The organism is Gemmobacter sp. LW-1, assembly GCF_001303875.1.
GTDB classification, from domain to species: Bacteria; Pseudomonadota; Alphaproteobacteria; order Rhodobacterales; family Rhodobacteraceae; genus Gemmobacter; species Gemmobacter caeni.
Map to the genome: position 1 here is coordinate 1 of NZ_LJSC01000035.1, position 55,307 is coordinate 55,307.

General features: G+C 65.8%; 55 protein-coding genes and 2 tRNA genes (1 of these 57 running past the window's edge). 27 read left to right on the forward strand and 30 right to left on the reverse strand.

The genetic code is table 11. The features are described from left to right. Nucleotides 1-3,165, reverse strand: a 3,165-nt coding sequence (putA, locus tag AO684_RS07960; RefSeq protein WP_235451245.1) for a bifunctional proline dehydrogenase/L-glutamate gamma-semialdehyde dehydrogenase PutA, incomplete at its 3' end; no start/stop codon positions are given. Nucleotides 3,166-3,271: 106 nt separating this feature from the next. On the opposite strand from putA, the gene AO684_RS07965 reads away from it, so the two are divergent. Then, nucleotides 3,272-3,748: an Lrp/AsnC family transcriptional regulator gene (locus tag AO684_RS07965; RefSeq protein WP_235451246.1), complete on the forward strand. Its 477-nt coding sequence runs from the start codon at nucleotides 3,272-3,274 to the stop codon at nucleotides 3,746-3,748. Here AO684_RS07965 and AO684_RS07970 read toward each other — a convergent pair. From AO684_RS07970 to AO684_RS07985, 4 genes are read right to left on the reverse strand one after another with little or no spacing between them, the layout of a single operon-like run. Next, complete coding sequence (locus AO684_RS07970; RefSeq protein WP_054302220.1) at nucleotides 3,745-3,990, reverse strand: DUF2484 family protein; 246 nt, start codon at nucleotides 3,988-3,990, stop codon at nucleotides 3,745-3,747. The two genes, AO684_RS07965 and AO684_RS07970, sit on opposite strands and share 4 nt — an antisense overlap. After that, nucleotides 3,987-5,399 carry a UDP-N-acetylmuramate--L-alanine ligase gene (murC, locus tag AO684_RS07975; RefSeq protein ID WP_054302221.1) on the reverse strand — a complete coding sequence of 471 codons (1,413 nt, stop codon included), beginning with the start codon at nucleotides 5,397-5,399 and terminating at the stop codon, nucleotides 3,987-3,989. The genes AO684_RS07970 and murC overlap by 4 nt, the downstream gene beginning before the upstream one ends. Nucleotides 5,400-5,402: 3 nt before the next feature. Further along, entirely contained in the window at nucleotides 5,403-6,500 is a 1,098-nt protein-coding gene (locus AO684_RS07980) for a glycosyltransferase (RefSeq protein ID WP_082400840.1), read from the reverse strand. A gap of 1 nt (nucleotide 6,501) precedes the next feature. Then, nucleotides 6,502-7,668 carry a putative peptidoglycan glycosyltransferase FtsW gene (locus tag AO684_RS07985; RefSeq protein WP_054302222.1) on the reverse strand — a complete coding sequence of 389 codons (1,167 nt, stop codon included), beginning with the start codon at nucleotides 7,666-7,668 and terminating at the stop codon, nucleotides 6,502-6,504. A gap of 235 nt (nucleotides 7,669-7,903) precedes the next feature. On the opposite strand from AO684_RS07985, the gene murD reads away from it, so the two are divergent. Continuing rightward, nucleotides 7,904-9,304, forward strand: coding sequence for a UDP-N-acetylmuramoyl-L-alanine--D-glutamate ligase (gene murD / locus AO684_RS07990; RefSeq protein WP_054302223.1), 1,401 nt, complete (start codon nucleotides 7,904-7,906; stop codon nucleotides 9,302-9,304). Nucleotides 9,305-9,441: 137 nt separating this feature from the next. Here murD and AO684_RS07995 read toward each other — a convergent pair whose 3' ends face one another. The 9 genes from AO684_RS07995 to AO684_RS08035 form a co-directional block, all read right to left on the reverse strand. Beyond that, the gene (locus tag AO684_RS07995) at nucleotides 9,442-10,119 is read right to left on the reverse strand and encodes a DUF2161 family putative PD-(D/E)XK-type phosphodiesterase (protein ID WP_054302224.1); all 678 of its coding nucleotides are present in this window, start codon (nucleotides 10,117-10,119) and stop codon (nucleotides 9,442-9,444) included. A 4-nt stretch (nucleotides 10,120-10,123) separates the two neighbouring features. Beyond that, a complete protein-coding gene (gene mraY / locus AO684_RS08000) occupies nucleotides 10,124-11,206 on the reverse strand; it encodes a phospho-N-acetylmuramoyl-pentapeptide-transferase (RefSeq protein WP_054302225.1) in 1,083 nt (360 codons plus the stop codon). Beyond that, nucleotides 11,206-12,648, reverse strand: a complete 1,443-nt coding sequence (murF, locus tag AO684_RS08005; RefSeq protein WP_054302226.1) for a UDP-N-acetylmuramoyl-tripeptide--D-alanyl-D-alanine ligase — start codon at nucleotides 12,646-12,648, stop codon at nucleotides 11,206-11,208. Before murF ends, mraY begins: the two co-directional genes overlap by 1 nt. Continuing rightward, nucleotides 12,648-14,129, reverse strand: coding sequence for a UDP-N-acetylmuramoyl-L-alanyl-D-glutamate--2,6-diaminopimelate ligase (locus AO684_RS08010; protein WP_054302227.1), 1,482 nt, complete (start codon nucleotides 14,127-14,129; stop codon nucleotides 12,648-12,650). The genes murF and AO684_RS08010 overlap by 1 nt, the downstream gene beginning before the upstream one ends. Before the next feature lie 15 nt (nucleotides 14,130-14,144). Beyond that, complete coding sequence (locus tag AO684_RS08015; protein ID WP_054302228.1) at nucleotides 14,145-15,935, reverse strand: penicillin-binding protein 2; 1,791 nt, start codon at nucleotides 15,933-15,935, stop codon at nucleotides 14,145-14,147. Then, nucleotides 15,932-16,285, reverse strand: a complete 354-nt coding sequence (locus AO684_RS08020; RefSeq protein WP_054302229.1) for a hypothetical protein — start codon at nucleotides 16,283-16,285, stop codon at nucleotides 15,932-15,934. The genes AO684_RS08015 and AO684_RS08020 overlap by 4 nt, the downstream gene beginning before the upstream one ends. Beyond that, a complete protein-coding gene (gene rsmH / locus AO684_RS08025; RefSeq protein ID WP_054302230.1) occupies nucleotides 16,285-17,265 on the reverse strand; it encodes a 16S rRNA (cytosine(1402)-N(4))-methyltransferase RsmH in 981 nt (326 codons plus the stop codon). Before rsmH ends, AO684_RS08020 begins: the two co-directional genes overlap by 1 nt. A 3-nt stretch (nucleotides 17,266-17,268) precedes the next feature. Then, a complete protein-coding gene (gene mraZ, locus AO684_RS08030; RefSeq protein ID WP_054302231.1) occupies nucleotides 17,269-17,796 on the reverse strand; it encodes a division/cell wall cluster transcriptional repressor MraZ in 528 nt (175 codons plus the stop codon). 799 nt (nucleotides 17,797-18,595) lie between these two features. Next, on the reverse strand, nucleotides 18,596-19,675 hold the full coding sequence (locus AO684_RS08035) for an Mrp/NBP35 family ATP-binding protein (protein WP_054302232.1): 1,080 nt from the start codon (nucleotides 19,673-19,675) through the stop codon (nucleotides 18,596-18,598). Nucleotides 19,676-19,941: 266 nt separating this feature from the next. Here AO684_RS08035 and AO684_RS08040 point away from each other — a divergent pair, with 266 nt between their 5' ends. Together AO684_RS08040 and AO684_RS08045 are read left to right on the forward strand one after the other, a co-directional pair. Further along, nucleotides 19,942-20,157: a DUF1127 domain-containing protein gene (locus AO684_RS08040; protein ID WP_054302233.1), complete on the forward strand. Its 216-nt coding sequence runs from the start codon at nucleotides 19,942-19,944 to the stop codon at nucleotides 20,155-20,157. A gap of 557 nt (nucleotides 20,158-20,714) precedes the next feature. Next, the gene (locus AO684_RS08045) at nucleotides 20,715-21,860 is read left to right on the forward strand and encodes a benzoate/H(+) symporter BenE family transporter (protein WP_054302234.1); all 1,146 of its coding nucleotides are present in this window, start codon (nucleotides 20,715-20,717) and stop codon (nucleotides 21,858-21,860) included. A gap of 67 nt (nucleotides 21,861-21,927) precedes the next feature. Here the strand turns inward: AO684_RS08045 and AO684_RS08050 are convergent, their stop codons facing one another. Further along, complete coding sequence (locus AO684_RS08050) at nucleotides 21,928-24,348, reverse strand: ATP-dependent helicase (protein ID WP_054302283.1); 2,421 nt, start codon at nucleotides 24,346-24,348, stop codon at nucleotides 21,928-21,930. Between the two features lie 219 nt (nucleotides 24,349-24,567). Between AO684_RS08050 and AO684_RS08055 the strand changes: the two genes are divergently transcribed. Beyond that, on the forward strand, nucleotides 24,568-28,008 hold the full coding sequence (locus AO684_RS08055; RefSeq protein WP_054302235.1) for a pyruvate carboxylase: 3,441 nt from the start codon (nucleotides 24,568-24,570) through the stop codon (nucleotides 28,006-28,008). A 63-nt stretch (nucleotides 28,009-28,071) separates the two neighbouring features. Here the strand turns inward: AO684_RS08055 and AO684_RS08060 are convergent, their stop codons facing one another. Continuing rightward, a complete protein-coding gene (locus AO684_RS08060) occupies nucleotides 28,072-28,272 on the reverse strand; it encodes a CsbD family protein (protein WP_054302236.1) in 201 nt (66 codons plus the stop codon). 213 nt (nucleotides 28,273-28,485) lie between these two features. Between AO684_RS08060 and AO684_RS08065 the strand changes: the two genes are divergently transcribed. From AO684_RS08065 to AO684_RS08085, 5 genes are all read left to right on the forward strand, one after another. Next, nucleotides 28,486-28,560, forward strand: a tRNA-Gly gene (locus tag AO684_RS08065). Between the two features lie 18 nt (nucleotides 28,561-28,578). Continuing rightward, nucleotides 28,579-28,653: transfer RNA gene (locus AO684_RS08070), tRNA-Gly, on the forward strand. A 131-nt stretch (nucleotides 28,654-28,784) separates the two neighbouring features. After that, a complete protein-coding gene (gene hisB, locus AO684_RS08075) occupies nucleotides 28,785-29,372 on the forward strand; it encodes an imidazoleglycerol-phosphate dehydratase HisB (RefSeq protein WP_054302237.1) in 588 nt (195 codons plus the stop codon). A 97-nt stretch (nucleotides 29,373-29,469) separates the two neighbouring features. Next, nucleotides 29,470-30,108 carry an imidazole glycerol phosphate synthase subunit HisH gene (gene hisH, locus AO684_RS08080; protein WP_054302238.1) on the forward strand — a complete coding sequence of 213 codons (639 nt, stop codon included), beginning with the start codon at nucleotides 29,470-29,472 and terminating at the stop codon, nucleotides 30,106-30,108. Continuing rightward, complete coding sequence (locus AO684_RS08085; RefSeq protein WP_054302284.1) at nucleotides 30,105-31,019, forward strand: glutaminase; 915 nt, start codon at nucleotides 30,105-30,107, stop codon at nucleotides 31,017-31,019. Before hisH ends, AO684_RS08085 begins: the two co-directional genes overlap by 4 nt. On the opposite strand, the gene AO684_RS08090 is transcribed toward AO684_RS08085, so the two are convergent. Then, on the reverse strand, nucleotides 31,016-31,867 hold the full coding sequence (locus AO684_RS08090) for a DMT family transporter (RefSeq protein WP_082400841.1): 852 nt from the start codon (nucleotides 31,865-31,867) through the stop codon (nucleotides 31,016-31,018). The two genes, AO684_RS08085 and AO684_RS08090, sit on opposite strands and share 4 nt — an antisense overlap. A gap of 64 nt (nucleotides 31,868-31,931) precedes the next feature. Next, entirely contained in the window at nucleotides 31,932-32,315 is a 384-nt protein-coding gene (locus tag AO684_RS08095) for a DUF2147 domain-containing protein (protein WP_054302240.1), read from the reverse strand. 148 nt (nucleotides 32,316-32,463) lie between these two features. Here AO684_RS08095 and hisA point away from each other — a divergent pair, with 148 nt between their 5' ends. From hisA to AO684_RS08110, 3 genes are all read left to right on the forward strand, one after another. After that, nucleotides 32,464-33,183 (forward strand): 1-(5-phosphoribosyl)-5-[(5-phosphoribosylamino)methylideneamino]imidazole-4-carboxamide isomerase, encoded by a 720-nt coding sequence (gene hisA / locus AO684_RS08100; RefSeq protein ID WP_054302241.1) that lies wholly within the window; start codon nucleotides 32,464-32,466, stop codon nucleotides 33,181-33,183. Nucleotides 33,184-33,283: 100 nt separating this feature from the next. Continuing rightward, the gene (gene hisF / locus AO684_RS08105) at nucleotides 33,284-34,045 is read left to right on the forward strand and encodes an imidazole glycerol phosphate synthase subunit HisF (RefSeq protein WP_054302242.1); all 762 of its coding nucleotides are present in this window, start codon (nucleotides 33,284-33,286) and stop codon (nucleotides 34,043-34,045) included. After that, complete coding sequence (locus AO684_RS08110) at nucleotides 34,042-34,353, forward strand: phosphoribosyl-ATP diphosphatase (protein ID WP_054302243.1); 312 nt, start codon at nucleotides 34,042-34,044, stop codon at nucleotides 34,351-34,353. The genes hisF and AO684_RS08110 overlap by 4 nt, the downstream gene beginning before the upstream one ends. A 4-nt stretch (nucleotides 34,354-34,357) precedes the next feature. On the opposite strand, the gene AO684_RS08115 is transcribed toward AO684_RS08110, so the two are convergent. After that, nucleotides 34,358-35,425 carry an RluA family pseudouridine synthase gene (locus AO684_RS08115; protein ID WP_054302244.1) on the reverse strand — a complete coding sequence of 356 codons (1,068 nt, stop codon included), beginning with the start codon at nucleotides 35,423-35,425 and terminating at the stop codon, nucleotides 34,358-34,360. Here AO684_RS08115 and AO684_RS08120 point away from each other — a divergent pair. The 7 genes from AO684_RS08120 to AO684_RS08150 all read left to right on the forward strand — a co-directional run bounded on the left by AO684_RS08120 (nucleotide 35,424) and on the right by AO684_RS08150 (nucleotide 42,668). Beyond that, entirely contained in the window at nucleotides 35,424-35,729 is a 306-nt protein-coding gene (locus AO684_RS08120; RefSeq protein ID WP_054302245.1) for a DUF6476 family protein, read from the forward strand. The genes AO684_RS08115 and AO684_RS08120 overlap by 2 nt on opposite strands. 87 nt (nucleotides 35,730-35,816) lie before the next feature. Further along, nucleotides 35,817-37,268, forward strand: a complete 1,452-nt coding sequence (locus AO684_RS08125; protein ID WP_054302246.1) for an amidase — start codon at nucleotides 35,817-35,819, stop codon at nucleotides 37,266-37,268. Nucleotides 37,269-37,339: 71 nt separating this feature from the next. After that, a complete protein-coding gene (locus AO684_RS08130; RefSeq protein ID WP_054302247.1) occupies nucleotides 37,340-38,404 on the forward strand; it encodes an ABC transporter ATP-binding protein in 1,065 nt (354 codons plus the stop codon). A gap of 3 nt (nucleotides 38,405-38,407) precedes the next feature. Next, nucleotides 38,408-39,316 carry an ABC transporter permease gene (locus AO684_RS08135; protein WP_054302248.1) on the forward strand — a complete coding sequence of 303 codons (909 nt, stop codon included), beginning with the start codon at nucleotides 38,408-38,410 and terminating at the stop codon, nucleotides 39,314-39,316. Next, nucleotides 39,309-40,112: an ABC transporter permease gene (locus AO684_RS08140; protein WP_054302249.1), complete on the forward strand. Its 804-nt coding sequence runs from the start codon at nucleotides 39,309-39,311 to the stop codon at nucleotides 40,110-40,112. Before AO684_RS08135 ends, AO684_RS08140 begins: the two co-directional genes overlap by 8 nt. Nucleotides 40,113-40,151: 39 nt before the next feature. Beyond that, entirely contained in the window at nucleotides 40,152-41,177 is a 1,026-nt protein-coding gene (locus AO684_RS08145; protein WP_054302250.1) for an extracellular solute-binding protein, read from the forward strand. A gap of 66 nt (nucleotides 41,178-41,243) precedes the next feature. Then, a complete protein-coding gene (locus AO684_RS08150) occupies nucleotides 41,244-42,668 on the forward strand; it encodes an amidase (protein ID WP_235451247.1) in 1,425 nt (474 codons plus the stop codon). Here AO684_RS08150 and AO684_RS08155 read toward each other — a convergent pair. The 3 genes from AO684_RS08155 to AO684_RS08165 form a co-directional block, all read right to left on the reverse strand. Beyond that, entirely contained in the window at nucleotides 42,650-42,910 is a 261-nt protein-coding gene (locus AO684_RS08155; RefSeq protein WP_054302251.1) for a hypothetical protein, read from the reverse strand. The genes AO684_RS08150 and AO684_RS08155 overlap by 19 nt on opposite strands. After that, nucleotides 42,894-43,382 carry a hypothetical protein gene (locus AO684_RS08160; RefSeq protein WP_054302252.1) on the reverse strand — a complete coding sequence of 163 codons (489 nt, stop codon included), beginning with the start codon at nucleotides 43,380-43,382 and terminating at the stop codon, nucleotides 42,894-42,896. The genes AO684_RS08155 and AO684_RS08160 overlap by 17 nt, the downstream gene beginning before the upstream one ends. Nucleotides 43,383-43,517: 135 nt before the next feature. Next, a complete protein-coding gene (locus AO684_RS08165) occupies nucleotides 43,518-44,555 on the reverse strand; it encodes a cytochrome-c peroxidase (RefSeq protein WP_054302253.1) in 1,038 nt (345 codons plus the stop codon). A 172-nt stretch (nucleotides 44,556-44,727) separates the two neighbouring features. Here AO684_RS08165 and AO684_RS08170 point away from each other — a divergent pair, with 172 nt between their 5' ends. Continuing rightward, on the forward strand, nucleotides 44,728-45,969 hold the full coding sequence (locus AO684_RS08170) for a 3-deoxy-D-manno-octulosonic acid transferase (RefSeq protein WP_054302254.1): 1,242 nt from the start codon (nucleotides 44,728-44,730) through the stop codon (nucleotides 45,967-45,969). Here the strand turns inward: AO684_RS08170 and thpR are convergent. From thpR to AO684_RS08185, 3 genes are read right to left on the reverse strand one after another with little or no spacing between them, the layout of a single operon-like run. Then, nucleotides 45,936-46,499, reverse strand: coding sequence for an RNA 2',3'-cyclic phosphodiesterase (thpR, locus tag AO684_RS08175; protein ID WP_054302255.1), 564 nt, complete (start codon nucleotides 46,497-46,499; stop codon nucleotides 45,936-45,938). The genes AO684_RS08170 and thpR overlap by 34 nt on opposite strands. 55 nt (nucleotides 46,500-46,554) lie before the next feature. Beyond that, nucleotides 46,555-47,688 (reverse strand): acetoin utilization protein AcuC, encoded by a 1,134-nt coding sequence (locus AO684_RS08180; RefSeq protein ID WP_054302256.1) that lies wholly within the window; start codon nucleotides 47,686-47,688, stop codon nucleotides 46,555-46,557. After that, nucleotides 47,685-48,224, reverse strand: coding sequence for a glutathione peroxidase (locus tag AO684_RS08185; RefSeq protein WP_161806002.1), 540 nt, complete (start codon nucleotides 48,222-48,224; stop codon nucleotides 47,685-47,687). The genes AO684_RS08180 and AO684_RS08185 overlap by 4 nt, the downstream gene beginning before the upstream one ends. 249 nt (nucleotides 48,225-48,473) lie before the next feature. Between AO684_RS08185 and AO684_RS08190 the strand changes: the two genes are divergently transcribed. Genes AO684_RS08190 through AO684_RS08200 form a run of 3 tightly spaced genes read left to right on the forward strand, consistent with a single transcriptional unit; the run spans nucleotide 48,474 to nucleotide 50,112 of the window. After that, a complete protein-coding gene (locus tag AO684_RS08190) occupies nucleotides 48,474-48,974 on the forward strand; it encodes an NUDIX hydrolase (RefSeq protein ID WP_054302257.1) in 501 nt (166 codons plus the stop codon). A gap of 53 nt (nucleotides 48,975-49,027) precedes the next feature. Continuing rightward, nucleotides 49,028-49,456 (forward strand): DUF1178 family protein, encoded by a 429-nt coding sequence (locus tag AO684_RS08195; protein ID WP_054302258.1) that lies wholly within the window; start codon nucleotides 49,028-49,030, stop codon nucleotides 49,454-49,456. Further along, nucleotides 49,456-50,112: an SDR family NAD(P)-dependent oxidoreductase gene (locus AO684_RS08200; protein WP_054302259.1), complete on the forward strand. Its 657-nt coding sequence runs from the start codon at nucleotides 49,456-49,458 to the stop codon at nucleotides 50,110-50,112. The genes AO684_RS08195 and AO684_RS08200 overlap by 1 nt, the downstream gene beginning before the upstream one ends. 42 nt (nucleotides 50,113-50,154) lie before the next feature. Here the strand turns inward: AO684_RS08200 and AO684_RS08205 are convergent, their stop codons facing one another. Continuing rightward, nucleotides 50,155-50,478, reverse strand: coding sequence for a 2Fe-2S iron-sulfur cluster-binding protein (locus AO684_RS08205; protein ID WP_054302260.1), 324 nt, complete (start codon nucleotides 50,476-50,478; stop codon nucleotides 50,155-50,157). Between the two features lie 158 nt (nucleotides 50,479-50,636). On the opposite strand from AO684_RS08205, the gene AO684_RS08210 reads away from it, so the two are divergent. From AO684_RS08210 to AO684_RS08220, 3 genes are read left to right on the forward strand one after another with little or no spacing between them, the layout of a single operon-like run. Continuing rightward, entirely contained in the window at nucleotides 50,637-51,206 is a 570-nt protein-coding gene (locus AO684_RS08210; protein ID WP_054302261.1) for a peptidoglycan-binding protein, read from the forward strand. Beyond that, a complete protein-coding gene (locus tag AO684_RS08215; protein ID WP_054302262.1) occupies nucleotides 51,203-51,844 on the forward strand; it encodes an HD domain-containing protein in 642 nt (213 codons plus the stop codon). Before AO684_RS08210 ends, AO684_RS08215 begins: the two co-directional genes overlap by 4 nt. A 5-nt stretch (nucleotides 51,845-51,849) precedes the next feature. After that, nucleotides 51,850-52,395: a murein L,D-transpeptidase family protein gene (locus AO684_RS08220; RefSeq protein ID WP_054302263.1), complete on the forward strand. Its 546-nt coding sequence runs from the start codon at nucleotides 51,850-51,852 to the stop codon at nucleotides 52,393-52,395. Here the strand turns inward: AO684_RS08220 and AO684_RS08225 are convergent. From AO684_RS08225 to hflC, 4 genes are all read right to left on the reverse strand, one after another. Then, entirely contained in the window at nucleotides 52,392-52,799 is a 408-nt protein-coding gene (locus AO684_RS08225) for an acyl-CoA thioesterase (protein ID WP_054302264.1), read from the reverse strand. The genes AO684_RS08220 and AO684_RS08225 overlap by 4 nt on opposite strands. A gap of 128 nt (nucleotides 52,800-52,927) precedes the next feature. Beyond that, complete coding sequence (locus AO684_RS08230) at nucleotides 52,928-54,397, reverse strand: DegQ family serine endoprotease (RefSeq protein ID WP_054302265.1); 1,470 nt, start codon at nucleotides 54,395-54,397, stop codon at nucleotides 52,928-52,930. 143 nt (nucleotides 54,398-54,540) lie between these two features. Then, nucleotides 54,541-54,750 carry a DUF2065 family protein gene (locus tag AO684_RS08235; RefSeq protein WP_054302266.1) on the reverse strand — a complete coding sequence of 70 codons (210 nt, stop codon included), beginning with the start codon at nucleotides 54,748-54,750 and terminating at the stop codon, nucleotides 54,541-54,543. A gap of 5 nt (nucleotides 54,751-54,755) precedes the next feature. Then, nucleotides 54,756-55,307, reverse strand: the 3' portion of a protein-coding gene (hflC, locus tag AO684_RS08240; protein ID WP_054302267.1) for a protease modulator HflC. It continues 324 nt past the right edge of the window; 552 of the gene's 876 nt are visible here — the last part of the coding sequence; its start codon lies off the right edge, out of view — the gene reads right to left on this strand; its stop codon occupies nucleotides 54,756-54,758.

Below are 55,307 nucleotides of genomic sequence, written 5' to 3' on the forward strand. Positions count from 1 at the left end.
CTGCGCCAGCGCGGCGGCTGCTCCGGGGCCCATGCACAGCAGCGGTGCACGACGATGCGCCGACAGCCGGTTGCTCTCGCCGGTCGGGCCCGGCAGGTCATGCACCTGCATCACCTCGTCCAGACCCTGCACGGCTTTCAGCGCGCGGCTCACCTCGGCCTCAGTCGCAGTTCCGGCGGCGCCGGGATCAACCTCAGGCGCGGGTTGTGCGGTGAAGCGCGCCAGATAGTCCGGGCCACCCGCCTTCGGCCCGGTGCCCGAAAGCCCCTCGCCCCCGAAGGGCTGGCTGCCAACCACGGCGCCGATCTGGTTGCGGTTGACGTAGATGTTGCCGACATGCAGCCAGTCGACCACGCGCTGCACCCGGTCGTCGATCCGGGTATGCAGGCCGAAGGTCAGGCCATAGCCCGTGGCATTCACCGCGCCGATCACCTTGTCCAGATCAGCGGCGCGGAATGTGGCGACATGCAGGATCGGGCCAAAAATCTCGCGCTCCATCTGTTCGATGCCGGAGACGCGGATCACCGCCGGGGCGATGAAGGTGCCGGCGTTCGGCACGGTCATTTCCTTCAGCACCCGCCCCCCGGCACGGGCCGTATCGACATAGGCCGCGATAGCGTCACGCGCCTCGGCGTCGATCACCGGGCCAACATCGGTCGCCAGATGCCAGGGATTGCCCGGACGCAGTTCATCCATCGCGCCGAACAGCATTTCCAGCAGGTTTTCGGCCACGTCCTCCTGCACATAAAGGCAACGCAAGGCCGAACAGCGTTGCCCGGCGGACTGGAAGGAGGACGCGAGGATGTCGCGCACCGCCTGTTCCGGCAGGGCGGTGGAATCGACGACCATTGCATTCAGCCCGCCGGTCTCGGCAATCAGCGGCGCGGCGGGGTCCAGATTGGCGGCCATGGCGCGGCGGATGATCAGCGCGGTTTCGGTCGAGCCGGTGAAGGCCACGCCATTGACGCGCGGGTCCGAGGTCAGCATTGCCCCCACCCGACCGTCGCCCGGGAGCAGTTGCAGCGCGGTTTGCGGCACCCCCGCCTTGTGCAGCAGATCCACCGCCAGTGTGGCAATCAGCGGCGTCTGCTCCGCCGGTTTCGCCAGCACCGCATTCCCGGCCACCAGTGCGGCGGCGATCTGGCCGGTGAAGATGGCCAGCGGGAAGTTCCACGGGCTGATGCAGGTGAAGACACCACGCGGCGCGGCCGTCAGCGCCTGCCCCTGATCGGCGTAATAGCGAAGGAAATCCACCGCCTCGCGCAATTCGGCCACGGCGTCGGGCAGGCTCTTGCCCGCCTCGCGCGCCAGAAGGGCGAAGATGGCGCCAAATTCGGCCTCATACAGATCGGCGGCGCGACGCAGCACCTCGGCCCGTTCGGACGCGGCGGCATCCCAGACCCGCGCGCCGGCCAGCGCCATTTCAGCATCCGGCTGCGCGGCGGGGATCAGATTGCCGACATGTTCGCCCGTCGCCGGGTTCACCACATCCCGCCGCTGCCCGCCCGCCACTGGCCCGGCGATGCGCGGGCGGGCGTCGAAGATCGCGGTCAGATGCGGCGCACGCGCCGCCTCGATCGCCGCCAGATGCGCGGTATCGGTCAGATCCCAGCCTTTGGAGTTCTGCCGCGCGCCAAACAGACGCGGGCCGGTGGTGATGGCCGGATTGGCAACCGGATCAACCGTTTCCATGAAGCTCAGCGGACAAGCCGCCACGGTTTCGGGCGTCACGTCCTCGTTCACGATCTGGTTCACAAAGGACGAATTGGCGCCGTTTTCCAGCAGGCGCCGCACCAGATAGGCCAGCAGATCACGATGCGCGCCCACTGGTGCATAGATGCGGCAGCGGGTGCCCCGGTCGGTCAGCACCAGATCGTGCAGCCGCTCGCCCATGCCATGCAGGCGCTGGAACTCGAAGGCAAGCGGATCGGTCGCCATGTCGAGGATCGCCGCCACCGTATGCGCGTTATGGGTAGCGAATTGCGGATAGATCCGGTCTGTCATGCCCAGAAGCTTGCGGGCGTTGGAGATATAGCTGACATCGGTCGCCTGCTTGCGCGTGAAGACGGGGAAACCGTCGAGGCCCATGACCTGCGCGCGCTTCACCTCGGCATCCCAATAGGCGCCTTTCACCAGCCGCACCATGATGCGGCGGTCAAGCTTCGTCGCCAGCGCATAAAGCCAGTCGATCACCGCACCGGCGCGACGCCCGTAGGCCTGCACCACCACGCCGAACCCGTCCCAGCCGCGCAAGGCCGGATCTTTCAGAACTTCCTCGATCACTTGCAGCGAAAGGGCAAGCCGGTCAGCCTCTTCCGCGTCGATGTTGAAGCCAAGGCCCGCCGATTTCGCCAGCCCCGCCAGCGCACGGACACGCGGCACCAGCTCTTCCATCACCCGCTCGCGCTTGGCCACCTCGTAACGCGGATGCAGCGCCGACAGCTTGACCGAGATGCCAGGGTTGCTGCGGATATCGCCGGTCGTCGCGGCGGCGGCGATGGCGGTGATCGCCTTGGAATAAGACAGGTGGTAACGGCGGGCATCGGCCTCGGTGCGCGCGGCCTCGCCCAGCATGTCATAGCTGTAGGTATAGCCCCTGGCCTCCAGTTCGCACGCACGCTTCATCGCGCCTTCGATGGTTTCGCCCAGCACGAACTGGCGGCCCATTTCCTTCATCGCGCGGCCCACGGCGGTGCGGATCACCGGCTCGCCCAGCCGTTTCATAGCAGCGCGCAGATGGCCCACGACGCCCGGCTCACGGTCGTCCAGAACCTTGCCCGTCAGCATCAGCGCCCAGGTCGAGGCATTGACGAGGCTCGATGCCGAATGGCCCAGATGGCGGCCCCAGTCCGACGGCGCGATCTTGTCCTCGATCAGCGCATCCATCGTTTCGGCATCCGGCACGCGCAGCAGCGCCTCGGCCAGACACATCAGCGCGATGCCCTCGTCGGTGGACAGGCCATATTCGGCCAGAAACACCTCCATCAGCCCCGGCTTCACGCTGGCACGGATGCGGCGCACCAGATCGGCCCCGGCGGCGGTGATGCGCGCACGATCCTCGGGCGACAGCCCAGCCTCGGCAATCAGGCTGCGCAGAAGCGCCGCCTCGTCGCGCAGGCTTTGAGTGTCGATGATGCTCCAGCTGTCGGCCATGTCGCGCGGCATAATGGGAAACCTCGTGGAAATCCGCTGTCAGTTCCCTGAAGAATACAGTGGAACGTGCAGGCGATTTTCCCGATCATAGGCCTTCAGGCAGGCACATCGCCCGAAGATGAAAGGTTTTTCGATGTCAAATGCGCGGATGGAGCTGGATTCCTACGATAAGGCGATTCTGCGGGTTCTGGCGGCGGAGGGCAGGATCACCGCGACCGAGCTTGCCCGCCGTATCGGCCTGTCGAAAAGCCCGACGCAAACGCGGCTGAAACGGCTGGAGGAAGGCGGGGTGATCGCCGGATATCGCGCCATGCTGGACCCGATCGCCATGGGCCTTGCCCATGTCGCCTTCGTCGAAGTGCGGCTGTCGGATACACGCGAAATGGCACTGCAAGCCTTCAACAAGGCGGTGCGGCTGATCCCCGAGGTGGAGCAGTGCCACATGATCGCGTCGCGTTTCGATTATCTGCTGAAGGTGCGGACGGCAGATATTCAGGATTACCGCCGCGTTCTGGCGGAACGGATCAGCGCCCTGCCCCATGTCGCGGCGACCTCCACCTATGTCGCGATGGAGGCGGTAAAAGAACTGGTCTAAGGCGTGGCGCGCCCGGCGATGCGCCGCGCCACATGGATCAGCGGCCAGCGCAGGATCGAGGCGCCGCCGATCAGGCAACCAAGGCCCCAGTAGGCGCCGTTTTCCCAGGTGACCCACCCCAGCAGGGGAATGCCGCTGGCCGCCAGCATCAGCGCGGCAGGCCAGTGGAACCGGCGCGGCCCCATGGCCACGGCCGAGGCCAGCACCACCCAGACACAGGCAAGGGCCAGCGAAACGCTCATGCCGCGCGCTCCGCCAGGCGGGTCGGCAGCGCATTCGCCCAGGCCGAAATAGTGCCCGCACCGAGGCAGACCACCATGTCACCCGGCCGCGCCTGTTCGCGCACCAGCCGCGCCAGATCGGATTCGTCGATCAGCGCACGGGCGTGGCGGTGGCCATGGGCGATCAGGCCGGAGACCAGATCGTCGCGGCTGGCGCCGGGGATGGGCTCTTCCCCCGCAGCATAGACCTCGGCAATCGCCACCACATCGGCTTCGTTGAAACAGGTGCAGAAATCATCGAACAGCGAGGACAGGCGCGAGAAACGGTGCGGCTGATGCACGGCGATGACCCGGCCCTTCGTCGCCTGACGCGCGGCACGCAGCACGGCGGCAATCTCGACCGGGTGGTGGCCGTAATCGTCGATGATGGTCACGCCATTCACCTCGCCCACGCGGGTGAAGCGGCGGTTGACGCCCGCGAAATTGGCCAGCGCCTCGCGGATCTCGTCCTTCTTCATCCCCAGATGGCGGGCCACGGCGACAGCGGAAAGCGCATTCGAGACATTGTGATCACCCGGCATGGGCAGGGTGCAGCCTTCGATTTTCGAACCTTCGCCTTCATTCTGAAGCAGGATATCGAAGAAGGCTTTGCCGTTATCGAACTTCAGGTTCACCGCGCGCACATCCGCCTGCGCGTTGAAGCCAAAAGTCACCACCCGGCGGTCAGTGACACGGCCCACCAGCGCCTGCACCTCGGGGTGATCGGTGCAGCAGACAGCCAGACCATAGAAGGGGATGTTCGACACGAAGTCGAGGAAGCCCTTGCGCAGCGCATCGAAGCTGCCCCAGTGCTCCATATGCTCGGGGTCGATATTGGTGACGATGGCGATGGTCGCGGGCAGGCGGTTGAAGCTGCCGTCGCTTTCATCGGCCTCGACCACCATCCATTCCCCGGCGCCCGCGCGGGCGTTGGAGCCATAGGCATGGATCACGCCGCCATTGATGACGGTCGGGTCAAACCCGCCCTTGTCCAGCAGTGTCGCCACCATGGTCGTGGTCGTGGTCTTGCCATGCGTGCCCGCGACGGCGATGTTCGACCGCATCCGCATCAGCTCGGCCAGCATCTCGGCCCGGCGAACCACCGGCAGCTTGCGGCGGCGGGCTTCTTCCAGCTCGGGATTGCCGGGCTTGATGGCGGAAGAGATCACCACCACCCCGACCTCATCGCCGATGTTCTCGGCCCGCTGACCTTCGAAGAAACGCGCGCCAAGGCCAACCAGCCGGTCGGTGATTTTCGAGGCCTTCGCATCCGATCCCTGCACGCGGTAGCCCAGCGTCATCAGCACCTCAGCAATACCCGACATGCCGATGCCGCCGATGCCGATAAAGTGGATGGGCCCCAGTTCAAGGGGCAGTTTGGTCGCGTTCATGGGTCACTCTTTCCGGGCAAGGCGCAGAACCAGGTCGACCAGCCGTTCGGTGGCGTCGGGTCGGCCCTGCGCAAGGGCATTGGCGGCCATACGCCCGGCCGCCTGCGGCTGCGTCAGCACGGCGGCCATTTGCGCGGTCAGGGTGGCGGGGTCAAGGGCGGATTCAGGGATAAGTATAGCTGCCTCGGCGGAAACCAGCCCCCGCGCATTGGCGGTCTGGTGGTCTGCGGTGGCCGCGGCAAAAGGGATCAGGATGGAGGGCCGCCCGATCACCGAGATATCGGCGATGGATGAAGCACCCGAGCGCGATACCACCAATTGCGCCTCGGACAGCCGGCGCGGAATGTCGGTGAAGAAGGGTTCGACCTCGGCCATGATCCCGGCCGCTTCATAGGTTGCGGCCACCCGCTCCATATCCTCGGCCCGGGCCTGATGGGCGACCCGCAGATTGCGCAGCACCGATTCCGGCAGGGCCGCAATGGCGGCGGGCACCACATCCGACAGGATGCGCGCGCCTTGGCTGCCGCCAATGGCCACAAGGCTCATGGGATAGTCCCCGGGCGGAATATAGGGAGCACCGGCGCGATCCAGCACCGACTGCCGCACCGGATTGCCCGTATGAATGCCCTCCACCCCGTCGGGCAGGGCTGTGGGCCAGATGCCGCAGGCGACAAGGTTCACCCGCCGGGCAAAGACCTGATTGACGCGGCCCAGCACACCATTCTGTTCGTGGATCATCCGCGGCAACCGCAGCAGCGTGGCCGCCGCCAGCGCCGGGATCGACGGATAGCCACCGAAGCCCACTACGACCTCAGGCCGGTCGCGCAGCAGCGCCAGCACCGCCGCGCCGATCCCCCCCGCGATGCGGAAGGGCACCAGTGCCTTCGCCGCCAACCCGCCACGCGCGAAGGTGGCCGAGGCCACCTGCTCCACCACCACCTCGGCCGGGAAGCCGCCAGCATAGCGGGCGCCGCGCGCATCGGTCGAAAGCTTCACCCGCCAGCCCCGCGCGATCATCGCCTCGGCCAGGGCCTGCGCGGGGAACATATGCCCCCCGGTGCCCCCGGCCGCGATCAGCAGAAATGGCGCCTGCGCTGTCATCTCAGCGCCCCCGACGGAACAGCAGGTCGTGCAGCTCGTTCTGCGGGCGGGTCCGGGTCAGCGCCAGCAACATGCCGACTGTGATGCCCGCCGCGATGACGGATGATCCCCCGTAGCTGACGAAAGGCAGCGTCATGCCCTTGGCAGGCAGCAGACGCACCGCCACGCCCATGTTGATCATCGCCTGCACGCCGAAGATGCAGGCCAAACCGGCGCCGGCCAGCCGCACGAAGGGATCACGCTCTTTCATCAGGCGGAACATCGACCGCACGACGACCGTGCCATAAAGCGCAAGGATGCACAGCACCAGCAGCAGGCCATATTCCTCGGCCGCGACGGCGATGATGAAATCGGTATGTGCATCCGGCAGCGTCCATTTAACCTGACCGCCACCGACCCCCACGCCGAAGAAGCCGCCTTCCTGAATGGCGTTGGTTGCATAGCCCAACTGCGAGCGCGGGTCGATGTCAGCGGCAAGAAAGCCGTCGATCCGACGGGCGAAGTGCTCGGATGCGCCATAAGCGACCACCCCGCCCCCTGCGATGAGCGCGATGACGACCGAGATCAGCAGAAACGGCGCCCCGGCCACGAAATAGACCACACCCCAGCCGAACAGCACCAGCATGGATTGACCGAAGTCGGGCTGGGTCGCCAGAAAGCCCACGACCAGCAGGGTAATGGCGAAGGAAATGCTCTTGCCCGGTGGGCCGTTCAGTTCCTGACTGGCGGCCATCAGCCAGGCGGTGACGATGATGAACCCCGGCTTCAGAAACTCAGAGGGCTGGAACGAAGCGAAGCCCAGCGAGAACCAGCGCACGGCGCCTTTGCCAAAATCGGTGCCGAAGACCGGCAGCAGCGCCAGCGCCACGAAGGACAGCGCAAAACCGATGATCCCCAGCCGCCGTACCATCTCGGGCGGCAGCATCGAGGTGCCCAGCATGGCCACCAGCGCCAGCGCGCCAAAGAACGCCTGCCGCTGCACATAATGGAACGGGTCCAGCCCGTTACGCGTCGCCAGGGGAACCGAGGCAGCCAGCCCCAGCAGGATGCCGATGCCGAACAGGATCAGCACCGCCGCCAATGTCCATTTGTCGAGCGTCCGCCACCAACGGGGGAGAACCGGCTCGGTGACCCGTACGGGCATCGAGCCATAGACCATCTCAGTCATGAGAACCGCCTGATTTGCCTGCTTGCCTAAAGCTGCCGGTTTGCCCGGCTTGAGGATCAGCCTAACGGGATTCCGCCCGCAAGGCCAGTGGAATTGCATGCAAGATGGGGCTGTCCCGGCATCACGCTGCCGTGCGCGGGACGCCGGAAAAGACGCACCCGCCTGGCCATTCCAGTGCTTGCAGGCACCGCCCCCCTCGCCCATTCTGCGCGCCGAAATGACGGCGGGGTGCGGGATGATTCCGGTTCAGGGTTATGCGGGTCGCAAGGTGGCGGTTCTGGGGCTGGGGCGATCCGGCCTTGCCACAGCGCGCGCGCTGAAGGCAGGCGGGGCCGAGCCCGTGCTGTGGGACGACAGCCCCGAAGCGCGCGCCAGGGCCGAGGCCGAGGGCTTTGCCTGCACCGATCTGATGAAACAGGGCGCCTTTGATGGCGTGGCCTGTCTGATCACCTCGCCCGGCATCCCGCATCTTTACCCGCAGCCCAACAAGGTGATCGCACGCGCGCTCGACCTTGGCGTGCCGGTCGATAATGACATCGGCCTCTTCTTCCAAAGCCTGGGTGCAGCCGACTGGGCGAAGTTCGATACTGCCCCGCGCGTCGTCTGCGTTACCGGATCGAACGGCAAATCCACCACCACGGCGCTGATCCACCATATCCTGCAAGTCGCCGGCCGGCCGACGCAGATGGCGGGCAATATCGGCCGCGGCGTGCTGGACATCGACCCGCCGCAGGATGGCGAGGTCATCGTTCTGGAACTGTCCAGCTACCAGACTGATCTTGCCCGCGCCTTGACGCCCGATGTGGCGGTGTTCACCAACCTCTCGCCCGATCATCTGGACCGTCACAACGGCATGGGCGGCTATTTCGCCGCCAAACGCCGGTTGTTCGCGGAAGGCGGCCCGGATCGCTGCATCGTGGGCGTGGATGAAACCGAGGGGCGTTTCCTTGCCAACCAGATGGCGCAGGGACCAGAGGATGACCGGGTGATCCGCGTCTCCTCCGGCACGAAGCTCGAAGGCTTTGGCTGGTCGGTCTTTGCCCGCAAAGGCTTTCTTGCCGAATGGCGGCGCGGCAAGCAGATGGCCTCCATCGACCTGCGTGAGATTTCGGGGCTGCCCGGTGCCCACAACCACCAGAACGCCTGCGCCGCCTATGCCGCCTGCCGTGCGCTGGGGCTCGCACCCAAGCTGATTGAACAGGCGCTGCAATCCTTCGGCGGCCTGCCGCATCGCAGCCAGCTGGTCGGCGAAAGGAATGGCGTCCGCTTCGTGAATGACAGCAAAGCCACCAATGTCGACAGTGCCGCAAAAGCGCTTCAGGCTTTTCCGAAGATCCGCTGGATCGCCGGAGGCATGGGCAAGGATGGCGGCATCGCGGCGCTGGAGCCCTTCCTCGGATCGGTGATGAAAGCCTATCTCATCGGCCATTCGGCCCGCGACTTCGCGCTACAGATCGGCAACACCCCGCATGAGATCTGCGAGACGATGGCCCGCGCCGTCGCCCGCGCGGCAGAAGAGGCCGAGCCGGGCGATGTGGTGCTGCTTGCCCCCGCTGCCGCCAGCTTTGACCAGTATCCGAACTTCGAAAAACGCGGCGAGGATTTCACCGCTCAGGTCCAGGCGCTGCTGTCGTAAGGGGGGCTCTGCCCCCGCGCCTTTGGCACTCCCCCGGGATATTTGGACCAAGATGAATGGCAAGGGCGTTCATCTTGGCAATAAATATCCCGGGGTGAACGGGCCGCAGGCCCGGAGGGGCAGCGCCCCTGACCTTGCTACAGATCCGCCAGCGCCCCGGCATGGTCCTCCAGCGCGGCGGCGCCTTTCGGGGTCAGCGCATAGATCCCGCGAGTGGCGCGTTCGAACCAACCATAGTGATCGGCCCGCAGCATCTCGCCCGCGCGGGCAACGCCGGTAGCGGTGGCGAGTGCTTTCGGCGCGGCAGGGCCGGTCGCCAGCGCGCGGGCAAGGCGCAGGGCATCCTGCCGATAGGCGGTCATCCGCGCCCCGCCCGGCGTGCCGCCGGTATTGGGGTCGCCTACCCGCCGGTCGAATTCGCGCAACAACCGTCCGGCGCGTTGCTTCTGTGGCCGGGGACGGTAGGGGCCGGGGTCGAGATGCGCCTGCACCTTGCCGCTTTCCTCTACCGCCAGCAGGCCAAGACCGAGACGGCGGCAGAGGGCGAGGATGTCGCGGTAGCGCGCGGGCCAGCCACGCGGACCGGGCGCGGGCACGGCGAGATAAACGGTGTCAAAAAGGCTCAGCCGCCGCACGCCTTGCAGCACCAGAGACATCGTGAAGCCGGTCTTCATCTCCACCACCACCGGCGCCTCCTCGCCCCGGCGGGCGAGGATATCGCAATGGCCGACTTCGGCCTTCACCTCATAGCCCTGCCCTTCCAGCCAGAGCTTCAGCGCCGGATACAGCTCGGCCTCGCGCTTGCGTGCCGCCACCGGATCAGCGCACCTTCAGCGTGGCCAGACCGATCAGCGCGAGGATCAGCGAGATGATCCAGAACCGGATCACGATCTGCGGCTCAGCCCAGCCCTTCTTTTCGAAATGGTGGTGGATCGGCGCCATCAGGAACACCCGCCGCCCGGTGCGTTTGAAATACAGCACCTGGATGATAACGCTCAGCGCCTCGACCACGAAGAGGCCGCCGACGATGGCCAGCACGATCTCGTGCTTGGTGCAGACAGCAATCGCGCCCAGGGCGCCACCCAGCGCGAGGCTGCCGGTATCGCCCATGAACACCGCCGCCGGGGGCGCATTGTACCACAGGAAACCCAACCCTCCGCCGATCAGCGCGGCGGCAAAGATCAGCAGCTCCCCGGTGCCCGGCACGAAGTGGACGCCCAGATATTCGGTAAAGTTGAAGTTGCCGACAACGTAGGAAATGACGCCGAGCGCACCACCCGCGATCATCACCGGCATGATGGCAAGGCCGTCCAGACCATCGGTCAGGTTCACCGCATTGGCGGCGCCGACAATCACGATCATGCCGAAGGGCACGAAGAACCAGCCAAGGTTCAGAAGCGCGTTCTTGAACAGCGGCAGCGCAAGCTGATTGGTCAGTGCCTCCGGGTGGAAGCGCGCGGCGGCATAAGCGGCCAGCGCGGCGATCAGCAGACCCAGCGCCATGCGCACGCGGCCCGAAACGCCCTTGGTGTTCTGCTTGGTAACCTTGGCATAATCGTCGGCAAAGCCGATCAGGCCAAAGCCCAGCGTCACCAGAAGCACGATCCAGACATAGGGGTTGTCAAGCCGCGCCCAGAGCAGGGTCGAAACCATCAGCGCCGACAGGATCAGCAAGCCCCCCATCGTCGGCGTGCCCGCCTTGGAGAAATGCGAGGCCGGGCCATCATCCCGGATCGGCTGGCCCTTGCCCTGCTTGCGTCGCAGCAGGTTGATCAGCGGACGGCCGAACAGGAAGCCGAAGATCAGCGCCGTGGCAAAGGCCGCGCCCGCGCGGAAGGTGATGTAGCGGAACAGGTTGAACAGGTCGCCCCCGTCCGAAAACTCGGTGAGAAGATACAGCATTACTCTGTTCCCTTGTCGTCTTGGGGGCGCGGCTGCCCCAGTTTGCGCAGCGCCTCGACCAGCAGGCTGACCTTGATGCCTTTGGAGCCTTTCACCAGCACGATGTCACCGGCATCAACCAGCGCACGCAGGCGCGGCAGCAGTTCGGCTGCCGTTTCAACACATTCGCCGCGCAATGCCTGCGGCAACACCGCATGCAGCGCCTTCATACGCGGGCCGACGCAATGAACGGTGGTGAGGCTCGCCAGAGCCGGGTGGCTGGCGATTTCGGCATGCAGGGCCAGCTCGGTCGGGCCAAGTTCCAGCATGTCGCCCAGAATGGCGACGCGGCGGCCCTGACGGATGCGGCCCACATTATCCTCGGGGCGCAGGATCGACAGCACATCAAGGCTGGCGGCCATCGAGGCCGGGTTGGCGTTGAAGGCGTCATCGATCAGGTCGAACCCTTCATCGGCGACCGGATCGGTGGTGATACGCTCGCGCTGGCCCCGGCCTGCCGGGGGCAACCAGCGGCCAAGGCCCTGCGCCGACAATGCGGGATCGGCGCCCAGCGCCTCGGCGGCAGCCAGAACGGCCAGCGCATTGATGGCAAAATGGCGGCCCGGAGATTGCACGCGGAACAGGCGCGGACCGGCGGGGGTGATGGCCTGCACAGCGCTGGCCTCCGCGCCCCAGTCGGCACGGTCAATCCGCCAGTCGGCAGCCGTTTCCGCGAAGGTGATGGCACGGGCGCCGGTTTCGGCAGCCCTGGACATGAGAATGTCCGACACGCTCAGGCCCGCAGGCAGGATCGCGATACCTCCGGGGCGCAACCCGTCAAGGATCGCGGCCTTTTCCTGCGCGATCCCGTCCAGCCCGTCGAAGGCAAACAGATGGGCCGGCGCGACGGTGGTGATCACGGCCACGTCCAGATCGGCCATCCGTGCCAGAGGCGCGATTTCGCCGGGGTGGTTCATCCCAATCTCAATAATGGCAAAATCTGTGTCTGCGGGCATCCGCGCCAGCGTCAGCGGCACGCCCCAGTGATTGTTGTAGCTGGCTTCGGCGGCGTGCACGCGCCCCTGCCCGGTCAGCGTGGCCCGCAGCATTTCCTTGGTGGAGGTCTTGCCGACCGAGCCGGTGATGCCCACAACCTTCGCCGCCGTCCGCGCGCGGGCGGCACGGCCCAGCGCCTCCAGCCCCTTCAGCACATCGGGGACCAGCAGCAGCGGCGCATCCGGCGCCACCCCTTCAGGGATGCGGCTGACCAGCGCGGCAGCCGCTCCCTGCGCCAAAGCCTGCGCCACGAAATCATGGCCGTCGCGCACGTCCTTCAGCGCCACGAACAGATCACCCGGCTGAAGGCTGCGGGTGTCGATGGAAACACCATTCGCCGCCCAGTCGCAGGGCGAGCTGCCCCCGGTGGCGGCAATGGCGTCAGCAGAGGTCCAGAGCGCAGCCATCAGATCATCCCGTCCAGCGCGGCGACGGCAATCGACGCCTGTTCGACATCATCAAAAGGATAGACGTCACCCTTGATGACCTGGCCTGTCTCGTGCCCTTTCCCCGCGATCAGCAGGGCGTCACCCCGTTGAAGCGCATCGACACCGCGCAGGATGGCTTCGGCGCGGTCACCGACCTCGTTCGCCTCCGGGCAGGCTTGCAGAATTGCTGCACGAATATCCGCCGGCTCCTCGCTTCTGGGGTTGTCGTCTGTCACAAACAGAACATCTGCCGCCTCGCGCGCCGCAGCGCCCATCAACGGGCGCTTGCCCCGGTCGCGGTCGCCGCCGGCACCGAAAACAACGATCAGCCGTCCCATGACATGCGGACGCAATGCCTTCAGCGCAGTCGCCAGCGCATCGGGCGTATGGGCGTAGTCGACGAAAACCGAAGCGCCATTGGCCCGCGTGGCAGCAAGCTGCATCCGCCCGCGCACGCCGGTCAGGTGCGGCAGCACGCGGAACACATCGCCCGGCGCCTCACCCGCACCGATCACCAGACCGGCGGCCAGCGCCACATTCTCGGCCTGGAAACCGCCGATGAGGTTCAGGCGGATCTGATGCGGCTGGCCCTGCCAGAGATAGCGCACATCCTGCCCGGTCGCATCGAACCGCTGCCCGGCGATGCACAAATCGCATCCGGCATCATGCCCCACAGTCAGGAGCCGCTGGCCCTTGGCCTCCGCAATGGCCGCCATATCGGCGCCGCGGGCGTCATTCATGTTGATCACCGCCGTCGCATCGGGCGGCAGCACCCGGTCGAACAACCCGGCCTTGGCGGCGAAATAGGCGTCGAACGTGCCGTGGTAATCCAGATGGTCCTGCGTGAAATTGGTAAAGCCCCCGGCCTTCAGCCGCACGCCATCCATGCGGAACTGATCAAGCCCGTGGCTCGATGCTTCCATCGCGGCATGGGTCACACCTGCTTCCGCCGCCGCAGCCAGCATGGAATGCAGCGTGATCGGGTCCGGCGTGGTATGGGCAGAGGGCGCGGCCCAGGCGCCTTCAACCCCGGTGGTGCCGATGTTGATGGCGGCATGGCCCAGGGCCATCCAGATCTGCCGGGTGAAGGTCGCGACCGAGGTTTTGCCGTTGGTGCCGGTCACCGCCACCATGGTTTCCGGCTGCGCGCCGAACCACAGCGCCGCCGCCAGTGCCAGCGCCTGACGCGGATCGGCCACCACCACCAGCGCCACTTTCGCCCCGGCCAGCGCAGGCGCCGCGATCCGCGCGCCCTCGGCATCGGTCAGCACAGCCGCCGCCCCCATGCGCAACGCGTATTCCACAAACTCCGCCCCGTGCATCCGGCTGCCCGGCAGGGCCGCGAACAGAAAGCCGGGCTTCACCGCCCGGCTGTCCACCGCAAGCCCGGTCACCCGCGCCTCCTGCCCGCCCTTGGCGGTCAAGCCCAGTTCCGCCAGTGTCGCCCTGCGCTCTGTCATGGGACAGCCCCCGTCTCAGTTATGGACGACGGCTGTTAGCGCATTCGCCGGGGGGAGTTCAATCTTCGGCCTGATGCCCAGAAGCGGCGCGACGCGACGCACCACCTCGGCCGCCACCGGCACGGCGGTATAACCGGCGGTGCGGCGTGGCTCGGAGCCGGAGGTATCCACCGGCTCGTCCAGCGTCACGATCAGCACATAGCGCGGATTGTCCGCCGGGAACATGCTGGCAAAGGTGTTGATCACCTTGTCCTTGTAATAACCGCCGGTGGGCTTCGGCTTGTCGGCCGTGCCGGTCTTGCCGGCAATCGCATAGCCCTCCAGCTTGGCATAAGAGGCGGTGCCGTGTTCGACCACGCCTGCCAGCATGTCGACCGCCTGCCGCGCCACCCGTTCCGACATCACGCGCGTGCCTTCCGGCACGGTCTTGCGCCGCAGCAGCGTCGGCGGCACCGCGACCCCGCCATTGGCAATGGCGGAATAGGCGGCGGCAAGATGCATCGGGCTGGCGGACAGGCCATGCCCGTAGGAGACCGTGATCGTCACGATATCGGACCAGTTCTTCTGCACCAGCGGACGCGAGCTTTTCGCCTCCACCATCTCGATCGGGGTCGGCTCGAAGAAGCCCAGCGTCTTGAGGAACGCCTGCTGTTTCAGCCCCCCCACCATCAGCGCCACATGCGCCGTGCCGACGTTCGACGATTTGGCGATGACATCGGCCACCGAGAGATAAGGCCCATAGTTGTGGTTACGGAATTCCTTGATACGGAACTTGCCCCACACCATCGGCGCATTGGCGTCGACCAGCGTGTCGGGCTTCACCAGACCAAGCTCAAGCGCCTGAGCCACCGCGAAAATCTTGAAGGTAGAGCCAAGCTCGTAGACGCCCTGCACCGCGCGGTTGAACAGGGGGCTGTCGCCCGGATCGCCCTTCACCAGCGGATTCGGGCGGTCGTTCGGGTCGAAATCGGGCAGCGAGACGAGGCTGAGGATTTCGCCCGTGCGCACATCCATCAGCACGGCGGCAGCACCCTTGGCGTTCATCATCTTCATGCCGGTGTCCAGAACCTCGGTCACCGCCGATTGCAGCGTGAGATCCAGCGACAGTTGCAACGGCTCTGCCGTCTGCGCCGGATCGCGCAGCCGGTCGTCGAGGAATTTCTCCAGCCCCGCCGTCCCGATCACCTCGGCGCTGTTCACCCCCTCGGTGCCGAAGGACGCGCCGCCCAGCACATGCGCGGCCAACCGCCCGTTGGGATAAAGCCGCATCTCGCGCGGGCCGAACAGCAGGCCCGGATCGCCGATCTCGTGCACTTTCTGCATTTGTTCGGGGCTGAGCTTTTTCTTGATCCACAGGAAGCTGCGGCCGTCGGTCAGGCGGCGGTGCAGGTCTTCTTCCTTCAGATCGGGGAAGATGACCGCCAGTTCGCGCGCCACGCGTTCCGGGTCCACCATGTCCTTGGGCTGAGCATAAAGCGCATGCGTTACCAGATTGGTCGCCATCACCCGGCCATTGCGGTCGGTAATATCCGCCCGCTGCGCCAGAATCGCGGCACCGGGTGCGGCTGAACGTGGCTCCATCGGTTCGGACGCCGCCAGCAGGCCCATGCGGGCGCCGACCACCGTGAACGCCATGAAGAACGACAGGCCCAGAATCAGCAAACGCCCCTCGGAGCGCTTGCGCGATTTCTCACGCATGACCTCGTGCCGGGCGCGCAGGTTCTCGCGTTCGATACTGTCGGGGTTTTCCCCGGCGGCACGGGCGGAAAGGATGCGGGCCAGAGGGCGCAGCGGCGTGCGGGTCATGGGTTCTGCTCCTGTTCGCCGGAGATATCGACGGGCGCATTCACATCGGGCAGCGGCACAACGGGCGCCGGATAGGCCACTTCACTGGCAAGGCCGAATTGCTCCGGCTCCATTGGCAGAAGGCGCAGCCGGTCGAAGTTGATGGTCGACAATTCGCGCAGCCGGTCGGGGCGGTTCAGATAGGCCCATTCGGCACGCTGGATTGACAGCGCTTCGCGCAGGTCCGCGATTTCCGAGTTCAGCCGCGATACATCCTTCAGTGCCTGTTGCGTTGCGTAGTTTTCCTTGTAGGCCCAGAAACCCAGCCCGATGACAGCCGCGAAGGTCAGCAGATAGACAAGGGCACGCATCAGCGGCGTCCTCCTTTGCGGGGCAGCAGCGGCACATCCATCGCCGCGGGGTCAAGCCGGTGCGCGGCCGCCGCGGTCCGGCGACCGACCCGCAGCCGGGCTGAGCGCGCGCGCGGATTTTCCGCCAGTTCCACATCATCCGGCCCCACCGCTTTGCGGGTCACCATGGCGAAGCTGGGTGTCAGGGTCTGCGCAGCAGGGGCATAGCGGTTGCCCTGCGATTCCGTGCTGCGGCTCTGGAAGAACCGTTTCACGATCCGGTCCTCAAGGCTGTGGAAGGTGACCACCGCCAGCAGCCCGCCGGGGCGCAGCGCGCGTTCCGCCGCCGCCAGCCCCTCGGCCAACGAGTCGAACTCGGCATTCACCGCGATGCGGATGGCCTGAAAGCTGCGCGTCGCGGGATGGCTTTGCCCCGGTTTCGGGCGCGGCAGGCAACGCGCGACGATTTCGGCCAGTTGCAGGGTACGGGTGATCGGTTCGACCTTGCGCGCCTCGGTGATGGCGCGCGCGATGCGACGCGAGGCGCGTTCCTCGCCGTAATGATAAAGGATGTCGGCCAGCACTGCCTCATCCGCCTCGTTCACCAGATCGGCGGCAGAGAGGCCATCCTGGCTCATCCGCATGTCCAGCGGGCCATCCTTCTGGAAGGAAAAGCCGCGCTCGGCCTGATCAAGCTGCATGGAAGACACGCCCAGATCCAGCACGATGCCGTCCAGATCCTGTGCATATTCATCCAGTTGCGAGAAATTTCCGGCCACGAGGCTCAGCCGGTCACCATAGTCACCGGCCCAGGCAGCGGCCATTTGCAGCGCCAGCGGGTCACGGTCGACCCCCGTCACATGATCGGCCCCGGCGGCCAGCAGACCGCGCGTGTAGCCCCCTGCCCCGAACGTGCCATCCAGCCAGCGGCCCGAAACCGGGGCGCAGGCATCCAGCAGCGGCCGCAGAAGCACCGGGATATGCGGTGCGCGCGTCTCCACCGGCTATTCCTCCGGCTCGTCGGACAGCAGCGCCAGCATGTCGGCGCCCTCAGGGATCAGATCGTCCAGATCGTCGTCTTCCTCGGCCGCGGCATTCAGCGCATCGTAGGAATCGCGGCGCCAGATCTGGAAGGTATCCAGCGTGCCCGCAAAGGTCGCCTCCGCGCCATCCTTCAGCATATCGGCATCCAGACCGATCTTGTCGCGCGCCTTGGGCGGCAGCACGATCCGGCCATCGTCGTCGATTTCAACCTGCTGCGAGAGGGTGATGAAGTTACGCTCCAGCGCGCGGCGGGGCTTGGAGCCGATCTGCATGCGCCGGATGCGGGCTTCAAGCCGCGCCATCTGCGCCATCGTGTAACCTTCGATGAATTCCGCGCCGGGGCGGCCATAGACCAGAACGAATTTCGGGCGGCTGCCATCGAAGGAAGGATCACCTGCTTCGAGGACACGCCGGAACGATGCAGGGATCGAGACCCGCGCCTTTCCGTCAACCTTCTGGTTGAACTCGCCTCTGAAGCTTTCCGACACGGTCTGCTGTCCCTGCCCGGTCCTGTTATTTTCGTTGCGCCGGAATCCCCTCTCCGGCATGATTCAAAGTCGAGACCCAGAAACGAAAGCGGCGGATCGGGCGGCTGCCACTGCCCGATCCGCCGTCTGTCCCATCGCTGGGTCGGCCCGGCTGCACGCGCCACCTGGGGGAGATGTCTGCTCGCCCGCGCGCCGGTCGTATGGTCGAATGACGGAGGTGCCTGTATGAAACCTGCTTTTCGCCTTTGGGGTCTTGCTGCCCCGTGCTTTTTCATTTCCGCCGTCATTCGATAGCCAAGGGATGCCATGGGACCACATGGTAATCAATGGGATTTTTCGGGATCCGGTCGGAAGATATTGAGACGGCGCGCTTTGCCGCACAGCATCTGGTAGGAAAGATCGCGGATTTTCGGCTAATTGTGGCGAAACCTGCAACAAGCGCCCACTAGATATAGCGGCGTGTTTTTTTCGCCACGCACAGGGATCTTCCGGCTCATGGGATCGCATGGCACCACCACAAATGACCCGAAAGCACATTTCATCCCCGGAATCGCCCCATTCGCCCCCGACTCGGGGATGAATCACGCCTCAGTGATTCGTGAGCTTGCGCGATTCCGCGTGAGTCCCGGTTCGATCCCATGGGATTCCATGATTTCAGGAGGACCATTCCCATGATTTCCCGGCAGTACCATGCTTTCCCGCCCGTGCCCTGCCATGCTGGCCCGGAAAATCCCGCTCAGCCCGCGAAAACGAAAACGCCCGCCAAAAGGCGGGCGTTCGGGATCACATGGGAAAGCGCTCAGGCCATGCCGCCGTCGATCAGGCGGCGGGCAAGCCGGGCATAGGCCTCGGCCATCGGCCCCTGCCCGGCGGCGATCGGCCTGCCCGCATCTCCTGCCAGCCTCGTGTCCAGATCCAGCGGCAATTCTCCGAGGAAGGGCACGCCCAGCTTCGCGGCCTCGGCTGCCACGCCGCCATGACCGAACAGATGCGCCTCATGCCCGCAATTGGGGCAGACATAGGTGGACATGTTCTCGATCAGGCCCAGCACCGGCACTTTCAGCTTGCCGAACATGTCAAGCGCCTTGCGCGCATCCAGCATCGCCACATCCTGCGGGGTAGAGACCACGACCGCCCCGGTCAGCGCGAAACGCTGGCTCAGCGTCAGCTGGATATCCCCCGTTCCAGGCGGCAGGTCGATCAGCAGGATATCCAGATCGCCCCAGGCGACCTGCTCGATCAGCTGTTGCAGCGCCCCCATCAGCATCGGGCCACGCCAGATCACCGCCTCGTCCTCTTTCAGCATGAAGCCGATGGACATGACGGTGACACCATGCGCCTGAAGCGGGATGATGGTTTTGCCGTCAGGGCTGGCGGGGCGCTTGTTCACCCCCATCATGCGCGGCTGACTGGGGCCATAGATATCAGCATCCAGCAGACCGACGCGCCGCCCCTGCCGGGCCAGCGCCACAGCAAGGTTGGACGAGACCGTGGATTTCCCCACGCCACCCTTGCCCGAGCCGATGGCCACGATCCGGTCAATCCCGCTGACCCGCTTCGGCCCACCCTGATGCGGCGCGGCGTGGCCACCGATCTTGAGGCCCTGCGGCGGCGGCGCCTTGGGTGCGGCAGGACCATGGGCCGTCATCACCACCTGAACGGACCCCACCCCCGGTAGCGCCCGCAGAGCCGCCTCTGCCGCGGCCTGCACCGGCGCCAGCGCCTGCGCCTCGGCCGGGCTGGGCGCCTCGATCACGAAGGCCACGCTGTCGCCATCGACCCGCAGCGCCCGAATCAAATCCCGGCTCAGCAGATCGCCGCCACCGGGCAGCGCGACCCGCGCCAGAACGGCCTGAACCTCTTCGCGTGTAACCGCCATGCGGACCTCCTGTCTTGCGCGCAGAGCCTTGTTCACGTTACGTCAAAGTGCAAGACCCGTTTACCATTTGCTCAAAAAACTGGCGATGCGCTTGGAAATGATCAAGATTTTCCTCGCGTCAGCCATGCGGAAGCCGCATAGCTGCAATGCGGCGAAGCGGGATTGTGCAGTTGCAGCATTTGCCCCATCTTGGCTTCAACAGCGCAGAAGACGGATCGACAGACCCGAAGATGTGAGCGCTAAACCGAGACTTGAGGCTGACTGAAATGGCTTATGTAAACACCACCCGCGTCGCACATATCAGCGTTGCCGACCGCATCATGGGTCTGGTGGACGGGTTCCGCAAGATGCAGGCGCGGCGGGCGATCTATCGCCAGACCCTGCGCGAGCTGAACGCCCTGTCGGGCCGTGAACTGGCCGATCTGGGCATCCATCGCTCGATGATCACCCGTCTGGCGCAGGAAGCTGCCTACGGCAAATAAGTTTCTTTGCCGGGTTCCACCTCCTCCCGGAACCTGATGCAAAAGCGGCGACATCGCTCCTCCTCCCTAGATGTCGCCGCCTCTCTCTACCGGAAGCCACGGCTTCCAGAGTTTGCGCGGCCCCTCCTCCTCCCTGGGCCAGTCGCAAGAGCGGCGATCCCCTCTCCTCCCTGGGATTGCCGCAAGCCATACGGGCCTTATATGCCCGGAACGGTTCCCTGGCCCCTCCTCCTCCCTGGGCCGTGGGATCGGCGACAGCCCCCTCCTCCTCCCTGGGGTTGTCGCAACTCTTTCGGGCCGAAAGGCCCAACAGGTTCCTGGCCCCTCCTCCTCCCTGGGCCATGGAAAATGCGGCGCCCCCTCCTCCTCCCTGGGGTGTCGCAAGCATAGCAGCCGCCCCTCCTCCTCCCTGGGCGGATGTTGAAAACGGACGGCGACACCCCTCCTCCTCCCTGGGTGTCGCCGTTTCCGTTTTCGGACCACACCTCCCTGCGCCCTCTTGCATCGCCCCGCGCCCGCGCTCATGGTCCGGCGGATTGCCGCCAGAGGATGCGCCCTTGCCGATTTCCGTCTTTTCCGCCGCCCTTGTCGCCGCGCTGGTTGGCTATGGCTCTACCATCGCGCTGGTTCTGGCGGCCGCGGCGGCACTTGGTGCTACGCCCGCACAAACCGCAAGCTGGGTGCTGGCCATCTGCATTGGCAAGGCTGTCGGCTCCGCCTGGCTGAGCTGGTCGAATCGCATCCCCGTCGTGCTGGCCTGGTCCACCCCCGGCGCCGCGCTGATCGCCGCGACCGAGGGCATCGGCATGGCGCAGGCAGCGGGGGCCTTCGTGCTGGCCGGGCTTCTGGTGCTGGCAACCGGGTTGATCCAGCCGCTTGGCCGGCTGGCGCAGCGCATCCCCGACGGCATTGCCGGCGGGATGCTGGCGGGCGTGCTGCTGCCCTTTTGCATGAAGCTGCCGGCGGCGGCGCAGGCGGTGCCTGTGCTGGTCTTGCCGGTGATCGCCGTCTTCGCGCTGGTGCGGCTGCGCAATCCGGCGCTTGCGGTGCTGGTGGCGCTGATTCTGGGCATCGGCGCGGCCTTCATCAGCGGCATCGCCAGCCTGCCCGCGCTGAGCCTGCCCCTGCCGAGCCTGACCTTCATCGCCCCCGCCTTCGATCCCGGCACCTTGATCGGGCTTGGCCTGCCGCTCTACCTGGTCACGATGGCCTCGCAGAACCTGCCTGGCTTTGCCACGCTGCGTGCCGCCGGATACGAGCCGCCGGTGCGCGCGGGGCTGGTGACAACGGGCGGGATCTCCGCCGTGATCGGGCTGTTTGGCGCGCATACGATTTCCATGGCCGCAATCACCGCCGCAATCTGTCTGGGCGACGACGTGCATCCTGACCGCAAACGCCGCTGGATCGTCGGGCTGGTCTATGCCGGGTTCTGGGTGCTGCTGGGACTGCTGACCCAGCCGATTCTGTCGCTGCTGTCGGCACTGCCGACCGAGCTGATCACCGCCATCGTGGCGCTGGCATTGCTGGGGCCGTTCATGGGCGCGGCGACCCATGCCTTCACACCGCCCGAAACCCGCTTCGCCGCCGCGATCACGCTGGCGGTCACCGCTTCGGGTGCAGCGGTGCTGGGGATCGGCGCTGCCTTCTGGGGGCTGATGGCGGGGCTGGCCTTTCACGCGCTGGAGCGGCTGAAACGGCGCTAGGGGGCGCTCGCGCCCCCTCGGCCTCCGGCCTCACCCCCTGAGGATATTTGGGCCAAGATGAATGGCATCAGAACGGCAGGTCGCCCGCCTCATGTGCCGGCGAGATGAAGCCCGCGACCACCTTCTTGGTGCCGGCCTTGTCGAAGGCGACCTCCAGCTTGTCGCCCTCTATGCCGATGACGGTGCCGTAACCGAATTTCTGATGGAATACACGGTCTTGCAGGGCGTAAGCCGAAACTGCCTGAAGGTCGATGGTCATGTTTCGGCTTTCGCGCGGCTGCGACATCGGGCGCTGACCCGCGCGATCCTGCAGGCGCTTCCAGCCCGGCGAATTGTAGACATCGGCCCGCGTCGCGCGCTCCTCGATCCGCGAGCCGCCGAAGGCCGGCGCCGCCGCGCCGAAGCCGCCGCCGTAAAGGCCGGGTGGGGTCAGCACTTCGACATGGGCGCCGGGCAGTTCGTCGATGAAACGTGAAGGCAACTGGCTTTGCCACTGGCCATAGACCCTGCGATTGGCGGCAAAGCTGACGGTGCAGAGCCGTTCGGCGCGGGTGATCCCGACGTAAGCCAGACGGCGCTCCTCCTCCAGCCCCTTCTGGCCGCTTTCATCCATGCTGCGCTGGCTGGGGAACAACCCGTCCTCCCATCCCGGCAGATAGACCACCGGGAACTCCAGCCCCTTGGCGGCGTGCAGCGTCATGATGGTGACCTTCTCGGCCGCCTCTTCGGTTTCATTATCCATGATCAGCGCGACGTGTTCGAGAAAGCCTTGCAGGCTGTCGAACTGTTCCAGCGCCTTCACCAGTTCCTTGAGGTTTTCCAGACGACCCGGTGCCTCGGGCGTCTTGTCGTTCTGCCACATCGAAACATAGCCGGATTCTTCAAGAATCACCTCGGCCAGCCGGACATGCGAATGATCGCGCGCGGGCGCCGTTTCGGGCAGCAGCGGCTCCAGCACCGCATCTGCAACCTCGGGGCGGCTGTTGACCACGGTGTCGTGCCAGCGGTCCACCCCATCGACGAAGGCACGCAACTGCCCGGCGCCCTTGCCGCCGATCCCGCCCCGCGCCAGCAACTCGCGCGCGCCTTCCAGCAGGCTGACACCATTTTCGCGGGCCGCCCGCTGGATTTCCTGCTGCGCCTTGTCGCCAAGGCCGCGTTTGGGGGTGTTCACCACCCGCTCGAACGCCAGATCGTCGTCGGGGCTGACGGCGAGCCGGAAATAGGCCATGGCGTCGCGAATTTCGAGCCGTTCATAGAATCGCGGGCCGCCAATGACGCGATAGGGCAGCCCGATGGTGAGGAAACGATCCTCGAAGGCACGCATCTGGTGGCTGGCGCGGACGAGAATCGCCTGATCGTTCAGCCCGAAAGGCCCGAGCCCGCGTGTGCCGCGTTGCAGCGCCTCGATCTCGTCGCCGATCCAGCGCGCCTCTTCCTCCCCGTCCCAATGGCCTATGAGGCGCAGTTTTTCGCCGCCCTCTGCCTCGGTCCAGAGTGTCTTGCCCAGACGCCCGGCATTGGAGGCGATCACACCCGAGGCGGCGGCGAGAATATGTTCGGTGGAGCGGTAGTTCTGTTCCAGGCGGATCACCTGCGCGCCCGGAAAATCCTTTTCAAACCGCAGGATATTGCCCACCTCGGCGCCGCGCCAACCGTAGATCGACTGGTCGTCATCGCCCACGCAGCAGATGTTGCGATGACCCTGGGCCAGCAGGCGCAGCCACAGATACTGCGCGACGTTGGTATCCTGATATTCGTCGACAAGGATATAGCGGAACCAGCGCTGGTACTGCGTCAGGATGTCGGCATGGGCCTGAAAGATGGTGACGCAATGCAGCAGCAGATCGCCGAAATCGCAGGCATTCAGGCTGCGCAGGCGCGCCTGATACTGATCATAAAGCTCGGTCCCGCGGTTGTTGAACCCGGCGGCTTCGGACGAGGGCACCTTTTCCGGCGTCCAGGCGCGGTTCTTCCAATGGTCGATCAACCCGGCCAGCTGCCGCGCGGGCCAGCGCTTTTCGTCCAGATTTGCCGCGACGATCAATTGCTTGAGCAGGCGAAGCTGGTCGTCCGTATCCAGAATGGTGAAGTTGGATTTCAGCCCCACCAGTTCGGCATGGCGGCGCAGGATCTTCACGCTGACGGAATGGAAAGTGCCCATCCAGGGCATGCCCTCCACCTGCCCCAGCATCCGGCCCACGCGGTCTTTCATCTCGCGCGCGGCCTTGTTGGTGAAGGTCACGGCCAGAATCTCATTCGGCCGCGCCTTGCCGGTGGCCAGCAGATGCACGATACGCGAGGTCAGCGCCTTGGTTTTGCCGGTTCCCGCCCCGGCCAGCATCAGGACAGGGCCATCCACCGCCAGCACGGCGGCGCGCTGTGCAGGGTTCAGATCGTCCAGATAGGGTGCGGGCCGCGCTGCCATGGCACGCTGCGACAGGGGAATGGCGGCTTCGAAAGCCTCTGAATCATCATATCCGCTCATATCCGCAAGATAGACGTGCAGGTCGGCCTTGGGAAGCCTGTGTTCCACCAATGTTCCGCCAATTCTGCATATTCCAGAATCTTTACGCCCCGAAGTTTGCAATTGCAAAGCCCTCCTGAATATTTCGCAAAACTTTGCATTGACGTCGGTTCCTGCCCTTGCGCTGCATCGCAGCACCCCTAAAGTGACCGCGCCGTGCAGAGCTTCGGGGAGGAACAGATGACCGAATTTCGCAAGATCCTGATCGCCAACCGAGGCGAAATCGCTATTCGCGTGATGCGCGCCGCGAACGAGATGGGCAAGAAGACGGTCGCCGTCTATGCCGAAGAGGACAAGCTGTCTCTGCACCGCTTCAAGGCCGATGAGGCCTATCTGATCGGTCAGGGTATGTCGCCGGTGGGCGCCTACCTGAGCATCCCGGAAATTATCCGCGTGGCCAAGCTTGCGGGCGCGGATGCCATCCATCCCGGCTACGGGCTTCTGTCGGAAAACCCCGATTTCGTCGAAGCCTGCGAAGCCAATGGCATCACCTTCATCGGCCCGCGCGCCGAAACCATGCGGGCGCTTGGCGACAAGGCCAGTGCCCGGCGCGTGGCTGTGGCCGCTGGTGTGCCGGTCATCCCGGCGACCGAGGTTCTGGGCAACGACTTTGACGCGATCCGTGCAGAGGCGGCAGAGATCGGCTTTCCGCTGATGCTCAAAGCCTCCTGGGGCGGCGGCGGGCGCGGCATGCGGCCGATCCTGAACGCCGAGGAACTGGAGGCCAAGGTCCTGGAGGGCCGCCGCGAGGCGGAGGCCGCCTTTGGCAATGGCGAGGGCTATCTGGAAAAGATGATCCAGCGCGCCCGCCACGTCGAGGTGCAGATCCTTGGCGACAAGCATGGCGAGATCTACCACCTCTACGAGCGTGACTGCACCGTGCAGCGCCGCAACCAGAAGGTCGTCGAACGCGCGCCCGCGCCGTATCTCAACGATGAGCAGCGCGCCGAGATCTGCGAACTGGGCCGCAAGATCTGCGCCCATGTGAATTACGAATGCGCCGGCACCGTCGAATTCCTGATGGATATGGACGAGGGCAAGTTCTACTTCATCGAGGTGAACCCCCGCGTGCAGGTGGAACACACCGTCACCGAAGAGGTCACGGGCATCGACATCGTGCAGGCGCAGATCCTGATCGCCGAGGGCAAGACGCTGGCGGAAGCCACCGGCGTGACCAGCCAGGACGGCGTGCGGCTGAACGGCCATGCGCTGCAATGCCGGGTGACCACCGAAGACCCGCAGAACAACTTCATCCCCGATTATGGCCGGATCACCGCCTACCGCAGCGCCACAGGCAACGGTATACGTCTGGACGGTGGCACCGCCTATTCCGGCTCGGTCGTAACGCGCTATTACGATTCGCTGCTGGTGAAGGTGACGGCGCATGCGCAGACGCCCGACAAGGCGATTCACCGGATGGATCGTGCACTGCGCGAGTTCCGTATCCGGGGCGTCAGCACGAATATCGAATTCGTCATCAACCTGCTGAAACACCCGGTGTTCCTGAACGACACCTACACGACGAAATTCATCGACACGACGCCGGATCTGTTCCAGTTCCGCAAGCGCCGCGACCGGGCGACCAAGATCCTGACCTATATCGCCGACATCACGGTGAACGGGCATCCCGAAACCGCCGGACGCCCGAAACCGGCGGCCGAAGTGAAAACGCCGAAGGCCCCCGCCCCGCGCACGGAGCCCGCGATGGGCACCCGCAACCTGCTGGAACAAAAGGGCCCGCAGGCCGTGGCGGACTGGATGCGCGCCCAGACCAAGGTGCTGATCACCGACACCACCATGCGCGACGGGCACCAGAGCCTGCTGGCCACCCGCATGCGCTCCATCGACATGATCCGCGTGGCACCCAGTTATGCCGCGAACCTGCCACAGCTTTTCAGCGTGGAATGCTGGGGCGGCGCCACCTTCGACGTGGCTTACCGGTTCCTCCAGGAATGCCCGTGGCAGCGCCTGCGTGACCTGCGCGCCGCCATGCCGAACCTGATGACACAGATGCTGCTGCGCGCCTCCAACGGCGTGGGCTACACCAACTATCCCGACAATGTGGTGCAGGCCTTCGTCAGGCAGGCCGCCGAGACCGGGGTGGATGTGTTCCGCGTGTTCGACAGCCTGAACTGGGTCGAAAACATGCGCGTCGCCATGGATGCGGTGATCGAGGCGAACAAGGTCTGCGAAGGCACGATCTGCTATACCGGCGATCTGTTGGACCCGGCGCGCGCCAAATATGACCTGAAATACTATGTCGGCATGGCGAAGGAACTGAAGGCCGCAGGCGCGCATGTGCTGGGCCTGAAGGATATGGCGGGTCTTTTGAAGCCCGCTGCCGCCCGCGTTCTCGTCAAGACACTGAAGCAGGAGGTCGGCCTTCCGATCCACTTCCACACCCACGACACCAGCGGCGCGGCGGCGGCGACCATACTCGCCGCCTGCGATGCCGGCGTGGATGCGGTGGATGCGGCGATGGACGCCTTCTCGGGCGGCACCTCGCAGCCCTGCCTCGGGTCCATCGTCGAGGCGCTGCGCCATACCGAACGCGACACCGGGCTGGACATCGGCGCGATCCGCGACATCTCGAACTACTGGGAGCATGTGCGCGCGCAATATGCTGCCTTCGAAAGCGGCCTCGCTTCGCCCGCATCCGAGGTGTACCTGCACGAAATGCCCGGCGGGCAGTTCACCAACCTCAAGGCGCAGGCTCGCAGCCTCGGGCTGGAGGAACGCTGGCCCGAGGTGGCGCAGGCCTATGCTGATGCCAACCAGATGTTCGGCGATATCGTGAAGGTCACGCCCTCGTCCAAGGTCGTGGGCGACATGGCGCTGATGATGGTGGCGCAGGGCCTGTCGCGCGGTCAGGTCGAAGACCCGGCCGTTGATGTGGCCTTCCCCGATTCGGTCGTGGACATGATGAAGGGCAATCTGGGCCAACCGCATGGCGGCTGGCCTGCGGGTATCCAGAAGAAGGTTCTGAAGGGCGAAAAGCCGCAGACCGCGCGTCCCGGCCTTGGTATGGCGCCGGTGGATCTGGAAGAAACGCGGGCGAAACTTTCGGCCGAACTGAACGGCTTCACCGTCGATGACGAGGATCTCAACGGCTATCTGATGTATCCGAAGGTCTTTCTGGATTACATGGGCCGCCACCGGCTTTACGGCCCGGTCCGCACCCTGCCGACCCAGACCTTCTTCTACGGCATGCAACCCGGAGACGAGATCACCGCCGAGATCGACCCCGGCAAGACGCTGGAAATCCGCCTGCAAGCCGTGGGCGAAACTGGCGAGGATGGCGAGGCGAAGGTGTTCTTCGAACTGAACGGCCAGCCCCGCGTGATCCGGGTGCCGAACCGCGCGGTGAAGGCGAAGACCGCCGCCAAACCCAAGGCTGATTCCGCTAATGCCAACCACATCGGTGCGCCGATGCCCGGCTCCATCGCCTCGGTTGCCGTCACACCGGGCCAGAAGGTCCGGGCGGGTGATCTGCTGCTCACCATCGAGGCGATGAAGATGGAAACCGGCCTGCACGCCGACCGCGAGGCCACCGTGAAGGCGATCCACGTCACGCCTGGCAGTCAGATCGACGCCAAGGATCTGCTGATCGAACTGGAATGAAAAAGGGGGCCGAAAGGCCCCCTTTTCCGTTCCGGCCGTGCTGTGGCCAGATCAGGCCCGGTGTCAGGCCCTGTCATCGAAGAAGCGGTTCACTTCCTTCTCGGCCTCTTCCTTCGAGCGCCCATAGCGCTCCTGCACAAGCCCGGCGAGCTTGTCCTTGTGGCCCTCGATGCGGTCCAGCTCGTCATCGGTGAGCTTGCCCCACATGATCTTGGCCTCGCCCTTCAGTTGCTTCCATTTGCCGGCAATCTGATCGCTGTTCATGGTGCAGTCCTTTCGGGTTTCGTACGGCAGGTAATCTACCGTCGCTGTGCCTGTACAACGGCAAGCCGCCGCATCCGGTTCCCGCCGACGCGCCGATACGCGGGCACCGGATCGCCACCCCGCTGCCCGCGCAGAAAATTTTCTGACCCCCGCGTTTTTCCCCTTGCGCCCTCCGCGCCCCCGGACTAAATCCGCCTCCACCGAACCGGCAGCGCGGGCGTAGCTCAGGGGTAGAGCATAACCTTGCCAAGGTTAGGGTCGTGAGTTCGAATCTCATCGCCCGCTCCAGTTCGGACCGATTGTTGCGCGGGCGTAGCTCAGGGGTAGAGCATAACCTTGCCAAGGTTAGGGTCGTGAGTTCGAATCTCATCGCCCGCTCCAATCGAAAAACGGGCCGCCTTAGGGCGGCCTTTTTCGTTTTCCACACCCAGCCGTCCTGCCCGGCCCGGAATCCCTTCCCCCATGCCCGCCCCCGTCCTATAAGGCCCCCGAAGCAAATGCCGGAGAGCCCCATGCGTAAGGCCGAAGTCACCCGCAGCACCTCGGAAACCGAGATCGCGCTGTCCATCAACCTCGACGGGACGGGCCGCTACGACATGCAGTCGGGTGTCGGGTTCTTCGATCACATGATGGATCAGCTTTCGCGCCATTCGCTGATCGACATGACCCTGCGCGCCAGGGGCGACCTGCATATCGATGACCACCACACGGTTGAGGATACCGGCATCGCGCTGGGTCAGGCGCTGGTGCAGGCACTGGGCGACAAGAAGGGCATCCGCCGCTATGGCGAATGCAGCCTGCCGATGGATGACGCGCAGGTGCATTGCGCGCTGGATCTCTCCGGCCGCCCCTTCCTCGTCTGGAATGTCACCTTCCCCAGCCAGAAGATCGGCACATTCGATACCGAACTGGTGCGCGAATTCTTTCAGGCGCTCGCCACGCATGGCGGCATCACCCTGCACATCGACATGCGCCACGGCGTGAACAGCCACCACATCGCCGAGGCCGCCTTCAAGGCCGTGGCCCGCGCCCTGCGCATGGCGGTGGAGACCGATCCGCGCAAGGCCGACGAAATCCCTTCTACCAAGGGAAAGCTGTAACCCCGCCTCACCGGAGTTCGGCTTTCATCTGTTCCTAAATATCCCCGCCGGAGGCTCCCGCCCCCTCCGCCCGCGCCTCAGCCGGAAAGGAAGCGCCATGCTCACCGTCCTCGTCGATTACGACAGCGGCAACCTGCATTCCGCCGAAAAGGCGTTTCAGCGCATGGCAGTAGAAACCGGCGCGGGCGAGGTCATGGTGACCTCGCGCCCCGAAGACGTCGCCCGGGCCGACCGGATCGTCCTGCCGGGGGATGGCGCCTTCCCGGCCTGCCGCCGCGCGTTGGGCGATCATGGCGGCCTCTTCGAGGCCATTGCCGAAGCCGTGCGCGTAAAGGGTCGTCCCTTCATGGGCATCTGCGTCGGCATGCAGATGATGGCGACCTGGGGCCGCGAATACGAAGACACCCCCGGTTTCGACTGGATCGGCGGCGAGGTCACCCGCATCACCCCCGCCGACCCGCATCTGAAAGTGCCGCATATGGGCTGGAACGATCTGGTGATCGACCATCCGCATCCGGTGCTCGATGGTATCGCCACCGGCGATCACGCCTATTTCGTGCACAGCTACGCCTTCCGCGTGACGAACCCGGCGGAACGGCTGGCGCATGTCGATTACGCGGGCGACATCACCGCCATCATCGGCGCGGGCACCATGGTCGGCACCCAGTTCCACCCCGAGAAATCGCAGGCCGTGGGTCTGCGCATCATCGGCAACTTCCTGCGTTGGGCGCCATGAGCGATCTGGGCGCCATCCTCGACCGGATCGGCGCCGAAATGGCGGCGGCCCCCGACCGGGGCCGCGTCGCCGATTACATCCCCGAGCTTGCCCGCATCTCGGACCGTCACTTCGCCATGGCGGTCTGCACTGCCGACGGGCAAACCTTCACCACCGGCGAAGCTGACACGCCCTTCTCCATCCAGTCGGTCAGCAAGGTCTTTACCCTTGCCATCGCGCTGGGGCGGCTGGGCGATCAACTCTGGACACGGGTCGGGCGCGAGCCTTCGGGACTGGCGTTCAATTCCATGGTGCAGCTGGAATATGAACGCGGCATCCCGCGCAATCCCTTCATCAACGCGGGCGCCCTTGTCGTGACCGATGCGATCCTCGCCGGACACAAGCCACGCGAACTGCTGGGCGAGATCCTGCGCTTCCTGCGTGAGGCGGCGGGCGAGGACGACATCCACATCAACAAGGCCGTGGCGGCCTCGGAACAGGCGACCGGGCATCGCAACCTTGCACTTGCGCATTTCATGGCCGCGCATGGCAATCTGCTGCATGCGCCAGAACTGACCTGCGGCACCTATTTCCACCAATGCGCCATCGAGATGTCGGCCCGGCAGCTTGCCCTTGCCGGGCGCTTCCTGATCGGCGCGCCGGACCTGCCGCGTATGCTGGCGCCCGGTCGCACCCGGCGTATCAACGCGCTGATGATGACCTGCGGCCATTACGACGGCTCAGGCGAATTCGCCTATCGCGTGGGCCTGCCCGGCAAATCCGGTGTGGGCGGCGGGATTCTGGTGGTGGCACCCGGCCGCGCCTCGATCGCCGTCTGGTCTCCGGGGCTGAACGCGCAGGGCAATTCGCAGCTTGGCACGCTGGCGGTGGAGCGGCTGGCGCGCGCGACCGGCTGGTCGGTCTTCGGCTAGGCGGGCCTCTTCGCCACCGCCCAAAGCCCCAGCGCGATCAACGCGAATCCGGCGAAATGCTGCGGACCCAGCCGCGTGCCCAGCACCAGCGCCCCCAACGCCGCCGCGCTGACCGGAATGAGGAAGGTCACCAGCATCAGGTTCACCGCCCCTGCCGTCACCAGCAGCCGGAAATAGAGCGCATAGGCCAGCGCGGTAGACAGAACCCCGATCCCCGCCACCGCCGCCCAGACCTGCGCGGGCGGCATCGCCAGCCGCCAGGGCGCATCGACTGCCAGCCAGACCGGCAACAGGATCACCGTCGCCGCCGTCACCTGCCCGACGGCTGCCTGCAAGGGCGGCACACCCATCTCGCGGAACCGCCGCCCCCAAAGCCCGGCGAAGGCGTAGCTCAGCGCCGCCGCCAGACAGGCGATCATCGCAGGCAGCGCCCCCGCACCGCCCCCGGCCATCACCGCCACCCCCGCAATCCCCGCCGCCACACCGCCGAGCCGCCGCGCCGTCAGCGGCTCGGCCCCGGCCAAATGGGCGACAACGACACCCCACAGCGGGGTCGTGGCGTTCAGGATGGCGGCCAGCGCGCCGCTGATCTCGCCCTGCGCGAAGGCGAACAGGCAAAAGGGCACCACATTATTCAGAAAGCCCATGACGGCCAGCGCCCGCCACACCGCCCAGCCCCGCGGCAACCGCCCGCGGAGCATCACCGCCAGCGCCAGCGCGCCCAGCGCCACCCGGCCCCAGACCACCGAAAACGGCGGCAGCCCGGTCAGCGCGATTTCGACAAAGAAGAAAGACCCGCCCCACAGCACCGAAAGCGCAATCAGGCGGGCCCAGTCATCGGATTTCATGCCAAACTCCATGGTCTGGCCCGATGTCGCAGCACCGGGCCGCAAGGGGCGACCCGGTTCCTGCTCATTTCACGCGCTTCCAGTCCTGCGACTTGCACAGAAGCCCGCCGGCCACGCATCCGGCCAGCTTCATCGCATTGCCCGAGACATTCATCTTGCCCGAATAGACCTTGTTGTTCGACGGCCGCCAGACCTGGCCCTCGTATTTGCCGCCACCGACCGGCACCATGTCGATGACGATCTTCTTGCCGATATTCTCGGATTTGTATTCAGCGCCATCCTTGAAGGTCCGGCTGATCTTGCCGCAGAACGCATTGCCACAAGGCGCGATGGTAACATGGGCATAGGCCCCGTCATCCACCTGCGTCTGCCACACCCCTTCCACCGGATCGGCGGATGCCGCACCGGCCAGCCCGACAAGGGCCGCCGCCAAAAGATAAGTCCGCATGGGTTCCTCCTCCCCTTCGATGCCGCGATCATCGGCCCGGCACCACGATTCCCGCAAGCGTGACGCTACGGCCCCCGCTTCGCCCTTGCCGTCACGTCGCCCGCATGCCAAACCGCGCGCGACCCGCATCCCGCATACGGAGCCCGCCATGATCCTCTATCCCGCGATCGACCTGAAAGATGGCCAGTGCGTGCGCCTCCTGCGCGGCGAGATGTCGGCAGCGACGGTGTTCGGCGACGATCCGGCCGCACAGGCCGCGAAGTTCGAGGCTGCTGGCTGCGAATGGCTCCACCTCGTCGATCTGAACGGCGCCTTCGCCGGTCAGCCGGTCAATGCCGCGGCGGTGGAGGCGATCCTCGCCCGCTGCACCGTGCCCGCACAGCTCGGCGGCGGCATCCGCGATATGGCAACCATCGGCATGTGGCTGGAAAAGGGCCTGTCGCGCGTCATCCTCGGTACCGTGGCGGTGGAAAATCCGGCGCTGGTGCGCGAGGCCGCGCGCGCCTTCCCCGGCAAGGTTGCGGTCGGCATCGACGCCCGCAAGGGCTTTGTCGCCACCAAGGGCTGGGCTGAAGAAACCGACGTGCAGGCGACCGACCTCGCCCGCAGCTTTGAAGACGCCGGTGTCGCCGCCATCATCTACACCGACATCGACCGCGACGGCGCCATGCAGGGCCCGAATATCGAAGCGACCGAAGCCCTCGCACGCGCCGTCACCATTCCCGTCATCGCCTCGGGCGGCGTCTCACGTATGGAAGACCTGATCGCGCTGCGCGATACCGGCGTCATCGCGGGCGCCATCTCGGGACGCGCGCTTTACGACGGCGCCATCGACCTCGCCACCGCTCTCACCGCCCTGAAAGCCTGATTTCATCTGTTCCGAAATATCCTCGGGGGGTGAGGCCGCAGGCCGAGGGGGGCAGACAGCCCCCCTTCCCACATCTCCCGCCCCGCGCTAAGGTCCGGCCATGCTGAAAACCCGCATCATCCCCTGCCTCGACGTGGCCGATGGCCGCGTGGTGAAAGGCGTGAATTTCGTCAACCTGATCGACGCAGGCGACCCGGTCGAGGCCGCGCGCGCCTATGACGCGGCGGGGGCGGACGAGCTTTGCTTCCTCGACATCCACGCCACGCATGAAAATCGCGGCACGATGTTCGATCTGGTCACCCGCACGGCCGAGCAATGCTTCATCCCGCTGACCGTGGGCGGCGGCGTGCGCAGCCATGCCGATGTGCGGGCGCTTCTGCTGGCGGGGGCCGACAAGGTGTCATTCAACTCCGCTGCCGTGGCCAACCCCGACGTGGTGGCCGAAGCGTCAGATCGTTTCGGCAGCCAGTGCATCGTCGTCGCCATCGACGCCAAGACCGTCGAGCCGGGCCGGTGGGAGATCTTCACTCATGGCGGGCGCAAACCCACCGGCATCGACGCGGTGGAATTTGCCCGCACGGTTGAAGCGAAGGGCGCGGGCGAGATCCTGCTGACCTCGATGGACCGCGACGGCACCAAGGGTGGCTACAACCTGCCGCTGACCCGCGCCATCGCCGATGCGGTGAATGTGCCGGTCATCGCCTCGGGCGGCGTCGGCAACTTGGACCATCTGGTCGAGGGCGTCACCAAAGGCGGCGCCAGCGCGGTGCTGGCTGCCTCGATCTTCCACTTCGGCGAATATACCATTGGCGAGGCCAAGGCCCATATGGCCGCCGCCGGTATCCCGGTGAGGCTGACATGAGCACGCTGCACGATCTTGCCGCCACCATCCTCTCCCGCAAGGGGGCCGACCCCGAAAGCTCGTGGACGGCGAAGCTTCTTGCCAAAGGCCCCGAGAAATGCGCCGAGAAATTCGGCGAGGAGGCGGTGGAAGCGATCATCGAGGCGGTGAAGGGCGACCGCGCCAGGCTGACCGCCGAGGCGGCGGATGTGCTGTATCACCTGCTGGTGATGCTCGCCGCCCGCGACGTGACGCTGGCGGATGTGGAGGCAGAACTCGCGCGGCGCGAAGGCACTTCGGGCCTCGCCGAGAAAGCCGCGCGCGGGTAAGGGCTTACGCCCCAGCCCCGCGCAGCGCCGTAACCAATGCAGCCATATCCTCGGGCAGCGGCGCCTCGAACTGCAATTCCTCGCCCGTCACCGGATGGATGAAGCCCAGCGTCGCCGCATGCAGCGCCTGACGCGGGAAGGCATTGGCCAGATCGGCCGCCGCCTCGCCCACCGCCTTGGCCGCCACCCGGCGCTTGCCGCCATAGGTCTGGTCGCCGATGAGGCCATGCCCGGCATGGGCCATATGCACGCGGATCTGATGGGTCCGCCCGGTTTCCAGCCAGCATTCCACCAAACTCGCCACTTCGGGCGTGCCATAGGCTTCCAGCACCCGCACGCGGGTCACCGCATGGCGGCCCTCGTTCCACACCACTGCCTGCCGCTGCCGGTCGGTGCGGTGACGGGCCAGATGGGTGGCAATCTTCAGGATGCCGCCGGATTCGAAGCTGACGCCCCGCATCCCGCGCAGGCGCGGATCGGCGGCGGAAGGCGCGCCATTGACCACGGCGAGGTAATGGCGGTTCACCGTATGCTTTTCAAACTGCGCGGCCAGCCCGTGATGCGCCCGGTCGCTTTTGGCGACAACCAGCAGACCCGAGGTATCCTTGTCGATCCGGTGCACGATACCGGGACGGCGCTCGCCCCCCACGCCCGACAGCGTGTCACCGCAATGATGCAGCAACGCATTGACCAGCGTGCCGCTGTAAGACCCCGGCGCGGGGTGGACCACCATCCCCACTGGTTTGTTGATCACGATCAGGTCGGCATCTTCCCAGATGACCTCCAGCGGGATGTCCTCGGCCAGAGTATCCGCCTCGGCCACATGGCCCACCGCAAGGTCATAGGCCTCGCCCTCGGCCACCTTCGTCTTGGGATCGGTCACCGCCACACCGTCGCGCATGACATCGCCCGCCGCGATCATCTTCATCAGACGCGAGCGCGACAGGGCGGCTTCCTCTGGCACCTCGCGCGCCAGTGCCTTATCCAGTCGGTCAGGCGGGTTTTCCCCGATCACCACACGCAGCAGCCCGCCTTCGGGCGCGTCATCGTCATCTTCAAGGGGCCGGGACATGGATGATACCTCGGATAAGCTGGAACTGCCGCCCAGCCTGCGCTGGCTGAAATGGCTGGTGACGGCACTGACCGTTACCCTGATCCTCGGCGTCATAACCATCGTGGGCCTGCTTGTCACCCGCCTGCCGCTGGGCGTGACCCCGGTGGCCGACTTTCCGGCCAGCCTCGCCCTGCCCGCAGGCGCGAAACCCGAGGCCATCACCCGCGGACCCGGCTGGATCGGCGTTGTCACCACCGACGGGCGGATGTTCGTCTTTGCGCCCGACGGGGCGCTGAGACAGGAAATCACGATCCGCCGCTAAGGCAAAACCGACGTAGGCACGTCGCCGGGGGCATTGCCCCGCGGGCTGTCGCTGGTCCAGCATGATGAAAAACGACGGGGAGTCGACATGCTGGAAACCTTTGGCGCACAGGATGCCACCGATCTGGCCGCGCTGGTGGCGCGGCGCGAGGTCAGCCCGCAGGAATTGCTGGATGCCTCGGTCGCCGCTTCGGCGGCGCTGAACCCAAAGCTCAATGCCGTGGTTCTGCCGCAGATCGAGGTGGCGGAACGCCATATCGCCGGGGGGCTGCCGCGTGGTCCCTTCACCGGCGTGCCGTTCCTTCTGAAGGATCTGGGCTGCGAGGCGGTGGAGTTTCCCTCGCACAACGGCTCGCGCCTGCTGGCCGATACACGCTATGATCGCGACAGCGCGATCTATACCCGAATCCGCGCGACAGGCGTAGTAACCTGGGGCCGCACCACCAGCCCCGAGGGCGGCGTGGGCGCGGCGACCGAATCCGCCGTCTATGGCGGACCGACGCGGAACCCGTGGAACCCTGACCATACATCGGGCGGATCATCCGGGGGGGCCGGGGCGGCCGTGGCGGCCGGGATCGTGCCTTTCGCGCATGGGTCGGACGGCGGCGGGTCGGTGCGCATTCCCGCCTCCTCCTGCGGGCTGTTCGGGTTCAAGCCGACGCGGGCGCGGCTGCCCGATGGCCCCTATGTGGGTGAGGGCTGGGCCGGCATGGCGATTGACGGCTTCCTGACCCATTCGGTGCGCGACACGGCCCTGATGCTGGACGCCTGCGCCGGGTCGGACTCTGGTGCGCCCTATTATGCGCCGCCGCTGGCACGCAGCCATGCCGATGCGATCAGCCGCCCGCCGCGCCGGTTGCGGGTGATGCTGGTCGACACCACCTTTACCGGCACTGCGATTCACGCCGAGGTGCGCGAGGCCGTGCTGGCCGCCGCACGCCTGCTGGAAAGCCTTGGCCATGAGGTGACGCCGGGCCTGCCCGCCGCCGATGTACCAATGATGATGCGCGCCTGGACCGACATCGTGGGCGTCGGCACCGCATTGGGCATCGCCAAGGCGCTGAAAGGCCGCCCCCTGACCCCCGATCTGGTCGAGGGCGTCGGACGCGGCGCGTTGGCTCATGCCGAAACCCTGCACCCCACCCGCTATCTGGAGGCGGTGGGCCAGATTCACGCCTTCGGGCGGCAGATGGCAGCGGTCTTCGACCCCGAAACCGGACCGGGATATGACATCATCCTGTCGGCCACGCTGGCAGAACCGCCCGCCAGGGTTGGCCGCTTTGCGCATACAACTGAGGATTATGTGGGCTACCGCACCGGCCCCGGCGGCATCTTCGACTATTCCCCATTCTGCGCGGTGTTCAACGCTTCGGGCCAGCCCGCCGTCTCCGTCCCCTTGGGTATGACAAAGGGGGGATTGCCGGTCGGCATCCACCTCGCTGCCCGCTTTGGCGCGGATGAAGAACTGATTGCTTTGTGTGCAGAAGTCGAAAAAGCCGCCCCCTGGACAGGAAGAAAGCCCAAACTGCGGGCAAAATAGCTTGCGCCACGGGGATAACCCGGAAAATATGATCAAAACTCACGACGGAATCGGCAACGGGGGGTCCGCCAGTGACGGAATATGCAATCGAGGCCCGCAACGCGGTCAAGGCGTTCGGGCAGGGCGATGTGGCGGTCAGGGCGCTGGACGACGTTTCCATCCAGATCCGAAAGGGTGAGTTCTTCACCCTGCTTGGCCCCTCGGGCTGTGGCAAAACCACGTTGCTGCGGCTGATCGCGGGGTTCGAAACCCCGACTTCGGGGCAGATCCTGCTGGACGGGCAGGACATCACCGCCCTGCCCCCGAACCGCCGCCCGGTGAATACGGTGTTCCAAAGCTATGCGCTGTTCCCGCATCTGACGGTGGCGCAGAACGTGGCCTTCGGGCTTCAGATGCTGGGCCGCCCCAGGGCCGAGGTTGACCGGACGGTCGAACGCATGCTGGCGCTGGTGAAGCTGGAGCCGATGGCCGGACGTAAGACCTCGCAGCTTTCGGGTGGGCAGCAACAACGCGTCGCACTGGCCCGCGCGCTGGCGCCCACGCCGAAGGTTCTGCTGCTGGATGAACCGCTTTCGGCGCTGGACCTGAAGCTGCGCAAGGAAATGCAGGTCGAACTCAAGCGCCTGCAAACCGAAACCGGCATCACCTTCGTCTTCGTCACCCACGATCAGGAAGAAGCCCTGACCATGAGCGACCGCATCGGGGTGATGAGCGCAGGCAAGCTGCAACAGGTGGGCGCCCCGCGCGAGATTTATACGACGCCGGTCAACCGCTTCGTCGCCAGCTTCATCGGCGAGACGAATTTCCTGCCCGCCGTGCTGGGTGCCACCGGGGCGGTGCTGGGCAGCGGTGATGTGCTGGCGCTGAGCACCGGCGGCAAGACCGGCCCCGCCACTTTGGCCGTCCGCCCCGAACAGGTGCGGCTGGTGCCTGCGGGCGAACCGGGCAGCCTGCCCGCCACCATCACCGGCTGGGTCTATTTCGGCACCGACACCCATGTGCATCTGGCGTTGCGCGACGGCACCGAGGTGGTGGCCCGCCTGCAAAGCGGCGCGACCGGCGACAGCGCCCTGACGAAGGGCGAGGCGGTGGGCCTGCGCTTCACCGATGGCGCGCTTCAGATCCTGGGGGACTGAGCCATGAGCATGGAAAGCGAGGCCCGTTCCCGCCAGACCCGCCGCGCCTGGGCACTTTCGACACCGGCGCTGCTGCTGCTGTTCCTTGCCGCCGCCGGGCCGCTGCTGATCGTGCTGGTCTATTCCTTCCTGCTGCCGGGCAAATACGGCAATGTGGAATGGGGCTTCAGCCTTGATGGCTGGCGCGGCATCCTTTATTCCCGCGATATCTTCGACGGGTCACTGAAGCTCGCCGACGCGCATCTGACGATCTTCTGGCGCTCGGTCAAACTGTCGCTGCTGACCACGATCATCACCTTCGTCGTGGGCTTTCCGACGGCATGGTTCATCGCCACAAGGGCGCCGAAAGCGCGGGCCATGTGGCTGTTTCTCATAACCATTCCGTTCTGGACCAACCTGCTGATCCGCACCTTCGCGATCAACGAGGTTCTGCGCAACGAAGGTATCGTCAACACCGTGCTGACCAAGGCCGGGCTGATTGATGCTCCAATCCGCATGATCAACACCGATTTCGCGGTGCTGGTGGGCATGGCCTATGTCTATCTGCCGCTGATGGTGCTGCCGCTTTTCGCCGCGATCGACCGTTTCGACATGAAGCTGCTGGAGGCGGGATACGACCTTTACGCCAGCCGCATGGCCGTGCTGCGCCGGGTGATCCTGCCCATCGTCAAACCGGGGATCGTGGCGGGCTCGATCCTCGTCTTCGTGCCCTCGCTGGGGGCCTATGTGACGCCGCGCGTGCTGGGCGGAGGCAAGAACATGATGATCGGCAATTTCATCGAACTGCAATTCGGCCAGGGCCGCAACTGGCCGCTGGGTGCGGCACTGTCGATGGCGCTTCTGATGATCGTCATGGTAGCGCTGCTGGTCTATGTGCGCGCCGCGACGAAAGGGAGCAACCCGCATGGCTGACCGCAACTTTTCAGCCACCCGCATTCCGGGCTTTGCCACCATCGCCGTCGCCGCCTTTGTCGTGCTTTACCTGCCGATCTTCACGCTGGTGATCTATGCCTTCAACGCAGGGCAAAGCATCGCGGTGTGGGAAGGTATCTCGTTCCACTGGTTCGCAAAGGCCTGGGCCAACGAGGCGGTGAAATCTGCGACGCTGCGCTCGCTGATCATCGCGGTCTCGGCCTCGGCCATCGCCACCAGCGTGGCCACCATGGCCGCGCTTGGCACCACCCGCCGCCCGGCCTTTCGGGGGCAGACCTTCATCTATGTGATGATCAACCAGCCGCTGATGGTGCCGGAAATCGTGACCGCCGTTGCCTTGCTGATCTTCTTCGGGGTCATCAAGCAGGCGACCGGCTATCAGGGCCTCGGCTATCTGATCCTGGCCCATACGGCCTTCTGCATTCCCTTTGCCTATCTGCCGATCCGCGCCCGGCTGGAAGGGATGGACCTCAGCCTCGAAACTGCCGCCGCCGATCTTTACGCCTCGGACTGGCAGACCTTCCGCTTTGTCACCCTGCCCCTGCTGTTTCCGGGAATCATCGCGGGCGCGATGCTGGCCTTCGTCATCAGCCTTGACGATGTGGTCATCACCGAATTCGTCAAGGCGGGCGGGCAGGATACGCTGCCCACCTACATGCTGGGTCAGATGCGCCGCGCCATCACGCCCGAAGTCAATGCAATCTCCACAGGTCTGCTTGCGCTGACCGTGGTTCTTCTGACCGCGTTCTTTCTGCTGACCCGCAAGAAGGGCTGAAGCCCCGAACCCTAGCCACCACCAACAAGGAGAGAAGATATGAAGAAACTGCTTGGTGCCAGCGCCCTGCTGCTGGCCAGCACCAGCCTCGCCCATGCCGCGGGCGAACTGCAACTCTTCAACTGGGGCAATTACACCAGCCCCGAGCTGCTGGAGAAATTCGAGAAAGAGACCGGCATCAAGGTCACCGTCACCGACTACGACAGCAACGACACCGCGCTCGCCAAGGTCGAGGCAGGCGGGCATGGCTTTGACCTTGTGGTGCCTTCGGCCAACTATGTTCCGATCTGGGTGGAAAAAGGCCTGCTGACCGAACTCGACCGTTCCAAATTGCCGCATTTTGGCAATATCGCGCCGCAGTGGATCGACGTGGCCTGGGACAAGGGCCGCAAATATACTGTGCCGTGGCAATGGGGCTCGACCGGCATCGCCGTGAATACCTCGGTCTATGGCGGTGACATCAACACCTCTGCCGTCTTTCTGGACGTGCCGGAAGAGCTGAAGGGCAAGATCAACGTCGTGCCCGAGATGAACGACGTGGTGAACCTCGCGATCTGGTATGTCGGGGGCGAACCCTGCACAGAAGATACCGAGGTACTGAAAAAGGCGCGTGATGCGCTGCTGGCCGCCAAGCCCGACTGGCTGAGCATGGATTACGGCGCAACCGAAAAGCTGTCGAACAACGACTGGGCCGCCAGTGTGAACTGGAACGGCTCGACCATGCGGGCGCGTCTGGCCAATCCGGCGGTGAAATACGGCTATCCGAAGGAAGGCTACCCACTGTTCATGGATTCGGTCGGTCTGCTGGCTGACGCCAAGAATGTCGAGGAAGCCTACAAGTTCATCGACTTCATCATGCTGCCGGAAAATGCGGCCATGCTGTCGGCCTTTGCCCGCTACGCCAATGGCATCACGGGTTCCGAGGAATTCATGCCCGAGGACATGAAGACCGCGCCGGAAGTGGTGACCCCCGAAGAGTTTCAGGCGTCGGGCCACTTCCTGCCGACCTGTTCGCCCAAGGCGCAGGAATACATGACCGCGATCTGGACCGAGCTTCAGAAGTAAACGCGGGCTCTGAGGTCGGGGCGGGGGGCTGTCTCCCCCCGCACCCGCGAGGATATTTATGAACAGATGAAGGAGGAAAGCGTGGAGCTTTCCGGGTTGAGCGCTTCGGACCTGTCGCGGCTGATTGCCGCGCGCGAGGTGAAGCCGTCTGAGGTGATGGCGGCGCATCTTGACCGCATGGCGGCGGTGAACGGGGCGGTGAATGCCGTGGTATCAGCACGCGATCCCGATGTGCTGATGGCCGAGGCGCGGGCAGCGGATGAGATGGCACCGCGCGGCTGGCTGCACGGGATGCCCCACGCGGTGAAGGATCTTGTGGCGGTGAAGGGGCTGCGCAGCACTTACGGCTCGCCGCTGTTTGCCGGTTTTGTGCCGGGGGCTGATGATCTGGTGGCGGCACGGCTGCGGGCCGCCGGGGCGATTTTCACCGGCAAGACCAATACGCCGGAATGGGGCCACGGCAGCCATTCCTTCAACCCGGTCTTTGGCGTCACGCGCAATCCCTATGACCTGTCGCGCACGGCGGGCGGGTCATCGGGCGGGGCGGCGGCGGCGCTGGCGGCGCGGCTGGTGCCGGTGGCGGATGGCAGTGACATGATGGGTTCGCTGCGCAATCCGGCCGCCTTCTGCAACATCTATGGGTTCCGCCCGACCTGGGGTCTGGTGCCTTCCGATGCGGTGGGCGACACGTTCATGGCAACGATGGCGACAGAGGGACCGATGGGCCGCACGGTCGAGGATGTGGCACGGCTGCTGGGCGTGCTGGCAGGCGAGAACCCCGAAGTACCGTTCGGCCGCGCAGTGGAACCCTATGCAGACCGGCTGGAGATCGACCTCCGAGGGCTGCGCATCGGCTGGCTGGGCGACTGGGGCGGCGCCTATGGTTGCGAGCCGGGGATTCTGGACCTGTGTCAGGCCGGATTGCGGGTGCTGGAGGATCAGGGCGCGCGGATCGAGCCCGTCGCCCCACCCTTCCCGGCCGAAAAGCTGTGGCAGGCCTGGCTGACGCTGCGCGCCTTCCTGAATGCCGGAGCCAAAGGCGGAATGCGCGCCGATCCGGCGAAATGGGACCAGCTCAAGCCCGAGACGCAATGGGAGATCGAACAGGGTCTGCGCGTCACAGCCGCCGAGGTGCATGAGGCGAGCGTCATCCGTTCACGCTGGTATGCCCGCGCAGCCAGACTGTTCCGGCAGTATGACGCGCTGGTGATGCCCACCGCGCAGGTCTGGCCCTTCCCCGCTGACTGGCGCTGGCCGCAGGACATCGCGGGGCGGAAGATGGACACCTATCACCGATGGATGGAGGTGGTGGTGCCCGTCAGCCTGATCGGCCTGCCATCGCTGGCCGTGCCCTGCGGATTCGGGCCGCAGGGTCTGCCGATGGGGATGCAGATATTTGGTCCGACCGGGGCAGATGCGAAGGTGCTGGCCATCGGCCAGCAATATCACCGCGCGACCGACTGGCCAGGGCGTCAGCCGCCGGTAGTTTGATCCGGCAGCGCGACAGGTTCGGGCGGGCTGTCGCCAGCCGGCGTAGCCAGCAGCAGAGCCGGATGGCGCAAGGCCTCGTCTCCGCTGTCAAAACGCAGGCGGCACAAGCCTTCTTCGTCGCCTGTCACGACTGCCAAGGCCTGACGGTCCGGCACGGTGACCAGCGCGCCCGGCTCGCAAACCGGCAGCGCCTGCGCAGGTGTCGCCAGCAGCAGGAAGGCGAGATCAAGCCTGCGGAACACAGGTCATCTCGGTGAACAGGCTCGAACCGCCCAGCACAAAGCCCGTGCCCTCCACCCGCCCCGTCACGCCGTTCATGGTGCCTTGCGTGACCTCGAACACCCCCTCGCCCCGCCGGGTCCAGATGCTTTCGGCACCATAGTGGTCGCGCAGTTTACCGCCTTCGAGGATCTCCAGCGGGAAGGGGTCAGCCACGCCACCCGGATCAGAGCAGGCATAGGCACCCGGCGTCAGCATGCCACCCGCGCCTCCGGTGTCGGCCAGCCGCAACAGTGCATCGGGCGGGGCGGCGGTCATGTTGCCATCTCCCATGGTGACCATGCAGATCGCGCCCATGTCCTGCGTAATCGTACCCGGCCCGCTGAAGCCCGGAACAGTGACGGTCTCGCCGACCTCGCAGCCCACCAGCGGGCCAGAGGTTTCGGCCTGGACGGCGGCAGGCAGACACAGCAACAGGGCAGAGAACAGGCGCATGGGGAAACCTCGACAGAACAATCGCGCGCATCCTGCCAAAAGCACGCCGCAGGGGACAGAAAAAAATCCCCCACCCGTTTGCGGGGCGGGGGCAGTGGGGCGCCTGTGGGCGGCGCCCGGACCGCTGACTGGGGATCAGCGGATATCTTGTGTCGGACGCGGAGTCGCGCCGGTTTCCGGCGGCAGTACAGGCACGGTGATCTGCGGGAGCGTGCCGGTCAGGCTGTCGAGGAAGGCCACAAGCTGCGCGGTTTCCTCGGGCTTCAGCGCCTCGCCCAGCTGGCTTTCGGCCATGATTTCCACCGCGACATCCAGATCCCAGACCTTGCCGGAATGGAAATAGGGCGCGGTCAGCGCAATGTTGCGCAAAGGCGCAGCACGGAAGACATATTCGTCGTCCGCTGTCTCGGTCACGGCGAAGCGCCCCTTGTCACCGACAGGCAGCACATCGGCGCCGGGCTTTTCGACCAGACCGAAGGGGTAATAGCCATGGCCGCCGATATTGACGCCCGAGTGGCAGGACGAACAGCCCTTGTCCATGAACAGTTGCAACCCGGCCCGCGCCTCCGTCGACAAGGCGTTGTCATCGCCATTCAGCCAGGCGTCGAAGGGTGCGGGGGTGATCAGTGTCGCCTCGAACGCCTCGATCGCTCTGGCCATGTTGTCAAATGTCACAGGATCGGCCTCGCCGGGAAAGGCGGTGGCGAAGGCCTCGGCATAGGCGGGCATGGATTTCAGCGTCACCACCACATTTTCGGGCGTGTTCGCCATTTCCACCCCGGCCTGCACCGGCCCCTTGGCCTGGGCCTTAAGATCATCCGCGCGGCCATCCCAGAACTGCGCCTCGTTCAGCACGGCATTGAGTGCGGTCGGCGCGTTGCGCGGCCCCTTCTGCCAGCCATGACCGACTGAAGTCTCCATATTATCGTCACCGCCCGTCGCAAGATTGTGGCACGAATAGCAGGAGAACACGCCCGAGGCTGACAGTCGCGGATCGAAGAACAGCGACTTTCCAAGCGCGATCTTGTCCGGCGTCACCGGATTGTCCTTCACCGCCGGAATGGTGGAGGGCAAGGGCCTGAACGCCTCCAGTGCGGCGTCGCGCAGGGCATCGGCCTGCGCCGCCCCTGTCATGAGCGTGGTGGCCAGTAGCAGGATGGTCAGCTTGCGCATCCCGGTCTCTCCTCGTCTCTTGCAGCGCGTCCGGGCCCAGACTGCCCTGTCTGGTCGCTGCCGACTTTGAGTTAGATCAATTCTAATTCTAGTATCTCAGATAGAACTTCCCGCGCTTGCCAGCCGCGCCTGTCCCGCCTAAGCACGGGGCAGACCTTCCTGTGGTGCGTGAATGTGGCTTTATCGCCTGATCCTGCGGTTTCTGTTCCCGGCCTTGCTGGGCGTGGCACTGTGGCAGCGACTGACCGGGCGCACCGGCGCCGGGGCGCTGGCCGAACGGATGGGGTTGGGCGGACAGCCGGTGGACCTGTGGCTGCATGGCGCCTCGAACGGCGAGCTTGCCTCGGCCCGCTGGCTGGCGGAGCGGGTCATCGCGGCCCGGCCAGGGCTGCGCATGGTGGTGACCTGCAATACAGGAACCGCGCGGGCGATGGTGGCAGGCTGGAGCCTGCCGGGGGTTGCAGCCCGTCTGGCCCCCTTTGACACTCCCGGTGCGGTCAGTCGTTTCATTGCAGGCTGGCAACCGCGCACGCTGATCCTGCTGGAAAACGAACTCTGGCCTGAACGGATTGCCCGCATGGCCGGACGCGGCCCGGTGATCCTTCTGGGCGCGCGGATGTCCGAACGCTCGGCCCTGCGCTGGGGGCGCCGGGCGCCGGGCATCCTGCGGGCTGTTCTGGGCGGGGTGACGCTGGCCTCGGCACAGGATGCGGCTTCAGAGGCGCGGCTGGTCACGCTTGGCCTGCCCGCCAGCAGCCTCGGTCCCCGGCTGATGCTGAAGGCACGCGCGGCGGCAGCCCCGCCCGTCACCCTCCCCTTCTCTCCGCCGCATCCGCGCGCGCGCATCCTGCTGGCGGCTTCCACCCACGAAGGGGAAGAGGCCGTGGTGCTGGCGGCCTTTGCGACCGCGCGGGCCACTTTTGATCTGCTGATCCTCGCCCCGCGCCACCCACGCCGCAGCGCCGCCATCGCGACGCTGATCGCGGCGGGCGGGCTGCCCTATGCCACACGCTCGGCAGGCGAGACGCCGGGGCCGGAGGTGGCGGTCTACCTGGCCGATACGCTGGGCGAGATGCCGAACTGGTATGCGATGGCTGGGGCCACAGTGATCGGCGGCAGTTTCGCCGCCAGGGGAGGACATACGCCGTTTGAGCCTGCGGCCCATGGCTCGGCCATCCTGCACGGGCCTTCTGTGCATAACTTCACAGAGGTTTTCGCCTTGCTCGACAGCGGTGGCGGCGCGATTGCCACCGACGAGGCCAGTCTGGCCAGCGCCCTTACCGGCTGCAATGCGGCAACACAGGCGCGTCTGGCCGCCCGCGCCGCCGATCTGCTGACCGGCGAGGATGCCGCAGCCGCACTGCTGGGCGCGGTTCTGAATCACCTCCCCGACGCGCGTTCCGTCAGCGGGTAATCCGCCAGAAGATCATAGCGCGCGCCCTTGCGTGCCGGGTATGAGGCGTAAAGGCCGATGGCCTCGACCTGCCAGGGCCCGGCTCGAAAACCATGAGCGGCCGCCACCGCCGCTTCCAGCCGGGCGCGCTGATCCGGCTCCAGCGCTCCGGCCCGGCCCAGCGTCACATGCGGGTTGAACCCCTGTGTCGCGACCGGAATGCCCGCCTGCACCGCCACCCGCGCCACACGCGCCTGCAGGTGCCGCAGCGACCCGCTCTCCGCCACACCCGCCCAGATCACGCGCGGCCGCACTCCGCCAAACAGCCCTGCCCCTTCCAGCGTCAGGCTGAACTGAGCCGCCGCAAGTCCCGACAGCCCGTCATGCAGCGCCTCCAGCACCGGCTCGGGGTGGTCGCCCAGAAACGCCAGCGTCAGGTGAAAATCCTCCGGCTCCAGCCGCCGGGGCAAGGGCAACAGGGCCTGTAGCATGGCCAGGTCGCGGCGGATGCCTTCGGGAAGTCCGATGGCGATGAAAGCACGGATCGTCATGCGGCCTCCTGCGGGTTCGGCCCATGCTGCCGCGCCCTGCGCGGCGCTGCAACCGTCAGCGCCGCGCCAGCACGGCCAGCCGGTCACGGATCTCAGGCCGGACCGGGCCGCCGCGCGGCGGGTCAAGCAGCGTGGTGTAGATCAGTTCTGACGGCAAGGCGCGCGCGCCGCCGTTCCAGCCCAGAGCACGCAACACCGCCTCGGCGCCAGGCGACAGGCGGTCGGGCATCTCCTGCCCCGACAAAAGCCCCCAGATCGCAGCCCAGGCCCGCCCCACCGTCCACGGATTGTAGCCTCCGCCGCCAGTGACAATCAGCCGGGGCGCCAGCGGCTGCAACGCCGAAACCGCCGCCAGATAGGCCCGGTTCGACAAGGCGAGCCGCGCCAGCGGGTCTTCGGCCAGACCGTCCACCCCGCATTGCAGCACGATGGCCTCGGGCCGGTGCGCCGCCACACGCGGCAACACCAGCCGGTCCATCACCAGCGCCAGTTCGTCATCGTGAAAACCGCGCGGCACCGGCAGGTTGAAGGCATTGCCTCCCGCATCATCCTCCAGCCGCCCCGTGAAGGGCCAGCGGTTTTCCTCATGCACGGAAATCAGCAGGATCTCCGGCTGACCGGCAAAGGCCGCCTCCACCCCGTCGCCATGATGCGCGTCCAGATCGACATAGGCCACACGCGCCAGACCCGCCCGGCGCAGTGCCGCCACCCCCAGGGCCACATCGTTCAGATAGCAAAAGCCCGCAGCCCGCCCGGCAAGGCCATGATGCGTGCCCGCGCCCGGCACATGGATCACGCCGGATGGCACCGCTGCCAGGGTTTCCGCCGCCCAGAGCATCGCTCCCGCCCCGGTCGCGGGACGCCGGAACATTTCGGGGTAGCAGGGGTTGGTCAGCGTGCCGAGACCGAAGCGCGGGCGCCAGTCATCGGGCAGCGGCTGCCCGGCGCGGGTCAGGCTTTCGGCCTGCACCAGCGCCTCCAGGTAACCCGGATCGTGCAGCAGCGACAGCGCGGCGGGTTTGGCGCGCGGGCTGGTGCGATAGGCCTGCGGCGTCAGCCATCCCAATGCGCGGCACAGATCCATGACCACCGGCACACGCGGCACGCGCAACGGATGCAGCCCGCCGTAGGACGAACCACGATAGATTTCGGAGCCCAGAAACAGCGGCCCAACCGGCGCGGATGTCACGGCAGGACAGCCTCCACCGCCCCGGTGATCGCAGCCGACAGCGGGGTAACCGGCGCGCCCCAGGTGCCGCGCGGCAGGCCATCCGGGCCCAGCAGCACCTTGTTGAAATTCCAGCCGGGGGTGAAGCCATGCTCCTCTGCCATCCAGCGATAGAACGGATGCGCTCCTGCCCCGCGCACATGGGTAATGCGGGTCATCGGCAGGGTCAGATCGAAGGTCAGCGCACAAAACTCCTTGACCGCCGCGTCGTCTTTCAGCTCCTGCGCAAAATCGTCGGAAGGCACCGCCAGAACCACCAGCCCACGCGGGCCGTAACGATCCTGCAAGGCTTGCAGGGCATCATATTGCGGCGTGAACCCACAAAGGGAGGCAGTATTGACCACAAGAACAGGACGCCCGCGCCAGTCCGATGTATCCAGCGTGCCGCCGTCAATGCCATCAAAGCGGAAAGCCGGAGCCGCGGCAGCAAGGGCAGGTCCAAAACCGGCAACCGCAAGGGCGGCGCCGATCAGCATGCGACGGTGAATGCGTTTCATCCCCTGTTCCTTTCCGGCCGCCTTCAGCGCGGGGCCGCTACGGGCAATGGCCAGTTTGCGGCCCCCCGCAATCAACGCTGAACCTGGCTTCCGGTTCCCACAAGAAGGATCTGCCGTCGCAGAGGTTGGTCTTGCCGTCAGTCGAACCTATGTTCCATAATCAGGGTTCAGACAGACCCAAGATACAGAGAATCCCGCAAAGGAACATACCCGTTCTTGTGTAGCGGGCCGTAACAGGCAGGCAATGACATGACGATTGAAATGAGGCCCGAGATGCCGCCCCCCGAACCGGCGGATACCCGCACACAATACGGTGCGCTGTGCTGGCGCGCCGGTCGTGAGGGGATCGAGGTGCTGTTGATCACCAGTCGCGATACCGGGCGCTGGGTGATCCCGAAGGGCTGGCCGATTGACGGGCTCAGCCCCGAAGCCTCTGCCGCGCGCGAGGCATGGGAGGAAGCGGGGGTGGAAGGTCAGGCGGATACGCATTGTCTGGGGCTTTATTCCTACGACAAAGGGCTGGGGCGCGGCGAGGGGCCGAAACGCCAGACGGTCCCCTGTGTTGTGGCAGTCTATCCGTTGCAGGTGTCGGCCCTTTCTGGCAGCTTCCCCGAGGAAAAACAGCGCCGCCGCAAGTGGTTCCGCCCCCGCAAGGCGGCCCGCAAGGTGGTCGAGCCGGAGTTGCAGGCCCTGCTGGCCAACCTTGACAGCCGGGCGGTGTTTCCGGGCAAGACCGCTGGCGGTGCTTGATTTCCGTCGCCGGGCGGGCCATCTGTGACAGATACCCAACCCCGGAAAAGGCCATGATCCGCTATTCGCTGCACTGCGCCGAAGGACATGATTTTGAAAGCTGGTTCGCCTCGGCCACTGCTTTCGACGATCTGAAGGCCCGCGGGCTGGTGAGCTGTGCGCTTTGCGGTGGCAACCGGGTGGAGAAGGCACTGATGGCCCCGGCAGTCGCAGCCAAAGCGGCGGAGCCAGCGGCCCGGCCCAATCTGAAAGCGCCTGCCTCTGAAATTGAAACCGCGCTGGCGGCGCTGCGCCGCGAAGTCGAGGCAAACTCCGAATATGTCGGGATGAACTTCGTTTCCGAGGCACGGCGCATGCATGCGGGCGACAGCCCCGAACGCGCAATCCATGGCGAGGCCCGGCCTGACGAGGCGCGCAAGCTGATCGAGGAAGGCGTGCCCGTCGCGCCGCTGCCCTTCCTGCCCGTACGAAAGGCCAACTGATGCCGCATCTCCTGATCACCGGCGCCGGGCGTGGCATCGGCCGCGCGCTGGCCACCACTGCGGATGCGCGGGGCTGGCAGGTGACCGGCACGACCCGCGGCACCCCGCCCGAGACGCCTGCAATCCGCTGGGAGCGGCTGGATGTGACCGATCCGGCGTCGCAGACAGCCCTCGCCGCGCAGCTGGGTCCGCTGGATGCGGTGATCTGCAATGCAGGGGTGCTGCTGGATCGCGGGCAGCGGCTGGAGGATGGCTATGCGCCGGAGCTTTGGGCCGAAAGCTTTGCCACCAACATCACAGGCGTCTTTCTGACGGTGCAGGCCGTGCTGCCCCTGTTGCGGGCCAGTCGCGGGCGCATCGTCATCCTGTCATCGCAGATGGGCTCTACCCAGCGTGCGCCGGGCGGCAGCTATGCCTATCGGGCCTCCAAGGCGGCGGTGTTGAATCTCGGGCGCAATCTCGCCACCGATCTGGCACCCGAAGGCATTGCCGTCTCGATCCTGCATCCCGGCTGGGTGCAGACCGACATGGGCGGAAGTGGCGCCGAAATCACGCCCGAGGCCGCCGCCGAAGGCATTCTGGACCGGCTGGACGCGCTGGACGTTGCCACGACCGGCAGGTTTGAAACCTGGGACGGCCGTGCCCATCCGTTCTGACCCCGGCCGACCCGGCCCTGACGGACCGGGCCTGCCGTCAGATCAGATCTGTTTTTCCGGCAGATTGACCACCAGACCGTCCAGCGCATCGCTGACCTTCAGCTGGCAGGTCAGACGCGAGCGTACCGGATCGGGCTGCCACGCGAAATCCAGCATATCCTCTTCCATCGCGTCCTTCTTGGGCAGGCGGTCCACCCACTCCGTCGCGACATAGACGTGGCAGGTGGAACAGGCACAAGCGCCGCCACAATCGGCCTCGATCCCCGGCACGCCATTGTCGCGCGCGCCTTCCATCACCGTCAGGCCGGTCGCGACCTCGATGACATGCTGGGTTCCGTTATGCTCCACATAGGTGATCTTCGCCATTTCGCCGGGCCTTTGTTCACAGGTTGCGGCAAAGACATAGGCGAAATCGGCGCGGGCTTCCAGCCCGGCGGCGACAGGTCTTGCCCCCCTTTCGCCGCACGGATTTTGCCGTTACTCTGCCCCGGCCTGAAGGCAGAACGAGCAGCAACAGAGACCCGATGATCCGATCCCGCGCCCTCCTGCGCCCCGCGCCGGTCGCCCTTTTCCTTGCGCTGATCGCTCTGGCAGGCTGCCAGCCCGGCACCGGAACGCAGGGCCCGGCGAGCGCCGATCTGGCCGCAGACGTGATCCGCCCGCCCTCGCCCTTTGACCCGTTGCCCAAGGGTGGCCCCGGTGAATGCTGGGCCGCCGATGTCACCCCCGCCGTGTTCGAGACGGTGACCGAACAGGTGCTGGTGACCGAAGCGCAGCGCGATGCCGCCGGAAACCTGATCGCCCCGCCGGTCTACAGCAGCGAGGCGCATCAGCGTGTGGTGAAGGAACGCGAAGCGGTACATTTCCGCACCCCCTGCCCCGACCAGATGACCGTGGCTTTCGTAGCAACGCTTCAACGGGCGCTGAAAGCGCGGGGCTATTACATGGCGCCGGTCAGCGGCACGATGGATGCCGCCACAGCAGAATCGATCCGTCGCTTTCAGGAGCCGCTGGGCCTTGACAGCCCCACGCTGTCCCTGCGCGCGGCGCGGGCGCTGGGGATCGTCACAACAGATCTGGACGAGATACAATGACCCTGACCCAAAGACAGGCGGCCTACGAGGCTGAAGTGCTGCGCCGCTGGCAGGACCAGAGCGATGGCGCGCATGATCTGGGGCACCTGCGCCGGGTCTGGCGCAACTGCCAGACCATCGCACTGGCCGAGGGCGGCGCCGATACCGAGGTTCTGCTGGCAGCCGCCTTCTTTCACGATCTGGTCAATCTGCCGAAGAACCACCCCGAACGGGCACAGGCGTCGCGCCTTTCCGCACGCGCGGCGGTCGACTGGCTGGCAACACAGGGGTTTCCGGCGGAAAAACTGCCCGCTGTCGAACATGCCATCGCGGCCCACAGCTTTTCCGCCGCCATCCCACCCGAAACGACAGAGGCGCGCATCCTTCAGGATGCCGACCGGCTGGAGGCGCTGGGCGCGCTTGGGATAGCCCGGATGTTCTATGTCGCAGGTGCGATGGGCGGCGCGCTGTTCGATGCCGACGACCCTTTGGCCAGCCACCGCCCGCTGGATGACCGGGCCTTCGCGCTGGACCATATCGAGGTAAAGCTGCTGCCGCTGGTGCACGCCATGCAGACCACCGAGGGCCGCCGCATGGCCGAGGAAGGCGCCGACTGGCTCATGTCCTTCCGGTCACGCCTGCTGCGCGAGATCGGCTGAACCGGATGCAGCGGCGGTTGATCCTTGCGGCGCTTATCGTCGCCCTGCCCGGCGCCTGGGTTTATACCAAGGCCATGGCGCGCCTTGCGCCCGGTGATCCGCCGGTCATGGCTGCCCCGGCAGAACAGGCCGATCTGATCCGAGTGGACAAGGCCGACCGGAAGATGGAGCTTTGGCAGGGCGAAAGGTTGCTGCGCAGCTATGCCATCGTGCTGGGCGCGGCGGCGGATGACGGCCACAAGCGACGCGAAGGCGACGAGCGCACGCCCGAGGGCCGCTATGTCATCGACTGGCGCAACCCCCGGTCCTCGGCCTATCTGAGCCTGCACATTTCCTATCCCGACGCCAGCGACCGCGCGGCGGCCCATGCCGCAGGCCAGGCCCCCGGTGGCAATATCATGATCCACGGCCTGCCGAACGGCTGGGGCTGGCTTGCACCGCTGCACCGGCTGCGTGACTGGACCGATGGCTGCATCGGCGTCACCAATGCCGAGATGCATGAGATCTGGGCCCTGGTCCCCGATGGCACACCCATCGAGATCCGCCCCTAGCCCTGCGACAGCTGCTCTTTCGGGATTGGCCGGGAGTGGCCGGTTTCGTCGATGGCGACAAAGGTGAAGGTCGCATCGGTCACCTTGATGTTTTCGGTGTCATAGCGATGGCGGCGCCAGGCCTCGACATGGATGCGCATGGAACTGCGGCCGGTGCTTTCCAGATCGGCGTAGATCGAAACCACATCCCCCACCTTCACTGGCTTGAGGAAGGTCATCCCGTCCACCGCGATGGTGACCGACCGGCCACGGGCGATACGGGCGGCAAGGTTGCCTGCGGCAAGGTCCATCTGCGCCATCAGCCAGCCGCCAAAGATGTCACCCGCCGGGTTCGTATCGGCGGGCATGGCAATAGTGCGGATCACCGGCTCGTGGTCGGGCGGGGTTGCAGTTGTGTCTGGCATGGCGGCGGCTCCTGTTTGCAAGGCAAGAATGCCGCGATGCGGCACAGGGGGGAAGCCCCGGCTGCGCCCCGGACAAACAAAAAGGGCGGCGGGTTGCCCCGCCGCCCTTTCCTGTATTTGCGCCTCGCTTACTCGACCGACAGTGCCACGAAACGCGGGTCTCCATCGCGGCGGATCAGCAGCAGGATGGATTTGCGGCCCGCATCCTTGGCTTCCGTCAGGCGGTCTTTCAGATCCTCGATACGGCTGACCTTCTGCTGGCCAGCCTCGGTGATCAGATCGCCTTCGCGCAGGCCCTTGGTGAAGGCTTCCGACGTGCCGTCGACCTTGGTGACCACCAGGCCTTCGGTGCCGTCGGGCAGGTTCATCTGCGCCGCCAGTTCCTCGGTCACCGGCGACAGGGTCAGACCCAGAAGCTCTTGCCGGGCGGGCGCGGTGTCGCCTTTCTTGGCAGCGGTGTTTTCAACCTTCTCGGCATCTTCCCGGCGGCCCAGCGTCACGCTCAGCGTTTCGGACTTGCCTTCGCGCAGAACCAGAACCTTTACCGCCTCGCCAACCGGGGCATCGGCCACACGACGGGTCAGATCACGCACATCCCGGATTTCATTGCCCGCGAAGCTGACGATCACGTCGCCCGCCAGAATGCCGCCATCCTTGGCCGGGCCATCCGGCACATCCGTGACCAGCGCCCCCTTGGAACCCTTGGCAAGGCCCATCGCCTCGGCCACGTCCGGGGTCACGTCCTGAATGCGCACGCCCAGCCAGCCACGGCGGGTTTCACCAAACTGGCGCAGCTGATCCACGACCTTGTTGACCACATTCGACGCCATCGAGAAGCCGATGCCGATGGAGCCGCCGTTGGGCGACAGGATCGCGGTATTCACGCCGATCACCTGCCCGTCCATGTTGAACAGAGGGCCACCCGAGTTGCCTTTGTTGATGGCGGCATCGGTTTGCAGATAATCGTCATAGGTGCCGGTCAGCGCGCGGTTCCGGGCCGAAACGATGCCCGCCGAAACCGAGAAGCCCTGACCCAGCGGGTTGCCCATGGCCACCACCCAATCGCCCACGCGCATCAGATCGCTGTCACCGAAGTTGACGAAGGGCAGCGGCTTGTCGCTTTCCACTTTCAGCAGCGCGATATCGGTCTTGGGGTCGGTTCCCACCAGTTTCGCGGGCAGACGGTCCCCCGAGAAGAACTCGATCTCGATCTGGTCGGCACCTTCGATGACGTGGTTATTGGTGACGATATAACCGTCTTCGGAAATCACGAAGCCCGAACCCAGCGCCTCGGACCGGCGCGGCTCGCCGTTGGGGTTCTGGAACTGGTCGAAGAAATCCTTGAAGGGCGAGCCGTCGGGCAGTTGCGGCATGTCCTCGGTCGAGGTTTCGACCACGGCAGAAGTGGTGATGTTCACCACCGCAGGGCTGATCTGTTGCGCCAGATCGGCAAAGCTTTCGGGGGCGCCGCGCGCTTCGGCGCGCGTGATCGGCCCCATGGCCACCGCGAGGCCCAGAAGTATCGCGCCCGCCAGGCGGATCAAGCCGACGCGGGGCGGGGCCGATGCGATTTCCATGGAAATGGCTCTGGATTGCACCGCTCTCTCCTTTCGGTTGCAAGTTCCGTCCCGGAACCTGTCCGGGTATGGCGCTATAGACAACAGTAAGCCGGTTTCGACGCAATGCAAACCAAGTCGCGCCGCGTCAACTGGGTGTGAGATACTGTTTCAACCCGCCGGCTTCAGCCGGAGGAAGGCCCGAAGCCGAGGCTGCGGGCCAGCCACAGCAGCGCCACACCTGCCGCCAGCGCCGCCAGACCCGCCGTGCGGCGCTGTGATACGGTCATCGCCGCAATCAGCGCCAGAAGCTGCGGAATACGCGAAGGGGCCAGCGCAAGCACCAGCCCCTCGATCACGCAGGCAGCGCCGATCAGCCAGAGGATCAGCGCCATGCCCGTTACTGCTGCCTGCCCTGCGCATCCCGCAGGTAATCGAAGAATTCGCTGTCGGGCGTCAGCACGATCGACGAATTTCCAGATTTCAGCGCCCGCTCATAGGCAGTCAGCGAGCGGGTGAAGGCAAAGAACTCCGGGTCGCGCCCGAAAGCCTCGGCATAGATTGCGTTCCGCTTGGCATCGGCCTCACCACGGATCACCTCGGCCTGGCGTCGTGCGTCCGAAGTCACCTCGACCACACTGCGGTCAGCGGCGGCGCGTACGCGGCTTGCGGCCTCGTTACCACGCGCGATCTCGTCTGCCGCCTCACGCTGCCGTTCGGCCCGCATCCGGGCGAAGGTCGCGGCAAGGTTCTGATCCGGCAGGTCCGTGCGGGTCAGCCGCAGGTCGATCACTTCGACACCGAGGCTCTGCGCCTCGCGCTTGGCGATATCGCGGATGCGGTTCATCAGCGCTGTCCGGTCGTTCGAGGTCACGGCATTCAGCGGCACCGAGCCCAGAACCTCGCGGATCGCGGCGGAAACCACCGGGCCAAGCCGTGCCTGCGCCGCCTC

Excerpts from the sequence above, each read along its gene's own strand:
- AO684_RS07965 (WP_235451246.1), top strand. The coding sequence starts at position 3,272 with ATGAAAGGTTTTTCGATGTCAAATGCGCGGATGGAGCTGGATTCCTAC.
- AO684_RS07970 (WP_054302220.1), bottom strand. The coding sequence starts at position 3,990 with ATGAGCGTTTCGCTGGCCCTTGCCTGTGTCTGGGTGGTGCTGGCCTCG.
- murC (WP_054302221.1), bottom strand. The coding sequence starts at position 5,399 with ATGAACGCGACCAAACTGCCCCTTGAACTGGGGCCCATCCACTTTATC.
- AO684_RS07980 (WP_082400840.1), bottom strand. The coding sequence starts at position 6,500 with ATGACAGCGCAGGCGCCATTTCTGCTGATCGCGGCCGGGGGCACCGGG.
- AO684_RS07985 (WP_054302222.1), bottom strand. The coding sequence starts at position 7,668 with ATGACTGAGATGGTCTATGGCTCGATGCCCGTACGGGTCACCGAGCCG.
- murD (WP_054302223.1), top strand. The coding sequence starts at position 7,904 with ATGATTCCGGTTCAGGGTTATGCGGGTCGCAAGGTGGCGGTTCTGGGG.
- mraY (WP_054302225.1), bottom strand. The coding sequence starts at position 11,206 with ATGCTGTATCTTCTCACCGAGTTTTCGGACGGGGGCGACCTGTTCAAC.
- murF (WP_054302226.1), bottom strand. The coding sequence starts at position 12,648 with ATGGCTGCGCTCTGGACCTCTGCTGACGCCATTGCCGCCACCGGGGGC.
- AO684_RS08010 (WP_054302227.1), bottom strand. The coding sequence starts at position 14,129 with ATGACAGAGCGCAGGGCGACACTGGCGGAACTGGGCTTGACCGCCAAG.
- AO684_RS08015 (WP_054302228.1), bottom strand. The coding sequence starts at position 15,935 with ATGACCCGCACGCCGCTGCGCCCTCTGGCCCGCATCCTTTCCGCCCGT.
- AO684_RS08020 (WP_054302229.1), bottom strand. The coding sequence starts at position 16,285 with ATGCGTGCCCTTGTCTATCTGCTGACCTTCGCGGCTGTCATCGGGCTG.
- AO684_RS08035 (WP_054302232.1), bottom strand. The coding sequence starts at position 19,675 with ATGGCGGTTACACGCGAAGAGGTTCAGGCCGTTCTGGCGCGGGTCGCG.
- AO684_RS08040 (WP_054302233.1), top strand. The coding sequence starts at position 19,942 with ATGGCTTATGTAAACACCACCCGCGTCGCACATATCAGCGTTGCCGAC.
- AO684_RS08050 (WP_054302283.1), bottom strand. The coding sequence starts at position 24,348 with ATGAGCGGATATGATGATTCAGAGGCTTTCGAAGCCGCCATTCCCCTG.
- AO684_RS08055 (WP_054302235.1), top strand. The coding sequence starts at position 24,568 with ATGACCGAATTTCGCAAGATCCTGATCGCCAACCGAGGCGAAATCGCT.
- AO684_RS08060 (WP_054302236.1), bottom strand. The coding sequence starts at position 28,272 with ATGAACAGCGATCAGATTGCCGGCAAATGGAAGCAACTGAAGGGCGAG.
- hisB (WP_054302237.1), top strand. The coding sequence starts at position 28,785 with ATGCGTAAGGCCGAAGTCACCCGCAGCACCTCGGAAACCGAGATCGCG.
- hisH (WP_054302238.1), top strand. The coding sequence starts at position 29,470 with ATGCTCACCGTCCTCGTCGATTACGACAGCGGCAACCTGCATTCCGCC.
- AO684_RS08085 (WP_054302284.1), top strand. The coding sequence starts at position 30,105 with ATGAGCGATCTGGGCGCCATCCTCGACCGGATCGGCGCCGAAATGGCG.
- AO684_RS08090 (WP_082400841.1), bottom strand. The coding sequence starts at position 31,867 with ATGAAATCCGATGACTGGGCCCGCCTGATTGCGCTTTCGGTGCTGTGG.
- AO684_RS08095 (WP_054302240.1), bottom strand. The coding sequence starts at position 32,315 with ATGCGGACTTATCTTTTGGCGGCGGCCCTTGTCGGGCTGGCCGGTGCG.
- hisA (WP_054302241.1), top strand. The coding sequence starts at position 32,464 with ATGATCCTCTATCCCGCGATCGACCTGAAAGATGGCCAGTGCGTGCGC.
- hisF (WP_054302242.1), top strand. The coding sequence starts at position 33,284 with ATGCTGAAAACCCGCATCATCCCCTGCCTCGACGTGGCCGATGGCCGC.
- AO684_RS08110 (WP_054302243.1), top strand. The coding sequence starts at position 34,042 with ATGAGCACGCTGCACGATCTTGCCGCCACCATCCTCTCCCGCAAGGGG.
- AO684_RS08120 (WP_054302245.1), top strand. The coding sequence starts at position 35,424 with ATGGATGATACCTCGGATAAGCTGGAACTGCCGCCCAGCCTGCGCTGG.
- AO684_RS08115 (WP_054302244.1), bottom strand. The coding sequence starts at position 35,425 with ATGTCCCGGCCCCTTGAAGATGACGATGACGCGCCCGAAGGCGGGCTG.
- AO684_RS08125 (WP_054302246.1), top strand. The coding sequence starts at position 35,817 with ATGCTGGAAACCTTTGGCGCACAGGATGCCACCGATCTGGCCGCGCTG.
- AO684_RS08135 (WP_054302248.1), top strand. The coding sequence starts at position 38,408 with ATGAGCATGGAAAGCGAGGCCCGTTCCCGCCAGACCCGCCGCGCCTGG.
- AO684_RS08140 (WP_054302249.1), top strand. The coding sequence starts at position 39,309 with ATGGCTGACCGCAACTTTTCAGCCACCCGCATTCCGGGCTTTGCCACC.
- AO684_RS08145 (WP_054302250.1), top strand. The coding sequence starts at position 40,152 with ATGAAGAAACTGCTTGGTGCCAGCGCCCTGCTGCTGGCCAGCACCAGC.
- AO684_RS08150 (WP_235451247.1), top strand. The coding sequence starts at position 41,244 with ATGAAGGAGGAAAGCGTGGAGCTTTCCGGGTTGAGCGCTTCGGACCTG.
- AO684_RS08160 (WP_054302252.1), bottom strand. The coding sequence starts at position 43,382 with ATGCGCCTGTTCTCTGCCCTGTTGCTGTGTCTGCCTGCCGCCGTCCAG.
- AO684_RS08165 (WP_054302253.1), bottom strand. The coding sequence starts at position 44,555 with ATGCGCAAGCTGACCATCCTGCTACTGGCCACCACGCTCATGACAGGG.
- AO684_RS08170 (WP_054302254.1), top strand. The coding sequence starts at position 44,728 with ATGTGGCTTTATCGCCTGATCCTGCGGTTTCTGTTCCCGGCCTTGCTG.
- thpR (WP_054302255.1), bottom strand. The coding sequence starts at position 46,499 with ATGACGATCCGTGCTTTCATCGCCATCGGACTTCCCGAAGGCATCCGC.
- AO684_RS08185 (WP_161806002.1), bottom strand. The coding sequence starts at position 48,224 with ATGAAACGCATTCACCGTCGCATGCTGATCGGCGCCGCCCTTGCGGTT.
- AO684_RS08190 (WP_054302257.1), top strand. The coding sequence starts at position 48,474 with ATGACGATTGAAATGAGGCCCGAGATGCCGCCCCCCGAACCGGCGGAT.
- AO684_RS08195 (WP_054302258.1), top strand. The coding sequence starts at position 49,028 with ATGATCCGCTATTCGCTGCACTGCGCCGAAGGACATGATTTTGAAAGC.
- AO684_RS08200 (WP_054302259.1), top strand. The coding sequence starts at position 49,456 with ATGCCGCATCTCCTGATCACCGGCGCCGGGCGTGGCATCGGCCGCGCG.
- AO684_RS08205 (WP_054302260.1), bottom strand. The coding sequence starts at position 50,478 with ATGGCGAAGATCACCTATGTGGAGCATAACGGAACCCAGCATGTCATC.
- AO684_RS08210 (WP_054302261.1), top strand. The coding sequence starts at position 50,637 with ATGATCCGATCCCGCGCCCTCCTGCGCCCCGCGCCGGTCGCCCTTTTC.
- AO684_RS08215 (WP_054302262.1), top strand. The coding sequence starts at position 51,203 with ATGACCCTGACCCAAAGACAGGCGGCCTACGAGGCTGAAGTGCTGCGC.
- AO684_RS08220 (WP_054302263.1), top strand. The coding sequence starts at position 51,850 with ATGCAGCGGCGGTTGATCCTTGCGGCGCTTATCGTCGCCCTGCCCGGC.
- AO684_RS08225 (WP_054302264.1), bottom strand. The coding sequence starts at position 52,799 with ATGCCAGACACAACTGCAACCCCGCCCGACCACGAGCCGGTGATCCGC.
- AO684_RS08235 (WP_054302266.1), bottom strand. The coding sequence starts at position 54,750 with ATGGCGCTGATCCTCTGGCTGATCGGCGCTGCCTGCGTGATCGAGGGG.